Here is a 57,671-nt window from a genome sequence, read left to right on the forward strand (position 1 = left end):
ACGCCAAGCTGCGGGGAGAGAACGCATGAGCACGGAGAGCGACAAGAACGCCCTGCTGCGCGTGGAGGATTTGCGCGTCCACTTCCCGATCCACGGCGGCATCATGCTGCACAAGGTCGCCGAAGTGAAGGCCGTGGACGGCGTGAGTTTCGAACTGAACAAGGGCGAGACCCTGGGCCTGGTGGGCGAGTCCGGCTGCGGCAAGACCACCGTGGGCCGGGCCATCGTGAACATCCTCCAGTCGGGCTCGCCGGACGTGGAGGTCCACGGCAAGATCAACTTCAACACCTCGGAGGACGGCTGGGTGGACCTGGCGCGGCTGAAGCGCAACCAGATGCGCAAGTACCGCAGCGACATCCAGATGATTTTCCAGGATCCCTTCTCCAGCCTCAACCCGCGCATGCTGGTGCGGGACATCATCGCCGAGCCGCTGCAGATCACCCAGCCGGGCATGAAGGTGGCGGACGTCAACGAACGCGTCTTCTGGCTGCTGGACAAGGTGGGCCTCTCCAAGGAACAGGCCTACCGCTACCCACACGAGTTCTCCGGCGGCCAGCGCCAGCGGGTGGGTTTCGCCCGCGCCCTGGCCACCAATCCCCAGCTGATCGTGGCCGACGAGCCGGTGAGCGCGCTGGACGTCTCCATCCAGGCCCAGGTGATCAACCTGCTGCAGGACCTGCAGGAGGAGTTCAACCTGACCTACGTGTTCATCGCCCACGACCTCTCGGTGGTGGAGCACATCAGCAACCGCATCGCCGTGATGTACCTGGGCTGCATGGTGGAGCTGGGCAAGGCCCAGGACATCTACCGCAACCCCAAGCATCCCTACACCAAGGCCCTGCTGGAGGCCGTGCCGCTGCCGGATCCGGACCGCGTGAAGACCAAGGATCGCAAGCTCCTGCAGGGCGACGTGCCCAACCCCATCGCCAAGCCCAGCGGCTGCGCCTTCCGCACGCGCTGCCCGGTGGTGCGCCCGGAGTGCGCGCGGGACATCCCCGCCTACCGCACCCTGGCCGACGGCCGTCAGGTGGCGTGTCCCTTCGCGGAGTGACGAAATGAGTTCTAGGACTTCCTCGGCTGACATGAGTTGGACATTGCAGAACGAGGCCCCCGCGGGGGCCTCGTTTGCGCTGCGGTCGTGGAGCACCCCCCGCTCTGGATTGGACTCCGGGAACAGGGTGTCCTGACCGAGAAATTTGCGGTCCGGAAAGGGTGCTGGTGACGGCTTGTGGCTTTGTTTCCCGCGCCCGGTCCGAACCTGGAGGTGTGGTCCGGCTGACCGGAAAACGCCCCCTTCGACGCTTGCGAGGTTAGCTGGCGGGCTGGGGCCGAAGAGATTGCCCCGCGCCGGGTGGCGCTTCGCCCCGATAGTTGGGTCCCCCGCTCCCGCACCGGCGGGATTCAGCGATGCGCTGGCAACGTAGACATGAGGCTGCAAGAGTGCAAGGGGCTGGCGGGGCGCGGGCGCTCCGCTGCCGGAGAGGCCCGCGGCCTCTTTCCCCTACTTTGTTCGTGGCCATTGACTTACAGCCGGCAGGCAGCTATCCTTGGCCCCACGCAAAACCGGGACGATTCCATGAACAGGCGCAGCGCAGCCAGTCGACTTCCCCACCAGGCCCGGACTCCGGGCGGCTGGCGGGCGTGGACGGCCCTGCTGCTGCTCCTGCCTCTCCTGAATTTCGTGCTGGCCCAGCCCCGGCTGGCCGCCGATCTGCCGGCGGCCCCCCAGACCATCAGCGGGGACGAGGCCTGCGCCTGCTGCACGGGGGACGCTCCCGCGGCGGAAAGCGAGTGCTGCTGCTGCGGGCCGGAGTCGGTCAGCGGAGCTGCGGACTGCGCCGACGCCGCGCCTCCCGCCAGTCTGCCCCGGGTGGAGAATCCCGCGCTGCCGGATCCCGACGGCTGTTGCGAGCAGAGCACCACGGCCTGTGCCTGCGGCAGTCCGGTGCCCGTGCTGCTGGCCTGCCTGTCCGCGGAACCCGGTCTGCCGCAGCCCCTTTGCCTGGGTCTCAGCGTCCGCTTCCAGCCGAATGCGCCGCCGGACTGCGGCCCGGCGCCGCCGGAGCATCCCCCCCAAGCCTGAGCCTTTCTTCCGGAGCTCGTCCGCCTCAGGCGGCGGCTTCGCCATACCCGTCATCATCAGCATTCCCGGCCCTGCGCGATTCGTGCGCGGGGTGGCGTCGTCGCCGCGGAGCGTCCGTCGGGAACGGGGAAGAAAGGAAGGAATCATGTTCAAGCCATTGCCGGTCGTCAGCGGACTGACGGCCCTGCTGCTGGCGCTGCCCCTGCGGGCCGCCATGCTGCACGTGGAAGTGAAGGACCCCGCGGGCCAGCCCGTGGCCGGCGCCAACGTGGTGCTGCCGGACGGGCGCGGGGCGGCCACCTCCCTGGAGGGGCTGGCCGTGCTGAACGGCGTGACGGGTCCCCTGGAACTCACCGTCAGCTGCCTGGGCTACGCGCCCCAGACCCGGCGGCTGGATCTGCCCGCCCAGGGACACGAGAGCCTCCAACTCGTCCTGCAGCCCGACACCCGGCCGCTGGAGGAACTGACCGTCACGGCCCAGCGCCGCAGCGGGATGGATCTCTCCGGCGAGCGGGCCACCGAAGTGCTGGCCGGCGAGGAGGCCGCCGCGCTGAGCATCGACGGCAGCGCGCGCGCCGCCCTGGGCGGACTGACGGGCATCGACACCCGGCCCTGCGGCCTCTGCGGAAGCGCGGGCGTGGGCTTGCAGGGCCTGGACCCCAACTACACCCAGATCACCATGGACGGACTCTCCCTGATGAGCGGCGTGGGCGCGCTCTACGGGATGGACGCGGTGGGCGTGGGCGGACTCGCCTCCCTGGCCGTGACCCGGGGCGCCACCACCGTGGCCGAAGGTGGCGGCGCCGTGGCCGGCAGTGTGGACTTGACCAGCCGCCGGCCCGACGGGCGCGACACCCTGCGCGTGCGCCTGTCCGTGGGCGACGGCTGGCGCCACGGCCTGGGCTTCACGGCCGGCCAGCAGGTGCTGGGCACGCCCGTGCTGCTCAACGCCGACTGGGCGGCTGATCCCAACCGGCTGGACCGCAACGCCGACCGCCTGACGGACACGCCCCAATTGTCCCGGCTGGCCGGACAGCTGAGCCTAGGCCGCAGCGGCCACGGCCTGGCCTGGGGTCTGCGGGCCACGGGCACGCGGGAGCGGCGCTTCGCCGGCGACACGGGCTGGGAAGAGAGCGACCGGGGCAGCAGCCTGGTCTACGGACGCGACATCTTCATCCGGCGCGGCGAGCTGCGGATGAACGTGGAGGGCCTGCAGGGCGCCCGGCGCTGGAACGTGGCCGGCGCGCTGGTCGGCCACGAGCAGGACAGCTGGTACGGGCCCACGGCCTTCGACGCCTCCCAGCGGATGCTGGTGGCTCAGGCGCAGCTGGAACAGGGCTGGAGCGGCGGGGGCTTCACGCGCCTCCAGGCCGGTTGGCTGGACGACCGCTACGAGGACGGGCTGACGCTGCCCACGGATCGCCACGACCAGGTGCCCAGTCTGGCGCTGAGCCAGTCCGGCCTGCTGAAGGCCCTGAGCTGGGAGGGAGGCCTGCGGCTGGAGGGGCAGGAGGAGGGCTGGATTCCGCTGCTGCGCGGCTCGCTGGCCGGCTCGCCCGCCCGGGACCTGACCCTGCGCGCCAGCGCCAGCCAGGGCTACCGGGTCGTGACCCTGTTCAGCCTGGACAAGGCCGTGCACGCGGGTTTCGACCACGTGGAGCTGCCGGCGCGCCTCAAGCCCGAGCGCTCCTTGAGCCTGAACTTGGGCCTGCAGCACAAGCTGCCGCTGGGCACTGGTCGCTGGCAGGGGGACTTGTCGCTGTTCGCGGTGGAGTTTCGGGAGAAGGCCATCCTGCGCTACACGGCCGAAGTGGGCCACCTGCGCTATGGCAACGCGGAACGAGCCTACAGCCGCGGCGTGGAAGCCCGGGCGGACTGGCAGAGCTGGTCCGGCTGGCACCTGGCGGCGGGCGGCACCTGGAGCCGCGTGCGACTCAAGCTGGCGGAGGGCTGGGTGGCCGAGGAACTGGCGGGCTCGTGGACGGCCTCGGCCCTGGCGGGGCGGCGGGGCTTCGGATCCTGGCCGGGGTTGGGGGCCGAGCTGCGCTGGCGGGTCACCGGGCCGCAGCCGATGCCCGCGGGCCGCGGCCGCGGCCAGACGCCGACCTGGTCCGTGCTGGACCTGGGCCTGGACCAGCGCGCCGGGAGCTGGACGCTGGGACTGGACGTGGAGAACCTGCTGGACTACGTGCAGCCGGACAACCCGCTGGCGCTGGGTGGCGGCCACGAGGGCATGCTGGACTCGGCGCTGATCTACGGCCCGCTGGTGGGCCGCCGGGTGCGGCTGCGGGCGGAGCTGGCCTTCTAGCAGACTGTCTCACGCGAATCTGCGAGGCGCCGCCCGCTGCCGTTCCCACCTGGAGCGGTTGCCGGGTCAGCCCGCCACAAGACGCCGGCTTCGGCCGGCGTCTTGCTGTTCCCCTGGCTCAGAGCGCGCGGGCCAAGCGACGCCGCTCCCGCAGGGCGAAGAGCGCCAGCGCGGCCGTGGCGCCCAGGCCGTCGGCCAGCATGTCGCGCTGGGCGTCCCAGACGTCGCCCTGGGATCCCAGCACGTCCGCCCCGGCGCTGGGATCGCCCGGCTGGCCGGAGTTGAGGCTGTGCCTGTGGCCCGGTCATCATCCTGCCTGCCTGGTTTTTGCTCGCGCCCTGCTCCGCCAAGTGCCATGTTCCGCCCGCTCCAATGCGTCAAGTCCCGGGATGTTGATTCCCATCTTCGCGCCTTCCCCAAGGAAAGGAGTGGACCATGAAACATGGCAACCGGACCGCTGGCCGCTGGTGGTGGATCCTGCTGCCGCCCCTGCTTCTGTGCTCCTGCGCGGCCTACCTCAACCAGGATGCCACACGGCAATTCGCGGCACGCCCGGCTGACATCAGCCTGACCGTCTTCCCCGTCCATGTGGTCAAGGGCGGCAAGCTGGACCACGACGAAGCGCTGGCACGCCGCGTGGCGGAATTCCTCAGGGCGGAGAAGCTGGCGCAACCGACCGTGGTGGCCACGTTGGTCGAAATCCCCGTCCGCTGGCGACACAACCAGGCCAAGATGGCGCAGACCAGCGCGCGGGCCTTCGCACAGCACGTGAAGGAGACCGGGCTTCAGACCGACTACGCGCTGCTGGGCGAGATCCTTTGCACGCCGGACGAGAGGGTGATCGGCGTGCACTACTTCGTCTGCGACCGTGCCGGCCGACTGGCCAACGGCGGGCTCACCAACTCGCACTGGGAGGAATTCCAGACGGTGAAGCCGGCAAACCGCCAGGATGGCTGCGAAGTCCTGACCCGCATGCTTCAGCGCATCTGGCAAGAGGACAAGCCGGATTCCTGACCGCCTCAGCTGCGGTCGAAGGCACCGCGGAAGCGCAGTGACGCGTAGAGCAGCAGCGCCGCGAGCGCGCCCAACAGGTCGGCGAGCATGTCGCGCTGGGCGTCCCACACATCACCCTGCGAACCCAGCACTTCCGCCCCGGCAGTTGGATCCCCCAACACGGCGAACTGCCACTCGAAAATCTCGTAGCCTGCGGCGACCGCCAGGATGAAGCAGAGCGGGTAGCTGAGGAGCAGAAAGCGCGAGCGCACCAGGCGCCGCCGCTGCAGCACCTCCGCGATGGCGAAGGCGTAGAAGCCCACGCTGAAGTGGGCCACCCGGTCGAAGTGGTTGCGCTGGAAACCGAAGGTGTCCGTGATCCAGTCGAAGGGCACGCGGGAGAAGGTGAAGTGGCCGCCGATGGTGTGCAGGTAGACCAGCACGGCCATCAACCCGCAGGCCAGCGGCGTGAACCGGAAGCGCCGGTGCAGGACCACCACGATGGCCACGATGGCCAGGATGGGCAGATTCTCCGCCCACCAGACCGTGCGGTCGTAGGGCTGGATGGCCAGCAGGCCGAAGAGCAGCAGGTAGCCGGCCAGCAGCAGCAGGGGCACGTGTCGGGTCATGGGTCCTCGCCAGTTGAGGGGGTGGGGCGGTCTGTCACGCCGGAAAATCGCAATCACATGTTGCTGCGCCACTGTTGGTTCTGTTAGCCGGCGCCTGAGTTGAGTTCGTACCTTGGGGGTGCCGCTCCGAACACAGCAACAGGATTCATGTCACAGCTGGATCATTTCCGTTACCCACTGGCCTTGCCCTGCTGGCTGCTGCTTGTCCTGTGGCTGACGTGGCCGGGGGCGACGAGCGCCGCCACGCCGGAGGACGACGCCCGGGCCCTGGCCCGGGTGGCTGCCCCCTACAAGGGCTGGCAGATGGGCCGACTGCGGCTGGAGGGCATTCCGCCCCGACTGGAGAAGACCTTGCGCAAGGGCCTGGTCCTGGTCGGCACGCCGCGGCTGGGCGGCCTGCTGGGCCACAAGCGGCCCGCCCTGACCCTGGACCTGCTGGCGGCGGACGCCGACCGCATCCTGCTGCTGCTGGCCCGCAATGGCTATCCGTGGGCGCGGCTGGACGCGCGCGCTGCGGCCCAGTCCCGGCGCCGGGTGAAAATCGTGCTGCGGGTGGAGACCGGCCCGGCGATCCAGATCGACAGCCTGCGGCTGGAGGGATTGGACGATCCGGCGCTGGCCGGCCGGCGCGCCGGACTGCTGGCCCTCCTGCCGCAGCCGGGCGGGCGCTTCCAGGACGAAGCCTACCGGAGCGGCAGCCGGGCCGTGGAGGAATCCCTGCGCGGCGTGGGCCGCGCCCGGGCCACCTGCACGTCCGAAGTCCGGCGGGCGGACTCCCTGCACGTGAGCCTGGAGTACCAGGTGCGGCCGGGGCCGGCCTGCCGGGTGGACAGCCTCGTCGTGACGGGCGTGCAGCCGGACCTGATCCGCCTGGCCCGCCGCTCCCTCTCCCCGTTGCGGGGCCGCCCCTGCACCACGCGCCTGCTGGATCTGGCCCAGGAGCGGCTGAGCCTGCTGGGCGTCTACCGGCAAATCCGTTTCCAATTGCTGGACCCGCCGGCGGGGCGCGCGGACCCCGGCGCGCTGACCCTGCAGGCCGACCTGGCCCCGCGCGCGCCGCAATTGCTGGAGGCGGGCGTGGGCTGGTGGACCACGGAGGGCGGCCGGGTGAGCGCGCGCTGGTCCCACGCCAACCTGTTCGGCGGCGGACGTGGCCTGCAGGTGGGCGGCAGCCTCTCGCGCGTGAGACAGACCGGCCGTGTGGAGGCCTGGTGGCCGGCGCTGATCCTGCCCACGCTGCGGGGCGAAATCCAGCTGCTGCAGGACCGTCAACAGGAGGAGAACTACCACCTGCTCAACCGCGAACTACGGGTGGGCGGACGCGTCCAGCCCTCGCTGGTGCTGACCTTCAGCGGCGGGCTGGCGGTCTCCGTGGTCAACCTGGACGAGTTCTCGCCGGACAGCACGGCCTACCTGGCCCGGCCGGGCCGCCAGACGGTCTTCAACGTGCAGGCCCTGCGCAACAGCACGGACGATCCGCTGGACCCGCGCAGCGGCACGCTGACCAGTTTCCAGTCGGAGTGGACCCTGCCCGGCTTCTTCAGCACCGCCAACTACCTGCGGCTCGAGGGCGAACGGGCCGCCTACCGCAGTCTGGGCAGCTTCACGGGGGCCGCGCGCCTGCATCTGGGGCTGGCCTGGCCGCTGGGCAACTCGCCGGACCTGCTGCCCAACCGGCGCTTTTTCGCCGGGGGCATGGACCACCGCGGCTTCGGGCGCCACCTGCTGGGGCCGCTGGACGAACAGGGCGCTTCCACGGGCGGCCAGGCCCTGGCCCTGGGCTCGCTGGAGCTGCGCGTGCCGCTGGTCTGGCGGCTGGGCCTGGCTCTGTTCGTGGACGCCGGGCAGGTCTGGAGCAGCCCGGGCGCGGCGCGCTTCCGCGAATTGGAGTACGCCGTCGGTCCCGCCCTGCTCCTCCGGACTCCCATCGGTCCGGTGCGCACGGATCTGGGCCTGCGGGTGGGCGCGGCGGACGACGAACTGGATCCCTGGGCCCTGCACGTGTCCATCGGTCACTCTTTCTAGCGAGACGGCATGAACAGCACGCTCCAGCCGTCCTCCCCCGCCCCGCCGCCGCCGCCCGCGCCGCCGCGCCGCTTGGCCTGGGGCTGGCGCCTGTTGTTGGCATGCGCGCTGCTGCTGGGAGTCCCGGCCACGCTCGTGCTGCTGCCGCCCCTGCGCCAGGCTCTGCTGGTCGGGACCCTGCCTGACCTGCTGGCCGGCCTGCCCGGCGGCGGACCGCGGCTGGACGGGCTGCGCTGGCCCCGGCTGGGCCGCCTGGAGGCCGAGGGCCTGCTCTGGGTGGTGGACGGCGACACGCTGCTCTCCGCCCGGCGGATCCGCCTGGAGCTGGAACTCAAGCCGCTGCTCCGGCGCGACCTGCGGCTGCGCGAGCTGCAGGCCGAGGACCTGACCCTGGACCTGCCGGCCCTGCGGCGGGCCTTTCCACCCGCCGCGACTCCGGCGCCGGAGTCGCGGCGCTGGCTGCGCCCGGGGGCCTGGTCCGGGCTGCCCTCGCTGGCCTGCGCGCGGCTGGAAGTGCGCGGCGGCCCGCTGCGGCTGGATTCCCTGCGCAGCGTCCGTCGATTCACCGTGCTGGGCGGGCTGGAACTGGGCGCCGGGCACGAGCCGGCCTGGTGGCTGGACAGCCTGCAGCTCAGCCTGACGGAACCGGCCACGGAGCTGGAGGGCGCCGATCTGCGGCTGGAACCGGCGCGGGGCCTGCTGGGCGGCCGCTTGCTCATCCGCTCCCAACCCGACTGGAGCGCCCGCCTGGACGTGACCGGCCCGGCCGGTCAGCGCCGGGCGCGCCTCGAGGTGCGGCAGGTGGAACGTACCCTGCTCGGACTGGAGCTGGGCGTGCAGGCGCTGCGCCAGGATTCCCTCTGGAGCGGCCTGCGGCTCACGGGGAGGATGAACCTGGCCGGATCCGCCGACTGGGGCAGCTGGCCTCCGCTCCAACCCGTGCTGCGCGTGGCGCCGGACCTGCCGCCCCTGACGGATGCCGGGCTGAGCCTGGAGCTGAACTGGGCTTCCCGCCGCGACCTGCGGCTGGTCCTCGAAGCCCGACCCGGCGCCTGGTTGGAGGGGGCCTTCGTCCACGCGGAGCTGCTCAAGGAGGGTCTGAGCCTGGACAGCCTGGAGCTGCGGCCGCGCGGCCTGCGGCTGCGGGGCCATGCCCGGCTGGAGGCGCAGCATCTCAAGGCCGGATTGGAGGCCGTCCTGCTGGACTCCAGCGGGCTGGACCTGCTGCCGCTGACCCGCGGCTGGCCGCGCGACCTGCTGGCCCGCCTGGGGTTGGAAGTGGACCTTCCGCCGGCGGGCGGCGGCAACGCGGCGTTCTCCCTGGGCGCCTCCAGCCGGGGTCTGCGCCTGAGCCTGGCGGGCCGGGCGACGGACGGGTCGCGGCTGAGGCTGGACACGCTGCTGGTCCGTGAGACAGCGGGGGGAGCCCGGGTGACCGAACCCGGCGGCGGCCGGCTGACGCGGGACGAGGCCGGCGGCTGGTCCAGCCCGTCGCTGGTGCTGGCCGGCGACCTGGGCCGCTGGGAACTGGGTGGCCGACTGGACCGCCTGGGCAGCGGACCCTTCACGCTGGACGGCCGGCTGGCCGGCCTGTCGCCCGCCGCGGGGCGCCTGCTGCACCTGCCGGACAGCCTGCGCCGCCGTCTGAACGCAGCCCTGGCCCTGGGCGAACCGGCGCACCTGCAGGCGACGGGACGGCTGCGGCAGCGGAGCGCCGGACGCCAGCTGAACGCCGCGGGCCACTTGCTGCTGCCGGGCCCGGAGCGCCTGGCCGGACTGCTCCCCGCCGGCGCCCGGCTGACGGGTCTGGGCGATCCCCGGCTGGACTGGAGTCTGGACTGGCGCCAGGATCGCCGGGGCGCGAGCTGGCAGGCCGGCCTCAGCGGTCAGGCGCCGGGCTGGCTGGACAGTCTGGCGGCGACCCTGGCGGGCACCCGCGCCGAGCTGAGTCTGAGCGACGGTCGGCTGCGGCTGCCCGGGCTGGAACTTGATCTGGCCGCCCGGCGGAGCGGGCCGCTGCAGGAGCTGGCCGCCAGCTGGCAGTTGGACAATCTGGATCTGCTGACGCGCTTCCTGCCGGCGCTGGCCGGGGCGAGTGCGCAACTGAGCGGCACGCTGGGCCTGCGCGGCCGGAGCTCGGATCCTGATCTGGACCTGGCGGCGCGCGGCTCCTATCGCCAGGGGGGACTGGAACTGGCAAACGTGGACCTGACGGCCCGGCGCGACAGCCTGGGTCTCTACGCCGAGGCCCGGGTGCCGGGCGGTCTGCAGGCGGGCGGGCTCTGGCTGGACTCGCTCTCCTCGACCTATCAGGGGCCGGCCGGCCCGGGCAAGCTGTTCTTTCCCGGCCAGGGCTGGATCCGCGCCGTGGGCGGGGAGAGCTCGCTGGAGGCCGAACTGGGCCTGGAACGCGCCGGCGGCTGGGTGGTGAGCGGTCGGCGCCTGACCCTGGGCGCCGGCCAGACCCGGCTGGAGACCCGCCGACCCTTCACCCTGCTCCTGCCCGCGTCGGGCGGCCTGCGGCTGGACAGCCTGGAGTTGGCGGGACCGTCCGGCTCCCTGCTGGCCTCCGCCGATCTGGCCACCGTCCCCGCCCCCGCCTGGGCGCGGCTGACGCTGGACCTGGATCCGCGCAGCCTGCCCTGGCCGGAGCGCGTGCCCCAGGGCCTGCGGCCGGAGCGCCTGCGGCTGGAGGTGGATGCGTCCCGCGCCGACGGCCTGCGCTCCAGCCTGAAACTGGACGGCCTGCAGGCGCGCAGCGGTCCGAAGATGGATCTGCTGGCGCGCGTGAACGGCGAACTGCTGCGGCCGGAGCTGGCCGCCTGGGTCACGGGGGCGGCCGACACCCTGCTGCGGGCCGCGGGCCGGCTGCCGCTGCAGCTGCGGCTCTGGCCACCCGCCCTGTTGCCCGCCCTGGATCCGCTGGAGCTGGAGCTGGTCTTCCACGAATTGCCGGTGCCCCTGGCCCGGCCGGTGGAGGGCGGCAAGGAGGCCACGGCGCGGCTGGGCGGCACGCTCCGCCTGCAGGGCAACGCCGCCGAGCCGCAGCTGCGGGGCGACCTGCGTGTGAGCGCGCCCGACGATCCGCTGCTAGAGGACTATCTGGCCCTGCTGATTCTGGACTGGGCCAACGCGCCGGGCGCCGGTCCCCTGCTGCGCGCCGACCTGGACCTCAGCCGCGCGGGCCGCCAGCTGGCCACGGGCCACGCCGCCGTGCCGGCCCGCTTCTCGGCGGAGGGCCAGTGGGTCACGGGGGAGCTTGAGGCGGAACTGCAGGCCAACGGCCTCTCCCTGGCGGAGTTGAACAGCCTGCTGCCCGAGGACCTCTGGCTGGCGGGCCAGGCCCGGCTGAACCTGCGGGCCGCGGGGCCGCTGCGCAACCCTGAGCTGGAGGGCCGCTTAAGCGTGGCGGGCCTGGAGGCGCGGCAGTCCCAGGGCACCCACGTGTTCGGGGAGGCCGACCTCACCCTGGGCGGCGATCTGGCCCATCCCGGCTTGTGGGGCCGCGTGGTGCTGGAAAACGGCGAGGTGCATCTGCCCAAGATCGCCCACAGCCTGTTGGACGCCCGGGGCAGCGCCCTGCTCTGGGAGATGGAAGTGGGCGAGGATCGGCGGATGGATCCCGCGGCCGGCCAGACGGGGAGCTGGCTGGACTCGCTGGAGCTGGATCTGGACCTGCGGATTCCCAACACCGTGCGCGTACGGGGCGGCGACCTGGATTTGGAGAGCCGCGGCGACCTGACCCTGAATCGTCAGGCGGGGCGCCTCTCCCTGGCGGGCGACCTGCAGGTGCTCTCCGGCGAGTTCCGCCTCCTGGGGCGTCAGTTCACGGCGGAGTCCGGCACCCTGGTCTGGTACGGCGACCACAATCTTTCGCCCCACCTGAACCTGGACCTCTTCACCACGGCGGGCAGCACGCGCGTGATGGTCGCGCTGACGGGCACGCTGAATCGGCCGCTGCTGGAACTCAGCTCCGATCCACCGCTGGAGGAGGGGGAGATCATGGCCCTGCTGCTCTTCCGGCGCTCCACCGACGAGCTGGACAGCCAGCAGGAGAACCAGCTGCGCGAGCAGGCCACCCAGCTGGCCACCGACTACGGGATGGCCGCGCTGCAGGCCAACCTGTCGCGCACGCTGCACCTGGATCTGCTGCGCTGGGACTCCGCCGGCAGCGACTGGCAGGGCACGCTGCTGGTGGGCAAGTACCTGGGACCGCGCGTGCTGGTGTATTACGAGCAGTCCCTGAGCCTGCAGGAGAGCTACCGCCTGCACGTGGACTACGTCGTCACCCGCCACCTGCGGCTGGACACCTCCATGGGCACCCGCGGCCAGAGCGGCGTGTCCCTCAACTGGAGCCGCGTCTGGTGACAGCCTGGATCAACTGAGCGGCAGCCAGGCGCTGAGTTTCAAGGCGATCAGGTTGTCGCCGCCGTGCTGCAGGCCGGCCAGCGGGTCCGGCGTACGGTCCGGATTCTGCCGTTCGATGAAGTGCTCGCGGTCCTGCTGCCAGACCAGGTAGAAGGTGGAGCCCAGCCGCCAATCCCAGCGGATGACCATGGTGCTGCGCCAGGAGGCGAACTCCACGTTGGGCTGGTACCAGGCCACCGGTCCGCTCTCCTCCTGGATGATCCACTCGCCGTTGGGCCCCCGCTCCAGCCGCTCCTCCGCCCGATAGCGCCGCACGTTCTGGCTGCGGGCGCCCACGTGGCGGCCCGGGTCGTCGTAGCTCACGCTGGCCATGAAGGGCTCGGCGTAGAACTCCAGCCGCAGCCGGGGATTGAGCGTGTAGCGCCAGCGCGTGGCGACGCGCACCTCGCGGTAGTCCAGGCGTGAGAACAGCACCAGATCGTCGGCCAGACCCGTGTAGGAGGCCGGCAGCGTGGCGATGTACTGGGTCGGGTTCCAACTGCGCGAGACCGAAGGGTTGAGCCGGATCTCCACGTTGGGGCCGGGCCGGAAGCGGCCGAAGAACCAGCCGCTGACATTGAGCCGGTGATCCTCGCCCCAGGTCAGGTCCAGGCCCGAACCGACGTGGTTGGGACGGAGGATGTCCGGGCTGCCCGTCGAGATCCGCGCGTAGTGCCAGCCGGCGTCGCCCAGGGTGGGGCCGCCGCGGCTCAGGTCGTCGCTGAAGGCGGAGAGGCCGCGGTCGTAGGCGGCCTCCAGCGTCCAGTAGTTGGGGAACTGGCCCCAGAAGCCGCTCTCCATGTGGCGGTCGGTGGGCAGGCCGCCGAAATTCCAGCTGGCCAGGTAGTTGTTCCAGAGCGTGTAGCGGCGGAAGATTCCCTGGCCCTGGTTCTCCTCCCAGGTGAGCTGCACGCCGGAATTGATGTCGTCGGCGCTGGTGAGCTGGCCCAGGTCGTTGAGCTCGAAGCCCGGGGATTCGGCGGCGGCGTTGACCGACCAGCGCCAATGGCGGCCGCCCTCGCGGTCCAGCGACAATGCGCCGGCCCAGCCTGCCAGCGACTCGCGACCGTCGTCCAGGTGGACGTGGGAGACGTCCGGGCGCTGGAAGTAGTGCGCAGGCCGGCGCTGCAGGCGACTGATGGCCAGGGAGTCCCCGGCCACGCGGCTGACGCCCCAGTAGCCGCTCAGGCTGTGCAGGTTGTCCGCCGCGCGCAGATACCAGTCCACGCCGCCGGAGGCCGCCGTTTCCGCCAGCCGGGCGCTGAGCTGCGGGTCGTCCTTGAGGGTCCGCTGCAGGTGCGTGGCCGTGAACCCCACGTTGGAGCGTCCGCCGGCGAATTCCTGCTGCAGGCGCAGCACGCCCGAGCGGGTGCGCGGCTGGACCATCAAGCCGTCGCTGCGTCCGCTGCCGCTGTTGTGGATCCGGGCGTGCTCCTCGTCCGTCAGGGCGCCCAGCGCCGCGATGGACAACCCGCCGGTGAGCCGGCCGCTGAGCTTGACCGCCCCGAGAATCCGCGAGTTGGGGGGCATGTCCACGTGGGTCACCGTGTCCGCCAGCGCGGGAAAGGGCGGCTGGGCGCCGATGCGGCGCGAGTAGTAGTAGCGCGGTCCCTGCCCGCGCAGCAGCCGGTCTCCCTCCAGGAAGAAGGGCCGGCGCTCCTCCAGCACGGTCTCGAAGGCCGTCAGGTTGAGCTGGGCCGGATCGGCCTCCACCTGGCCGAAGTCGGGGTTCACCGTGGCGTCCAGCGTCAGGTTGGGGCCCAGGCCCATCTTGAGGTCGCCGCCCAGCCGGCCCTCGAATTCGCTGTCGTCGTGGAAGGGATCGGTGGGATCGGGATTGTGCAGCAGGCGGGCCTCGCCGGCGGCGTAGGGCAATAGCTCGATGCGCCGGGAGGGCCGCACGCCGCGAATCCCCTGCAGTTCGCCGAAGCGCGAGGCCCAGCCGGTCTCCGCGCGGGGCACCATGCACCAGTAGTCCTCGGCGTCGCGCTCGGGCGTCCAGCGGTCGATCTGCAGTCCGAAGACCAGCTCGTCCACCGGATTGAAGCGCAGCTGGGAGAAGGGGATGCGCGCCTCGACGATCCAGTGGTCGTCGTGGACCTGGGTGCGCACGTCCCAGACGGGATCCCAGGCCAGCACCTGGTTCAGCTCCTCGTCAAAGGGATGGTAGAAGTCCACCTTGACGCCCGCCGCCGTCACGCCGAAGGTGTAGGCCGTCCGGTGGTCGTGGTAGGTGTCCAGGGAGATGAAGAAGGACTGGGTCTGGGCCATGTCGTCCCGGGGGCTGAGCCGGGTCCGCAGGCGGCCGGTGAGGGCCGTGGAGAGCCGGGCGGCCACGTAGAGGCTGTTCTCGTCGTAGACGAAGGCCACTTCCGTCAGTTCGCCCGCCGGCAGGCCCTCTACGGGATCCTTCTGGGTCAGGCCACGCACCCAGGCGGCCTGGCTCCAGAGCTCCTCGTCCAGCCGACCGTCGAGGTGGGGCGGCTCGCCCGCCAGACGCACGGCCCGGGCCTGCTTCTCCGCCGCCGGGGGCGCCGTCTCCTGGCCGTGGGCCAGGGAGCCGCACAGCGCGGCGGACACCAGGCAGCCTATCCATCCCTGCGGCAGAGGATGTCTCATCGGGATCTCCTGATTCAATCTGGGCGGAATTTCTGAAACAAGTTTCAGATAAATGCAGGGCGAGGACGCTCAACCTGCGGAAAAAGAACGGCATGGACCCGGCGAACGGCGCCGGGTTGCGTCGGGCTTCCGCTTAGCCGGGACCGGTTGCCCGGCCAGCTTGCCAGTCCTATGTTGGGCGCATGCAGAGGGTCCCCAACCGCCGGTTCCGACCGCGTACCATCCGGACCATCCTGGGCCTCGCGGTCCGGGTGGGGTTGGGCTACCCAACCCGGCTCGGGTTGGGCCTGCTCTACGCCTTCTGGGCGCTCACCCTGGAGTTGCACCACAACCACGGCGCCGAGACCACCCCCGCCCGCCCGGAGCTGGGGTTGCCCGCGGCCCACGTCGATCCCTGCCCCGTGCAGATCTTCCAGCAGGCCCACGGCGACGCCTGGGTGGACAATCAGCCGGAGCCCTGGCTGGCGGAGGCCGAGGCACCCCTGCCGGCCCTTCCCGGCCACCTGGTGCGCAAGCCGGAATCCTGCCGCTCGCGCGGACCGCCCCGCCTTTCCTGATCCCTCCCACATGACCAGGCTTGGCCTGGAACACCTGCTTCGAGGATCATCCGCGGAGCCGGTCGTGTGCGTCGCCCGTCCAGCCGGACCGGGCCGCGCGCCGGACCGGCCGCGACCACCGACCCCGCCGCCCGGGCGTGGGTCGCTCACTGGAAAGGACTTCCCATGTCCCGCACCCTGACCGCCGGCGCCCTGACGCTGGCCCTGGCCCTGGGCTTCACGGCCTGTGACGACAACGACGACACCCACGAGGACGAGCATCACCTGGAGGCCTTCGGCGTGGCCCTGGTGCTGAACGGCGACACCCTGGTCAAGTCCATGAGCGGCGAGGCCTCCGAGGTCGTTGGCCGGCTGGAGCTACTGGTCAGCCAGCCCACGGGTCCCATCCTGCTGCACTTCCTGGACGAGGAAGGCGCGTGGTTCCGGCCGGAGGCGGACCCGGACGGCGAGCACAGCTTCGCCCTGACCCATGATCCCGCCCGCTTGAGCGTCGTGCCGGACAACCTGGCCTGGTCCTTCCAGCTCACGGGCCTGGCCGCGGACAGCACCAGCCTGATCGTCCGCGTGCTGCACGAGGGCCATGACGACTACGTCTCCCCGGCGCTGCCCGTGCTGATCCAGCCATGAGCGCTTCGAGCGATGTGTGCGGCGGCAGGAGACTGCCGCCGCCCGCGCGACCCGGGTGGACGCTGCTGCTGGCCCTCGGCCTGTGGCGAGCCGGCGTGGCGGCCGGGCCGGAACACGCCTGCGCCGTGTTGCAGGGAGTGGTGGTGGATCAGGCCGGCGGCGCGCCGTTGGCTCTCAGCCACGTGCAGATCCGCGAACTGCGGCTGGGCACGGTGAGCGGTCCGGCGGGCGAGTTCCTCCTGCACGGGGTCCCCGCCGGAACCTGGACCCTGGACTGCACCCAGTTGGGCTACGAGCCCTGGCAGCGACGCCTGCTGCTGCCCGCCTCCGACACGCTGCGGGTGGAGGTTCGGCTGCGTCCGCGGACCCTGGCGCTGGAGGAACTCACCGTGACCGAGGGCGCGGGCCGGCTGCCGGCAGGCCGCCGGCCGGTGCTGGAGGTGCGGCAGGCCGAACTGCAGCAGAAGCTCGGGCTCACCCTGGCCGGCACCCTGCAGGGCGAGACGGGCGTCGAGCAGCGCAGCATGGGCCCGGGACCCGCCCGGCCCGTCCTGCGCGGACTGTCCGGCGACCGGCTGCTGATCCAGGAGGACGGCGCCGGCATGGGGGATCTCTCGGCGGGCTCGGCGGATCACGCCGTGGCCCTGGATCCCATCAACTCGGAACGGGTCACGCTGCTGCGCGGGGCCCAGGCCCTGCTGGCCAGTTCCGCCGCGGTGGGCGGCGTGATCGACGTGGAGCGCGGGCTGATCCCGCGCAGCGGGCTGAGCCGGGTGGAGGGTGGCGCCACCCTCACCGGCGAGAGCGGCTCCGGCGCCTGGGGCGGCGCGGCCTCCTTGTCGACGCCTGGACTGGGCCTGGACTGGCGCGCGGACGGCTCCTGGCGGCGGGCCGGCGACCAGCGCACGCCGGGCGGGCGGCTGGGGAACTCCACCCTGGCCATGGGAGCCGGCGGGCTGGGCGCGTCCGCGGCGCTGGGGCACTGGCTGGCCGGCTTGGGCGCGGCCACATTTCGCAACGAATACGGGATCCCCGGCGGCTTTGCCGGCGCCCATCCCCGGGGCGTGGACATCGAGCTGGAGCGCCACGGGCTGCAGGCTTCCCTGGCCTGGACGCCGGATCGGGCGGAGGATCCCGACCACGGCCTGCGCGGCCTGACCCTGCACAGTCAAAGCACCCAGTACCGGCACGTGGAGCTGGAGAGCAGCGGCGCTGTGGGCATGTCCTTCGACCAGCTCTCCCAGGAGAGCCGGCTGGACCTGCGGCTGGGCCATCACGGACCTTTCCAGGAAGGCTGGCTGCGCGTCCAGCAGTCCTGGCGGCGGCTGCGCACCGGTGGCCTGACCCACACGCCCTCCACCGTGGAGGAGGGGCTGGGGCTGGCCACGCTGCAGCAGATCCAGGCCGGCGCCCTGCAGCTGGAGGGCGCCCTGCGCGGCGACTGGCGCCGGATCCGTCCCGTGGTGGAGCGGCGGAACATCGTGGTGGGGCACATCCGCAGCCGCGCGTTCGCCGGGGCCAGCGGCGCGTTGACGGCCAGCTGGGCGCCGGCGGACGCTGCCGGCGGGGCGCGCTCCCGCTGGACGCCGGGCCTCAGCCTGATCCTGGGCTGGCGGCCGCCCACGGTGAACGAGCTCTTCTCCGGCGGCCCACACCTGGCGGCCTATTCCTACGAAATCGGCAACCCGGAGCTGGGTCCCGAACGCTCGCGCGCGCTGGAGGGCTTTCTGCAGCTGGACGGCCCGGGCCGGCGCGGCCGGTTGGCGGTCTTTGCCACGGACTTCCAGGGCTTCCTCTTCCCCTCCTACACCGGACGCTTCAGTCCGCGGCGGGCGGATCTCTACGAGTACCGCACGCTGGGGCGCGACGCGCGCTTTCTGGGCGTGGAGGCGGAGTTGGAGCGCGAGGCCGGCCACTGGACCGTGGAGGCGAGCGGCGCCTGGCTGCGCGGGAGCCTGCGCGGGGGCGGTCCGCTGCCGGCCATCCCGCCGCTCAAGGGGCGGCTGCGGCTGGCCCGGCGGCTGGGGGCCTGGGAGGCGGAGACCCGGCTGGAGGCCGCGGGGGCGCAGGCGCGTGTGTACCGGGCGGAGGATCCGGGCGCCGTGCCCGAGAGCGCCACGGCGGGCTGGGCGCGGCTGGACCTGGGACTGACCTGGCAGGGCGGGGCCCGGCGCTCGCGGCACCAACTGAGCCTGCAGCTGCTGAACGCGCTGGATCAGGAATACCGCGATCACTTGAACCGCGTGCGCGTGGTGCTGCCGGAGGCGGGGCGCAATCTGAAGGTGGTCTGGAAGGTCTGGGTCTGAGGTCCGGTCGACTGCGGCTCAGCGCTCGTCCTGCATGTAGTAGAACAGCGGCAGGAGCAGCACGGGCAGCACGGCCAGCAGCAGCGGGTTGCGCGCCAGTTCGAGCAGACCGCCGCTGAACAACAGGTCCAGGGAGCTGCGCCACTCGGGGCCGGGACCCAGGTCGGGCAGCTCGCGCCCCAGCCGGACCAGCCACAAGTTCGCGCCCTTGAGCTCCAGCAGCAGCCAGCAGGCCAGCAGGCCGAGGAAACTCAGGGCCAGGGCGTTGGCGACGTGGACCCACCGCAGACGGAAGCGCTGGGCCGAGGCCGGCAGTCCGGCCACCTGCTGCAGGATCTGGGCGCGCAGCGCCAGCGGCGGCGCCTCCAGACTGCGGGGACCCAGCTGGCGGCGCAGCAGCTCCTCGAAGGGATCCGGCGGATCCGCCCGGAAGGAAGGGTCGGTGGTCATGGGGTCGTCTCCTGTGCCAAGGTCAGGCGCGCGCCACGGTTGGCGGCCTCGCCCTCTCCATGGGCCCGTTCCCAGCCGCTGCGCATGGCCTCCCGCGCCCGATGCAGGGCCACGCGCACGGCGCCGGGCTTCATCTCCAGCACCTCCGCGATCTCCTCGCAGCTGAGTTCCTGCGTGTAGAACAGATGGACCAGGGCCCGTTCCCGCGGCTTGAGAAAGGTCAGCAGGAAGCGGGCGGAGTCGCTGCGCTCCAACTGGCGGTCGGCGCCGGGCGTCGGGTCGCCCAGCAGGTCCAGCGCATCCTCGGCTTCTTCCAACGGCAGGCGCCGCTCCCGGGCCAGCAGCTCGCGACAGCAGCGCACGGCGATGCGCCAGATCCAGGTGGAGGGCTTGGCCTCGCCCCGGAAGGCGTCCAGGTGGCGCCAGACGCGGATGAAGCACTCCTGATGGGCGTCCTGGGCCCACTCGCGGCTGCCGGTCATGCGCAGGCAGAGCGTCCAGACCATGGCCTCGTGGGCTTCCAGAAGCTCTTCAAAGGCCGGTGTGTTGCTGCCTGGGGCCATCTGTCGCTGCCTCATTGGGAGACGGGGGTTGTCCTCCGTCGCATCGTAAGAGGCGGGCCGGCGCTGGATTGTTACCGGGTCGGTTGACATCCCTCCAGCGGGGCGCGTGAAAATGTGTCGGAGGGGATGTAACAATTGCCCGGCCGGGCTCCTCCTACGATTCGACTGAGCGACAACCCAACGGGAGACCTGATCCATGAACGCAAACGCCGCCCCCATCGACAGCCTGAGCGCGATCCAGCCGGCCGCCCCCTCGCCGCCCGCCGTCTACATCAACGACAACGAGCCGCCGGCCGTGGCCATCGTGGTGCCGCTGGCCTTCTTTCTGACGGTGCTGGCCATCATCGTGGGCACCAAGTACATGAAGTTCCGCACCCGCAAGCTGGTGCAGGAGGAGCGCATGCGGGCCATGGAGCTGCACATTCCCGTGCCGCCGGAGCCCCACGCCAACCCGGGCAATCCCTACATCATGCCTATGCTGCTGATGGGCGCCGGGCTGGGGCTGGTGGTGCTCTGGGGCAACGTGTCCGGCGACGACCGCGTGGTGGCGCTGGGCTTCGGGATGATCTCGCTGCTCTCCGGCGCGGCCTGGCTGGCTGCCGTGAAATTGAACAGCGGCGCGCGCCAGCGGCTGGAGAAACTGGCGGAGACCGAGAGCCAGGCCTACGTGGCGGCCCTGGAGCGCACCAGCCTGGCGCCCGTCCCGCCCACGCCCCCGGCTCCGCCTGCGAACTGAAGAGCGTCCGCAATCCTGGCAACGGGCGGCTCCGGCACATGCGGGCCGCCCGTTCCGTTTTCCCCTTGGCGCTTCGCGGGACCTTTGCCATGCTCCGACTGCACGCCAACCCCCGCCAACCCGGAGGCCCCATGTCGCGCTGGCTGCTCTGCCTGCTGCCCCTCTCGCTGACTCTCGCCCAGGACCCGCCCGCGCCCGAGTGGGCCGGCCAGGCTGTCTGGTACCAGATCTTCGTGGAGCGCTTCTGGAACGGGGATTCCTCCAACGACCCTGTCTCACGGGACGCCCAGGGCGCCTGGCCGCATCAGAAGCCGCCCCAGTGGCAGGTCACGCCCTGGGACTGGGACTGGTACCAGCCGGATCCCTGGGTGCGGCCGGAGGACGGCGACTTCTACACCTGGGTGCATCACCGGCGCTACGGCGGCGACCTCCAGGGCGTGCTGGAGCGGCTGGACGAGCTGCAGGAGCTGGGTGTGACGGCCCTCTACCTCAACCCCGTCAACGACGCCCCCAGCCTGCACAAGTACGACGCCCGCAACTGGCACCACGTGGACCGCTGCTTCGGGCCGGATCCGGGCGGCGACGAGGCGCTGATCGCGCTGGAGAATCCGGCGGATCCCGCCAGCTGGCAGTGGACGGCAGCGGACAAGCTGCTCCTCTCCCTGGTGAAGGAAGCCCACGGGCGCGGCATGAGAGTCATCCTGGACTTCTCGTGGAACCACACGGGCACCGAGTTCTGGGCCTTCCAGGATCTGCGGGCCCGCGGGAAGGAGTCGCCGTTCAAGGACTGGTACCAGGTGAAGAGCTGGGACAATCCGCGCACGGCGGCCGACGAGTTCGAGTGGGAGGGCTGGGCGGGCATCCGCGAGTTGCCGGCCGTGCGCCAGACGGGCGAGCCGGCGGGGAAGCGCGGCGGCCTCTGCCGGGACTGCGACCTGGACGCGGGCGTCAAGGCCCACGTCTTCGCCGTGACCCGGCGCTGGCTGGACCCCAATGGCGACGGCGATCCCTCCGACGGCGTGGACGGCTATCGCCTGGACGTGGCCGAGCAGGTTCCGCTGGGCTTCTGGCTGCAGTACCGCGCTGAGGTCAAGCGCGTCAATCCCGCCGCCCTGCTGGTGGGCGAGATCTGGTGGGAGCGCTGGCCGCTGGACATGATGGATCCGCGGCCCTGGCTCGAGGCCTTCGACAGCGTGATGCACTACCAGTGGTACATGCCCGTGCGCAGCTTCTTCGCCGAGACCACGCCCTGGCTGACGGCCAGCGGCCTGGCCGCGCAGCTGGACTCCCTCTACCTGGGCATGGCCGACGACCGGCGCCTGGCGTTGATGAACCTCTGCGCCAGCCACGACACGCCGCGCCTGGCCACCTGCGTGGCCAACCGTGGCCGCTACAAGTTCCAGGTCAACCCGCGGGAGAATTCCGCCACCCGGCTGGGACCGCCCGCCGCGGACGACGTGGCGGTGATCCGGCTGATCCGCGTGCTCCAGTACACGTGGCCCGGCGCGCCGCACATCTGGAACGGCGACGAGTACCTGATGTGGGGCGCCGACGACCCGGACAACCGCAAGCCCGTCGTGCGGCCGGGATTCCCCAACCAGCCCGAATCGGCCCGGCCCTTCGGCGACGGCCGCCAGAGCGGGCGGGTGGCGCCGGTGCCGGTCACGCCCGATCTGGAGCACCGCGACTTCCTGGCACAGCTGGCGCGGATCCGCCAGTCGGAGCCCGAGCTGTTTTCCCACGGCGGGCTGCGCTGGGTGGTGACGGACGACGAGCGCGGCCTGCTGGGCTACGAGCGCGCGCTCGGAGACCGCCGGGCCCTGGTGCTGTTCAATCGCGGCGGGCAACCGGCGTCGCTCAGCCTGGAGCTGGCTGGGACCTGGCGCGAGCTGCTGCAGGGCGACGCCGAGGAGCGCCGGGCCGAGGGCGCCACGCTGTTCCACCTGCCGCCCCGGGCGGCCCAGATCTGGCTGCTGGAGCCCTGAGCCGGTGCTGGCCTGACCTGCGAACTTTTTCCCGGGCTCCGGCTTGTCCTTCGTCAACCCGAAGGAGCCCGCCATGCATTTCATCCCCGGTTGTTGCCGATCGGCACGCCGCTTCCTCCTCCTCTCCGCGTCCGTGCTCGTGCTGGGCGCGGCCGCCCTGGCCCGTGACCTGGTGCGGCCCGAGCCCGTGGGCAGCATGCGCAAGATCTGGCGCGAACCCGCGGCCTACGTGGAACTCGACCGGCTCTGGCAGGCCTGGTACGACGAGTATCCCTCCGAGGATGCCTACGAGAACTGGATGTACGCCGCCCGCTACGCCGGCAATCCCCAGTACGAGAAGCTGCTGGACAAGGGCCTGAGGAAGTACCCGGGCAGCCCCGTGCTGCTCTACCTCAAGGCCGTGACCCAGATGGTGCGCCACGATCCCGCCCTGCGCAGCTCCACCCTGGACTACCTGCAGCGGGCCGTGGCGCTGGATCCCGCCTACGACGACCCCTGGTTCTCCCTGGTGATCGAGTACATGGCCCTGGAGCGGGGCAAGGACCTGCACACGGCGTTGGAGCGTCTGCTGGAGCTGGGCGCCGTGGACGACGCCACGCTGGATTACTGCCACAACATGCTCGGTTGCCTGGAGAACGGAGCGGTGCTGATCACCAACGGCGACATGGATACCTACCCGTGCTGGATGCTGCAGCAGGTGATGGGCGTGCGGCCGGACGTGACCGTGCTGAACCAGAGCCTGCTCAACACCGATTGGTACGCGGCCCGCTGCGGACAGGCCACGGGGCCCGGCGACTGGACGACCGCCGAGCTGGCCGAGCTGCGCAGGCGTGAGATGCCCTGCAGCGACACGCTCATCGAGCGCATCCTGCGCCGGGCGGCCCGGGAGAAGCGGAGCGTGTATTTCGCCTCCACCCTGCAGCCTTCGCCCCGCCTCAAACCTTTACAGGAGAAGGGCCAGACCCGGGGCCTGGCGCTGCGCGTGCAGCCCGCCGGCGCCGATCAGCCCGCCGACGCGCGGTCCCTGGCGGCGTGCTGGCTGGAGTCGTTCCGCACGGAGGGGTTGGACTCCTGGTCCTTCCGCCACGGGGATCCCCGACGCTCGTGCCGCAGTTTGGCCGGCAACTACGCCAACGGACTGGCGGCCCTGCTGGAGATCCTGCCCGCCGGGGACCGCCAAACGGCGGCCCTGTTCGGCTGGTATCGCGACCACCTGTCCGCGGGCATCGACGCCCAGCTCAACCGAGCGCTGGCCCCGTTCTGGGAGGACGTCCCCGAGGCGGCGCGCTGGCTGAAGGACAAGGGCTGGAAACCCTGAGCGGGCGAAGGGAGCACGGGCCGGTGGAGACGCCCAACCAGGGTCGAAGGGCAGAGGCGGCGGGAAGACCGCCGGACGGGGACTGGACCCTGCTGCGCCGGGCGCGCGCCGGGGACGCGGCGGCCTGGGAGGAACTCTGGCGGCGCCAGCAGGACCGGCTGTTCCGGGTGGCGCTGGCCGTCAGCCGGGACCCTGAGACGGCCCGCGACGTGACGCACACGGTCCTGCTGCGCGTGGTCAGCGCGGCGGCCCCCCCGCGCGAAGACTCGCTGACGGCCTATCTGACGACGGCGGCCTGGCGCGAAGCCCAGCGGCAGAGCGGGCACCGCCGGCGACTCGAGCCGCTGGAGAGCTTGGCGGACACCCCGGCAGGCGGCGCGCCGGACGATGAGGACGGGGAGCGGCGGGTCCACGCCCTGGCGGCGCTGGAGCAGCTGCCCGCCCCCCAGCGCGACACCCTGGCCCTGCGGCTGGTGGGCGGCCTGAGCTACGACGAGGTGGCCCACGTGCTGGGCATACCCGTGGGCACGGTGCGCTCGCGCCTGCACGCCGGGATCCGGGCCTGTCGCGCGACACTGCAGCGGAAAGGACAATTGTGATGAGTCATCCCGCCGACGAGGACTTGCTGGAATTGGCGCTGGGCGTAGATGTGGACGAGGCCCTGCAGACCCACCTGCGGGACTGTGCTTCGTGCCGCCGCCGCCTGGACGAACTACAGGCGGACCTGGGGCGGCTGCGCGGCCTGGATGGCGCGGCGCTGGGGGAGCCGGCCCCGCCCTTGCCGCAGCGCGCGCGTCCGCCGGCGCGCTGGTCCGGGCTGCTCAAGCTGGCGGCCCTGCTGGCTCTGGTGGCGGTGGGCGGACAGACCGGCGCGCGCTGGCTGGAGCAGAGCCGGCTTCGCATCGTGCCCTACGTGCCCCCCGCGCCGCTGGCGGTGGCGCGCGGCCTGGCGGCCGTGGCCTGCCCGGTGGGGGATCTGGTCGTGCGGTTGGACACGCTGCGCGCGGACCAGTAGCCGGGACGTGGTGGACGGCTCGGGGACGTTCAACACCGACCTGGTTTTCACCACAGAGTCACAGAGGCACAGAGCCACTGAGGTCATTGTGAGTGGGCGAGGTGAAGGCCTATAGGCCTGAACCAGAACCAGGTGGTGACGCCGTCAGGCGGAACCAACTACCTGGCACAAGGAAGGAGTGGCAGCGGCTAGCGGAAGGCCACCGTGAGGTGGCCTGACTCTAGCCGTTGAGAAGAGCGCGTCTTTGGCGCCACCTTTCTGCGCGCAAGCAGAAAGGTGGCAATCAAGGCTCCCGGGAGTCTCCGAAGTGAGTAATGGGCGCGCCCCCATCCCATCGCGCCCCGGCGTTGCCGGGTCGCGCCTTCCCCCGCGGGGCGCGAGGGAAGGGAAGTGGCTTCGCCTCGCCTAAGCCAGGGGATGACCTTGTCAGATCAAGCGAGCGGAACGCCCTGCCAACGCTCCAGCAGCTGCTGACGCAGGCCGCCGAACGAGCCGTTGCTGAAGATCACCCAGAGGTGGTCCGAGGGCGCCCAGGTCGCCACCTGCTCCCAGCCCCTTGCCGGACAACGCCCCGCCAGCAGCTCTTCCAGGAATGCCGCGATGCGCGGCGGATCGTCCAGCTGCTGGAAGGGCACGCCGCGCTCCGCCAGCCGCCGCGCGGCCGCGGCGAAGTCGAACAGCTCCGCCGGATCGTACTTCCAGGGCCGGTGCAGGGCGCCCATCAGCACCGCGTCGGCCTGGCCCAGGCTCTGGATCCAGGCTTCCTGCAGCACGTTGCGCACGCTGGTGTTGGAGCGCGGCTCCACGATGGCCGTGATCCGGCGCTCCGGGTGGCGGCGGCGCAGGGCGGCCAGGGCCTCGCGCACGGCGGTGGGGTGGTGGCCGAAGTCGTCGTAGAGCAGCAGGCCGTCGGCGCAGCTGAAGCCGTCCATGCGCCGGGCGGGGCCGGAGAATTCCCGCAGCAGCTCCAGAGCCCGGGCACGATCGCCCCCGCAGGCGTCCACGATGGCCAGGGCCGCCAGGATGTTGCGCCCGTTGTAGGCGCCGCTCAGCGCCGCCTCCACCTCCACCTCGACACCCTGCTCCGGTCGCAGCAGCCGGGACCGGCCCAGCGCGGCCAGTTCCGCCTCGCTCAGGTGGGCGGCCCCGCGGCCGGGGTGACGGGCGGCCACCAGGGCCTCCAGCGCGGCGGCGGGCTCGCCGGTCCGCTCCAGCGCGCGCAGCCAACCCGCCGGGGGCAGTCGGAAGCGGAAGCGGCTGCCGCCGGGCACGGGCACTTCGTCCAAGAGGCGGTAGGCGCAGTCTTCTGCGGCACCGAAGCCGACCAGGGGAGCCAAGCCCCGCGCCGCCACGGCACAGGGTTCGTCGGCCTCGGCGTTCAGCAGCACCAGACCGTTCTCGGGCACCTGGTTGACCAGCCGGCGGAAGGCGGTGAGGATCGGCGCCAGGTCCTCGAAGATATCCGCGTGATCGAATTCCACGTGGTTGATCACCAGGATCTGCGGCCAGTAGTGGAAGAACTTGCTGCGCTTGTCGTAGAAGACCGTGTCGTACTCGTCGCCCTCCAGCACCATGGGCCGGCCGGGATCCGCCGGGCGCAGGCTCTCTGCCAGCCCGCCGGGTTTGCCGCCCACGAGCCAGCCCGGCCGCAGTTCCAGCCGCTCCAGCAGCCAGGCCGCCAGGTTGGTGGTGGTGGTCTTGCCGTGGGTGCCGGACACCACCACGCTCAGGCGGCCGGGCAGGAAGTCCTCCCGCAGCACCTCGGGCAGGGAAGTGAGCCGGCATCCCCGGGCCAGCGCCTCCTCCAGTTCGGGATTGCCGCGCGGGATGGCGTTGCCCACCACCACCCGGGATTCCGGATGAAGCTGGAGCCAGGCGGCGACGTGGTCGCGCGTGAACCCGTCCTCCCAGCGCACGCCGGCCTCGGCCAGCATGTCCGACATGGGAGGATAGACGCCCTGGTCCGAGCCGCCCACCTGGTACCCCATCCGGCGCAGGCAGATCGCCAGCCCGCCCATGGCCACTCCGGCGATGCCGATGATCCAGACCGCGCCGCGCCCGGTGAGCGCTTCGGTCTTCTGCTGGGTGGGCTTCCGGGAATCCTGTTGTTGCATAATCCAGTCCTGTTCCGCTAATTCCACCAGCCGTTGGATGGAGGACCTCGTGAGTACCAGCCGCAATATCCTGATCGTGGACGACAACGCCGACCAGTGCGACGTGTTGGCCAACCTGGTGGCCGAAATCGGTCACAAGGCCTATACCGCCACCGATGGCCAGATGGCCCTGCAGATGTTCCAGGACCGCAAGATCGACCTGATCATCACCGACATCAAAATGCCCCGGATGGACGGCATGACCCTGCTGGAGCGCGTCCGCCAGCGGGACCCCAACGTGCGCGTCATCGTGATCACCGGGTTCCCCTCCTCCGAGACCATTCTGCGCACCATCGAGAACGACGGGTACACGTACCTCGTCAAGCCAGTCAAGCTGAAGTCCATGGCCAATCTGATCGAAAAGGCCTTCAGCGACCCCATGGAGGGCTGATCCGGGGTGGCGATCCCCTTCCTCGAACTGCGTGACCGCATCGACCGCCACATCGAGGCGGTGGTGGATTCCTGCCCCTATCCGGCCTCCCTCTACGATCCCATCCGCTACGTCATGCGCATCGGCGGCAAGCGCGTCCGGCCCCTGCTGCTCGTCCTCTCCGCCCGCAGCCTGGGAGCCGCGGACGAGGACGTGCTGGAGCTGGCCGTGGCCGTGGAGCTGCTGCACACCTTCACTCTGGTGCACGACGACATCATGGACCGCGACGACATGCGGCGCGGCCACCCCACCATCCACGCCCGCTGGGACGAGGGCACGGCCATCCTGGCCGGCGACGCCCTGATCGGGCTGGCCTACCGCTGCCTGAGCGTCCAGGACGGACCGCGGATGGGCGAGATGATCCGCACCTTCACCGACGCGGTGGTGGAGGTCTGCGAGGGCCAGGCCCTGGACAAGGAATTCGAGGGCCGCGGCGACATCGGCCTGCAGGAATACGAGGAGATGATCGCCCGCAAGACCGGCCGGCTGATCAGCATGTCGGCCCGCTTGGGCGCCCTGGCGGCGAACGGCAGTCCAGCGCAGGTGGACGCGCTGGAGGAGTTCGGCGCCTGCCTGGGCAAGGCCTTCCAGATCCAGGACGACCTGCTGGACTACTTCAGCTCCACCCAGGAGCTGGGCAAGGCCGTGGGTTCGGACCTGGCCATGCACAAGGCCACCTACGCGACCCTCAAGGGCCGCGCGCTGCTGGAAGGGGACGCGGCCGCGCGCCTGCGGATCCTGCTGCAGGACGGCCGGCCCGAGAGCGTGGCGGAGATCCGCGGCCTGCTGGAGCGGGGCGGCGTCCCCGAAGCCGGCCGCCGGGACGTGGAGGAGCTGGCCCAGCGCGGACGCGCGGCGCTGGCCGCCGTGCTGCCCGCGGAGCGGACGACGGAGCTCGGGGCCTTTTCGGACTGGATCCTGCGCCGAACCTTCTAAGCCGGAGGCCGCGTGCCCGTTGCCCTGGCCATCCTGATCTGCACCCTGGTCTATCTGGATTCCTGGCCCGTGGGCCAGTTCCAGCTGGGTCGTCCCGTGCTGCTGCTGCCCCTGCTGGGCTGGGCGCTGGGACATCCCTGGGTCGGGCTGTGGCTCGGGCTGGTGCTGGAGACCCTCACGCTGCGCAGCCTGCCCATGGGCAGCGCTTTGCCGCCGGATCCCGCGCTGGCCGGTCTCTGGGCCCTGCTGGGGCTGGATCTGGGCAATCCCTCGCTGCTGGACAAGCTGCCCACCGAGGCGGGCGTGGCCACGGCCCTGGCCGTCGCCGTGCCGCTCTGTTGGGCCAGCCCCTGGCTCACCGAGGCCCAGCGGCGGATCAACGGTCGCTGGTGGCGGGGCCGCTTCGAGGCCGCGGCGCAGGCCGGCGACGACGGGCTCTGCGGCCGGTTGATGGGGCGCGTGCTGCTGCAGACCGCGGGTCTGGCCGCGCTGGTCTCCGGGCTGGCGCTGGGGCTGGTCCAGGTCGGCGGATCCTGGCTGGGCAACTGGGGGCGGACGCTGCCGGAGAGCGGGCGCCTGCTGGAACTGAATCTCTCCTGGCTGCTGCTGGCCGTGGCCGTGGGCGGGCTCTGGCGTCACACGGCGGGGCGGCGGGGCAACCGCGCGCTCTGGAGCGGCGCGCTGCTGGGTCTGGTGGTCGCCACGCTTTGGTGGCTGGGGAGGTTCGCGTGAGCGCGCGCCTGCCGGCTTCCTTGTTCTGGCGCTCCCTGCTGATCCAGGGCGCCTGGAACTATCAGGGCATGCAGCACCTGGGCTACCTGTGGGCCTTGTTGCCCATCGTGCGCCGGCTGCCGGAGGACGAGCGCCGCGCGGCCCTGCAGCGGGCCACCGAGTTCTACAACGCCCATCCTTACCTTTGCGGCTACCTGCTGGGAGCCGCCTCGACCCTGGAGACGGAGGGACAGGGTCCCGCCCTCTCGCGCCTCAAGCGGGCGGGGTTGACGCCGCTGGGCGTCACAGGAGACCGGCTGTTCTGGGCCGGGTTGAAGCCCCTGAGCGGCGTCCTGGGCATGTTGGGTTTCCTGGTCCTGGTGATTTCCCCGCCGGTCGCGGACGACCGGCACTGGCTGACGGCCATGGGAGTGGCCGCGGCCGCCACCGTCGGCTACAACGTGATCCACGTCCATTGGCGGCGCAAGGCCCTGCGAGACGGCCGGCGCCTGGGGTTGGGGCTGGCCGGCGCGCTGCGCGAGCTGGCGCACCTGCCGCTGCTGGCGGCGACGGGCGTGGCGCTGGGGCTGATCTCGGGCCTGACCCTGCCCCTGCTGGCGGCCATGGGGGCGGGCGGCAAGCCCCTGGGCGTCCTGGCCCTGCTGGCCACCGCCGTGCTGAGCTGGCAGCTGCCGGCCCGCAGTTGGGCCCTGCCCGTGCTGCTGGCCGCCGTGTTCCTGTTCCAATCACTGTGAGACAGATCGGAAGGATCTTGTGACCATCGCCCTGCAAGTGCGCAACGAGCTGGGAATCCACGCCCGGCCAGCCCAGCACATCGTCAAGATCGCCTCGCGACACAAGGCCGAGTTCTTCATCGAGAAGGACGGCAACCGCGTCAACGGCAAATCCATCATGGGCGTGCTGATGCTGGCCGCCGAGCAGGGCTCCACCGTGACCCTCACTGCGGACGGCGAGGGCGCCGAGGAGTTGCTGCGCGAGATCCAGGCCCTGTTCGACGCCCTCTTCTACGAGCAATAGCCGGATGGACGGTTCGCGCCGGCCCGCGCCGGGCGGATCCTTGAGGAACGGGGACGGCCATGCGTGAACAACGGATCCAGGGCATCGGTGTCAGCCCCGGCATCGTAATCGGCGAAGCCCGCGTGCACGCCCGCCGGCGACTCATGGTGCGGCCGCGGGCGCTGGCCGTGGATCAGGTGGACGCCGAGCTGCGGCACTTCGAGCGGGCGGTGGAGAAGTCGCGGCGCGGGATCCTCCGGGTCTCCACCCAGGTGCGGCGTCGCCTGGGCGCGGACTCGGCCAACATTTTCGAGGCCCACCTGCTGATCCTCGAGGATCCCATGCTGACCGGACGGGCCCGGGAGCTGATCAGCAAGGAGAAGCTCAACGCCGACTTCGCCCTGCTGACCGCCATGAGCGAGATCCAGCGCGCCTTCAGCGACGTCAAAGACGAGTTCTTCCGGCAGCGCCTGGACGACCTGGAGGACGTGGGACGGCGCCTCATCGACCAGATCCAGAGCGGCCGCAGCCACAAGGCGCGCAGCCAGCCCAGCGGTCCGCACATCCTGGTGGCCGACGACTTGAGCCCCTCCGAGGCCGCCTGCCTGGACACCACCCGGGTCATCGGGCTGGTCACCGAAAAGGGCAGCCAGACCAGCCACACGGCCATTCTCTGCCGCAGCGTGGGCGTGCCCGCCATCGTGGGCGTGGAGAACGTCCTGGAGCAGATCAAGCAGGGCGAGGTCTGCATCCTGGACGGCAACTCCGGGCTGATCCTGGTGGAGCCCGATCCTTCCACCATGCTCGAGTACTCGCAGCTGCGGCGCGTGTTCGCCGGCTTCCAGCTCGAGCTGGACCAGCTCACGCTCGAGTCGGCCACCACGCTGGACGGCCATCGGGTGGAGCTCTCGGCGAACATTGAACTGCCCACCGAGCTGGAGCACCTGCCCAAGGTGGGCGCCGACGGCATCGGGCTCTTCCGCAGCGAGTACCTCTTCCTGGCCGCGGAGACCATGCCCGGCGAGGAGACCCAGTTCCGCGAATACCGCAAGGCGGCCCGCGCCGTGCATCCGCGCCGGGTGATCATCCGCACCTTCGACCTGGGCGGGGACAAGCAGCCGGGCGGCATGCAGTTCCCCCACGAGGCCAATCCCTTCCTGGGCTGGCGGGCCATCCGCGTCAGCCTGGACCGACCGGCCATGTTCCGCACCCAGCTGCGGGCCATCCTGCGCGCCTCGGTGGAGGGCAACGTGCAGCTGATGTTCCCCATGGTCAGCGGCGTGGTGGAGCTGCGGCGGGCGCTGGACTTCCTGGAAACGGTGAAGGCCGAGCTGGACGCGGAGAAGATCCCCTGGAACCGCGAGCTCAAAACGGGCATCATGGTCGAGGTGCCCTCGGCCGTGCTGGTGGCCGACGAACTGGCCCGGCTGGTGGACTTCTTTTCCATTGGAACGAACGACCTCACCCAGTATACTCTGGCGGTTGACCGGAACAACCACACCGTCGCCCATCTCTACCGCAGCCTGCATCCCGCCGTGCTTCGCAGCATTCGTCTGACGGTGGAGGCGGCCCGCCGGGCGGGAATCTGGGTGGGTCTGTGCGGGGAGCTGGCGGGGGATCCCGCCGCCCTGATGCTGCTGCTGGGCCTGGGGCTGGACGAATTGTCGGTGAGTCCGGTTCTGTTGCCGGAGATCAAGCTGCTGGTCCGCGCCCTGCGCATGGAGGACTGCCGGACCTTCACCGACCGCGTGATGAGCCTGGGCGACGCGGACTCCATCCAGGCCGCGTGCGACGAGGTCCTGCGCGGTCAATTTGGAGACTTGCCGCTCTGGCGGCCCGCCGCGCCCCAGGGTGACAACAGCTGAACCCATGTTCCACTCATCCCTGCTTGTGGCCCTGTGCCTGCTGGGCACGCTGGCTCCGGCCCTCCGGGCCGCCTGTGTCGCGCCCATCGAACTGGACGCCACCTACACCCAGAACCAGATCCAGCTGAACTGGCGGCCCGTCTGGCCCCAGGCCGCCTGGACCGTCTCCAGTTCCGAGGATCCCGGCTTCGCGGATTCGCTGGTGCTGGCCACGGTGCAGCTGCCGGCCTGGACCTGGAACCTGCTGCCGGGGGAGCGCCAGCGCTTCTTCCGCGTGGTGCCCGCCGCCGGCGAGCTGCCCGTGGCCACGGCCATCGAGAGTTTCGAGTGGATGCCCGGCCTGCAGTCCTGGGCCCAGGAGGATCTGGCGCCCGCGGGCTGGGAGCAGGATCCCAGCCAGTCGGTGGACGGCTCCGCCAGTCTGCACCTCTTCGGCAACACGGTGAAGGCCCAGGCCCTGGCCGGGGCCGCCCTGAGCCTCGACGAGGTCTGGCGGGTCTCCGCCCGGGTGGTGGGCGTCGCCGACCGGCAGATGGTGGGCGTGGCGGACAGCGCCAACGTGCTGTGGTACGTGCTGTGGGGATCCCGCGGCGGTTACGACGACACGCCCGGCCAGTCGGGGCAGGAGGAGGTGAGCTGCTATCAGGGCTGGTTCCCGGAGAACCAGTGGGTGGAGGCCCTGCTGCCCGTGGGCCAGGACTGGGTGGGCAAGTACGGCTATCTGCCGCGCTTGTGTCACGTGGTCTGGGCCAACGAGAGCGACGACGACGCCGGCGAGGTCTGGTTCGACGACCTGCGCCGGGTGGATCCCGCCGCCGCCGAGCCGCTGGCCGACGCGCGCTGGGAGTCCCTGGGCCAGGTGGGGGATTCGCTGCTGGTGCGGCTCTGGAACGCCGCCCACAGCGCGGAACTGAGCGAGAGCTGGAATCTGGGCGACGGGCGCCGGGTGACGGGGAATTCGCTGGAAGTGCGGCTGGCTGCGACGCGCTCCCACCGGGTGACCCTGCTGAGCGAGGATTCGGCCGGCCGCTGGGACCTGGGCTCGCTGGTGGTGCCCGGGCCGGCCGCGGAGCGCCGCGTCCGGCTGACCTTCGGCGGCGACGTGATGACCGCCCGGGTCTATGAGAATGCCGGCGGGATCATCGAGACCCAGGGCGTGGACGCGATCTTCGACAGCCTGCGCGCGGATCTGCAGGGCGCCGACCTGGCCGTCGTGAACCTGGAGTGCCCCTACACCACGGCGGAGACCGAGCACCCCACCAAGAGCATCACGTTCAAGAGCCGGCCGGAGAATCTGGTGGGCGTCAAGAACGCCGGCGTGGACGCCGTGAGCCTGGCCAACAACCACGTCTTCGACTGGATGGAGGCGGGCCTGCAGGAGACCATGGACGGACTGGCGGCCCTGGACCTCCCCGGCACGGGAGCGGGGATGAACAGCACGCGGGCGCGCCGGCCGGTGGCCCTGTCCGCCAACGGTCTGGCCGTGGGCGTGGCGGGTTTCTGCGACCGGACGGGCAATTACAACAACGCCCAGCCCTTCCTGGAGGCCGGCCTCTCGCGGCCGGGCTTCGCCATGTGGAGCCGCGGCGACATGCAGACCCTGATTCCCGCCCTGCGGGACCAGGTGGACCTGCTGGTGCTGCAGGTCCACTCGGGCAACGAGTACTCCACCGAGCCCAGCGGCAGCCTGGCATTTTGGCCGGAGGCCACGGGCGAGGACCGCAGCCGGCTGCCGGCCATGGACGGGCCGGCCCTGCAGGCGGAGGAAGGCCTGCCGGTGAATCCGGAGCTGCGCGGTCTCTACGCCCGCGAGTTGCTGCCCGACCAGACGGAGCGCGCCCTGCGCCACGAGGCCGTCGACCTGGGGGCGCGGCTGGTCATCACGCACCATCCGCACATCGTGCAGGGCTTCGAGGCGTATCACGGCGGGTTGATCGCCCACAGCCTGGGCAACCTGGTGATGGACCTGAGCTATCAGGAGACCATGCCCAGCGTACTGCTGGAAGTGGAGGACGACGGCCTGGCCCTGCAGGAAGCCTGGTTGAAGCCCGTGTTCATCGAGGGCTACAAGCCGCGGATCTGCCGCGGGGAGACGGCGGGCCTGCTGCTGGACCACTTCGCGCGCATTTCGCGTCCCTTTGACACCTGGGTGCTGCGGCAACCCGGCGCCGGGCAGGCCTGGATCGCCCTGGACACCACCAGCCTGGTCTTCGCGGAGCAGAGCTACCAGGGCAGCCTTCCGCTGGAGCTGCGCGGCGGCTGGTACACCAGTCCGCCCGTGCTGCTGGACGGCGAGGGCGAACTGGCCGGCTTGCTGACCACGGCCGCCGCCACAGGCCTGCAGGTCCGGCTGGGGCGCAACCAGTGCTGGTGGGGCAACATGGAGGACGAGGGCGCGGGGATCTGGGACATCAATTCCGCGCAGGAGGGCTATGTCGCGGACGTGGTCCGGCGGGGCGAGCGCTCGTTGCGGTTGGCGGACGCGGGCACCACGGTCTACACGTATTACACGGTGCGCGCGCCGCTGGACCTGGAGTCGGAGTGGAGCCTGTGCGGCTGGACGCGCAGCCAGAACGCCACCAGCACCAACCTGCAGGCACGCTACTACGCCACCCGCACCTCGGATCTGCTCTCGTCGGTCAACACGGCCAGCGTGGCCGGGACCCAGGACTGGACGCGGACTTGGCTGGACCTGAGCCCGCCCCAAGAGACGAACTTCTACCAGTTCCGGCTGGCCCTGCAGGCGCCGGCCGCCGGCGCCACGGCCTGGTTCGACGACGTGACCCTGGTGGAGTGGGACGGCTGGCAGGACCTGGCTGCCCAGCAGACGCTGCCCGTGCGCACGCCCAACGACCTACAGTGGGTGCAGGTCCGACTGCCCGCGGCGACGGCCACGCTGCCGTTGCAGTGGACGCGGAAGGTGTGCCAGAATCCCCCGGGGGCGACGGCGGCCCGCTGAGTGGGGGTCAGACCACGCCCTTGAGTCCCAGCATGCGGCGGATGGCGCCGAGCTGACCCACGTGATACACGGCGTGCTCCAGGACGAACATGGCGCCCTGGGCCTTGTTCTTCATCCCCAGCCGGTTTTCCGGCACAGGTGCCAACCACTCCTCCTGCGTCCGGGCGCGCCAGCGCTCCGCCAGCGCGGCGCGGCCCGCGGCAAAACTCGCCTGGAGTTCCTCGACGCCGGGCCAGGTGGCGGGATCCTCCGTGCCGGGGGCCCCGAAGTCGAAGGCCTTGTCCAGCTCCTCGCTGAACACGCGCTCCGCGCCGGCTTCCTGGTTGAGGCTGAGGGCCAGGTGGGCCAGGATCCAGTGGGCGCTGTGCAGACTGTCCCCCGGGCGGGCGGACCAGTGCTCGGCACCGAAGTCGCGCGTATACATCCGCAGCAGCATGTCCAGCTTGTCCAGCCCGAACAGCAGGGTCTCGACGGGTTCGTTCATCCTTCCTCCTCTTGTGGCTCGCGGGCCCAACTTAGTACCTTCCTTCGCCGTCAAGATACAGGCGCCGCCGCCTGGGCAGGCGCCCAATACATTGTCATCAGCGAGCCCCGCGGGGCCCTTCATCATCATGGATCAGGTAAGGAGAATCCCATGGCCCGGGTCATGTTGTTCGTGGATGGAACGTGGTTGTACCAGAACATGTCGCGACTGCTCAACTACACCGAAGACCGCAACTATCAGATCGACTTCCTCAAACTGCCCCACGTGATCCTGTCCGAGTTGAAGGAGCAGTGCCCGGGCACGCAGTTCGAGTTCATTCGCGGCTACTGCTTCGGTGCCTACCCTGTGAAAGTCGACCCCCAGGACGAGTCCCTCTCGCTGCGGCAGCGTGATTTCTACCTGCGCCTGCGCGAGGAGTTCTACTTCCACGTGGAAACCTACCCGGTGAACTTCAAGGGCCGGCGCATCCGCCGCAGCGACCGGGACCCCGGCGATCCCTTCCATCCGCGGGAATCCCAGGGCGCCATCAGCCTGGCGGTCTCCGCCGTGCACCATTGTTACACGGACGCCTGCGACATCTTCATCTTCCTCATCGGGGACCGCGACTACAAGCCGGCCATCCGGGCCATCCGCCGACTGGGGCGCCGCACGGCCATCGTCAGCATCCAAAACGCCTGCACGCCCGAGTTCTCCACCCCGGAGGACCGCACCCAGGTGGCGGACTTCGACACCATCTGGATGGACGAAATGGTGTCCTCCATCCAGCTGGTCCGCCAGCCGCACATGCTGGAGTGCCAGGGTCCGGACCACACGGGCGATCGCATGACCTGGACCAGCTACTATCCGCGTCCGGGCCAGCGCTTCTTCTGCGACGATTGCCGCTCGCGCTTCGAGGAGCAGCGCGAGAGCCAGGCCGCCAGCTACGACGACGAACGCGACAAGGCCGTGGAGGCGGGCGAGCTGACCTACGGCCACGTGAAGACGCTGAAACTCGACAAGGGCTTCGGCTTCATCACGTCCGACGCAGGCTACGACTACTTCTTCCACTTCTCCGATCTCTCCCAGGGGGTGGAGTACACGGACGAGCTGCTGGGCCAGGCGGTGAGCTTCTACATCGTGCGCGAACCCACCGACGACAAGGCCGGCGCGGCCACGGAGATCCGGCTGGAAGCCTGATCCAATCGACAGCCATTACATGGGCCCGTGGCCATCCGGTCGCGGGCCCTTGTTACTCCCACCTCCACCTGACAGTTATTTGACACTCGCCGCGGGGTCGCGTCCAACCTTGATCCCCCACAAGTGGAAGGGAATCCGATGCGCATCTGGCTGTTGGGATTGACCGGACTGGGCCTGTTGCTGGCCGGCGGCTGCTCGGATTCCAGCGACGGCGGCGGCTCCAGCCTGGCCACGCTGCGGGGCACCGTGACCCTGCACGGGGACTGGCCCGCGGAGGGCGAGATCCAGGTTTCGCTGTTCTCCACCTGGCACACCGAGATGGCCATCAACATCGCGCCCCAGGGCCCGCCGGACTTCCACACGGAGGGGCTCTTCAGCCCCGACAGCACGCTGCAGGTCCATCAGGTGGCCTTCGAAATTCCCGATGTCAATCCGGGCAGCTATCCCAGCCTGGTGGTGGGCTGGCGCAACGGCGGGCAGCTGGGCGTGGACGAACCCGTGCTGGGTCTCTACGGCGCCAACCTGGCCGATGGGGACTCGCTGCCCGCGGCCGTCACGCTGCAGGCCGGACAGGAACTGGAACTGAGTTTCGAGGGCTGGCTGGACCGCATCGCGCCCGCCGTGGAGCTGGATCCCGGCCTGGTGGCGGGCACGGTGGAGTTCGCGGATTCCTGGCCGACGGCCTACGCGCACGTCTACGTCGTGTTCATGAGTTCCTCCGACCCCGCGGCGCCCTCCAATCCCGGCGCATCGATGCAGGAAGTGAGCGCCGCCAGTCCGGACTTCGAGATCCAGGTGGGATCCCCCGTCACGGGCCACCTGGCCGTCTATGGGTTCCCCTACGGCGCCGATCCCTGGGCGGCCTTCTACGGCGGCTACGGCTGGGATTGGGATGCCACCCCGCCCGGCTTGACGCCGCTGGTGCTCCAGGAGGGCGAGAGCGGCCTGGGCGGCCTGGTGCTCACCTGCCGCAACGTCCGGGACTAGGTGTGTCCGCGAAAACTGTGACACAGGCGATCCTGCTGCTCCTGGCCGCCCACGGCGCGCTGGGCTGGAGTCTGGTCGGGCGGGTGGTGGACCAGGACACGGGCCAGGCCCTGGCCGGGGCCAACCTGCGCGTGTTCGAAACCCGGTTGGGCACGGCGGCGGATCTGGAAGGCCGCTTCCGGCTGGAGCTGGGCGAGCGGCGCCAGGGCCGGCTGCTGGTCAGTCACGTGGGCTACGAGGAGCAGGAGTTGGCCGTGCTGGCGGGCGGGCCGGACTCGCTGCTGGTGCGGCTGCGCGCCACCTGGCTGGACCGCGAGGAACTGGTCTACAGCTCGGACGCCCGGGAGCAGACCACGCGCAACGCCACCACCAAGGTGGACGTCGTGTCACGGGCCGTGCTGGACCGCACGCCCTCCCAGGAACTCTCCCGCGTGCTGGAGGTGGTGCCCGGGATCTCCATCAAACGCTCCGACGGCGCCACCACCAATTCCCTCAGCATTCGCGGCAGCTCCAATCTGCTGGGTGGCGGCGTGGGCAACCGCGTGCTGCTGCTGGTGGACGGCAAGCCCGCCATCTCCGCCGACACGGGCGGCGCGGACTGGTCGATGGCCCCGCTGGCCATCTTGGAGCGCGTGGAGGTGGCCAAGGGCTCCTACAGCTCGCTCTACGGCTCCACGGCCATGGGCGGCGTGATCAACCTGGTGACCATGCGCGAGTTCCCCAAGCACCGCACGGTGGTGCAGGCGGGCTACGGGCTGGGCGAGCTGCCCACGGGCGACGCGCGCTTCCGTGACACGCCGGCCACGGAGAACCACCTCTCCATCACACACACCAACCAGCTGCCCAAGCTGGGCTACTACCTGAGCTACACCAAGCGCGAGGCCAACGGCCACCGCCAGAACAGCGATTACCTGTTGCACACGCTGAGCAACCGCTTCCGCTTCGGGGCTCCCCTGGCCGCCCGGCGCTGGGAGGTCACGCTGGGCTGGTCCAGCCTCAACCGCGGCTTTCCCCACAGCTGGGACAGCCGCCGCCGGCCGCTGCACATCAGTCACCATCACCCGGAGTGGCTGGACGACCGACAGTCCAAGGAAGCGGCCAGCGCGGATCTCTCCTATCAGAGCACGGGCAGCCGCTCCAGCCTCAAGGCCCTGGCCTGGGCCAACCTGGGGCTCAGCCGCACCCAGTATCACGACGCGGAATTACGGAACACGCGCAGCAACGCGGACAAGCTGGGCGCGCGCCTGAGCTGGGACTGGCTGGGCTGGCGCCGGCAGGAGTGGATCCTGGGTCTGGACGCCCAGACGGACCGGGTGGACGGCCGCCCGGCGGATGTCTTCTACGGCACCCACCAGACGGCGACCTACGCCGCCTTCGCCCAGAATCAGCTCCGCCTGCCGCTGGCTGTGGACGGGCTGCTGGAGGAACCGCTGCTGACCCTGGGCGCGCGGGCGGACCGGCACCTGGTCTACAACGGGCGCGCGGAGTTGCAGCTGTCGCCCAAGGTCGGGGTGATTTTCAAGGGCGCCGGACCACTCGCCGAGTGGACCCTGCGCGGCAGCGCGGGCACGGCCTTCCGCAACCCGGCCATCGCCGATCTCTTCCTGAAGAGCGTGCCGGGAAACGATTACAGCTTCATCGCCAATCCCAATCTCAAGGCCGAGGAGAGCCGCAGCTGGGAGGGCGGCCTGCTCTGGCGCGGCCGCCGGCTGAGCGTGGACGTCACGCACTTCCACTACCAGTACCGCGACATGATCCACTACCGGGACACGGGGGACGTGTCGGTCTTCGAGATCGTCAACCTGAGCCGGGCGCGCATCCAGGGCTGGGAGATCTCGTCGGAGTGCCGCTGGAACCAACTGGGCGCGACGCTGGGCTACACGTTCGTGGACGCGCTGAACCAGGACACGCGGGAACCCCTGCCCTATCAGCCGCGGCATTCCCTCACCGGGAGCGCCAGCTGGACACCGGGCAAGTGGCGGCTCAGCACCAGCCTGCGCCAGGTCTCGGAGACCGAGCGCGTGCGCTTCTATCTCTCCGACGCGCCGGGGGCCTACACGCTGCTGGGCCTGAAGGCCGCCTACTGCCTGGGCGAAGTGGAGGTGGCGGGTTCGGTGGAGAATCTGGGCGACGTGGCCTACGAGGAGATGGAGCGCTACCGCATGCCCGGCCGCACCTGGCGGCTGGATCTGCTCTTCCAGTTGGGGAACTGAGTCGCGCGGGTCGCGCGCAACATCCGACCCCTCATCCAAGCCAGCTTACATCACCAGCCACTCGCGCAGTTCCGCGGCGCGGGCCAGCGTTTCATGATAACCCAAATCGTAGAGCTGCAGCAGACGCTGGGGATCCCGCGTGACACGGCCGATGCCCAGCGTGGAGCCGGGGCGCAGCACGAAGGCGCTGCCGGCGGCCCGCCGCTGCTCTACCAGCTCCAGTGACGCGTTGTACTGTTCGTGACGACGGGCCAGTGCGCCCCACAGCCCGGGGCAGCCTGGATGCCGGCGACGCAGGGCCCAGCCGGTGGTGGCGGGCTGCTTGCGGTAGCCCGCGCACTGGGTGAGCACTACGAGATTGCGCGACAGTCCGTCGGCCTCGCTGCGGGCCAGCGGGACGCTGTCCACCAGACCGCCGTCCATCAACCGCCGGCCGCGAAACTCCACCGGATTGCCGATCCAGGGTAGGCTGGTGGCCGCGCGCAACACGGTCATCAACTCCGCATCCGACAGCCCGGGCTTGTCCACGTAGACGGCCGCGCCCGTGTCCACGTCCGTGGCGCTGGTGGTCCAGCCGGCGGGGTTGGCGCGGAAGGCGGCGAAATCGAAGGGCACCAGACGCAGCGGCACGTCCCCGTAGATGAAGTCCATCCCGAAGGCCTCGCCCGAGCGCAGCAGGCGCGCCCAACTAAACCAGCGTGTGTCACGCACGAAGCGCGTATTGACGATGCGGTTGCGTTCCTGCTGTCCGGCCACCCAGTTGACCCCGTTGCAGGCGCCCATGGACGTGCCAATCACCGCAGGAAAGGTCAGGCCCAGGTCGTGCAGGGCGCGCAGCACGCCGCTGGTGTAGACGCCGCGCAGGCCGCCCCCTTCCAGGACCAGGCCGCAGGTTGTCGACTCGGGTGGCCAAGCGGGCATCGCCCCTCCGAACTTGCTGGATCCGCGCAGGTCCGGCTGGAGCCGGTCTGGCCCTGCCGGGGGCGTGGTCACAGGGATCATCGCGTGTCCCAAGATACAAGGCCCGGTGCTGAGCCCGTCCCTGCCTGGGACCTGCCGCGCGGAGCCGAATGACCCCGGGCGGGACGTTCAAATCGGGCTTGCCTTTCTCAACCGGGAACGCCACACTTGCCCCGCGCCGATTTGCCTCCGCTTGCGGGCGCGTAAGAAATGCAGCTAAAGTGTGATCGAGCCGTTCGACCGCTTTGATCCCGCTGGCGCTGCGCCCAAGCGGGATTTTTCGTTGCCGCCGAGTTGATGTTCAGCTTGCAGGGCGGGGTACAAATGCTGCTAAAGCGGGCGCCTCCTGGGTGGAGACGCCGCCGTGTGTTCCACCAGTCTCAGGAGGATGCCATGTCCAACTCCCACCTCACCCCGGCCTGCGGGAATGCCACCCCGCAACCCCACAATCCGGCAGATCCGACGCAACTGGCGGATCAGACCCGGCCGCCGGAAGCCAGGCTTGAGGACCGCTACGATCTGGACCAGCGCCCCCGCTGGTATCGTTCCGACCCCGCGCAGGAGGTGCGGGGCACCCTGCGGCGGGCCCTGTTGGAGGACGTCGGGGTCGGCCGGCTGCTGGAGGAGGGGCTGGACTCGGCCCTGGCGCCCAGCTTGGATCAGCGGGAGAAGAAGCTGTTGTTCGACATCGCCGGCCCGGCGGCGCTCTCCGGCGAGGACCTGCCGGAGTTGTCGGACGGCGCCGTCGAGCTCTGCCGCATCTGGTTCAACGGCACGGTGCACAACGAGGTCACGGCGGTGTACGCCTGTCCGGCCTCCACCTGGGAGGCGGATTGCATCGCCGAGTTGGCGGAGTCCCTGGGGATTGATCCGGCGGCCATCGATGAGCTGGATGATGAGCTGGAGGAGGACGACGAAGGGGAAGACGATGAGATTGATGAGTCGGTCCGGGAGGAGTTTCTAGAGAAGCGGGAGTGGATCGAAAGTCAGGCCTGTGGAAAGTATGTCATCTACGTCGTGGACGAAGTGGGTCTGCACGATGGTGACTCCGAGCCCTTCGAAGTCCAATGCAGCAACGGGCCCTACACCCTGGGTGAGCTGATTCGTTTCCTGGAGTCCTGTGACTGGTGGGGCATGGGATGCGGCCTGGTGTGGGGCGCCTGGCACTCCTACAACGAAGGCCGCGTGCCCGGCGAGGAGGACTTCGTCCCCCTGGAACAGGCTGCGGACTTCATCCGGGTGGAATCGACTCTCTACCCGGAGTTGGCCGCCTACTATCGCGAACATCTGCAACCGTAGGGGACGTCCAGCCGGGGCGGAGCCATGTCGCTCGATGTGATTCGGCCGGCATCCAGGCAGAAGGTCTCGTTGCCGCCGAGTTGATGTTCAGCTCCTGAATCCGGGCGACGCTGGCGATGAGCGCTTCCAGATCTTCGTGCTGTCGGCGGCCCGACATGTGGGGGAATGACCCGGGGGATCAGCCGGACCGGAGGACCGCTCGATTCGCGCCCGGAGGCGGAACTCCAAGCCCTCAAGGGTGACACGGCCTGAGAAGGGGCCGCCACGAACCCCCGGATTCTGGCAACAAAAAAGGGATCGCCGCGAGGCGATCCCTTTTGATGAATCAAGCCATCCGGGAGACTCGAACTCCCGACCTGCGCATTACGAATGCGCTGCTCTACCAACTGAGCTAGGATGGCTTGCAAAGCGCACAGTATAGTGTCCGGGCCGTGCCCTGTCAAGCCGGGCGCTTCGTAGGGACACGACACGTCGTGTCCCTGCCCGAAACCCTAGTCTTCCTTGCCGTGGCAGGCCTTGTACTTCTTGCCGCTCCCGCAGGGGCAGGGATCGTTGCGGCCCACCCGCGGCCCCTCGCGCTTGATCGGCTCCTTCTTGGCCCGCGCCGCCTCCAATTCCTCCCGGGACGTGGTCTTGGGGGCCATGCTGCCGCCGGACTGCAGCAGCCCGGCCTCCTGATGGTGAGTCTGCGCGCCCTCGTCGCCGCGGCCCTTGAACTCCGTGTCCTCCTGGCGGATTTCCAGGTTGGCCCGCGTGATCATCTGCAGCGCGTCCTCGTAGGTGCCCATTAGCATGTCGTGGAACATGTCCAGACCCTGCTTCTTGTACTCCACGAGGGGATTCTTCTGGGCGTAGGCTTGGAAACCGATGCCGGCCTTCAGCTCGTCCATCTCCGCCAGGTGCGATTTCCAGCGACGGTCGAAGGCGGTGAGCAGCGCGAAGCGCTCCAGCCGGGGCATCAGTTCCGGCCCCAGCAGCTCGCGCTTGCGCGTGTAGGTTTCGCGGCCCAGCTGACGCAGCTTCTCGCGCAACGTCTCCACGGCCATGGAGTTCATCTCTTCCTCGGGCAGGACCAGGTTGATGAGCAGGATGCGCAGCAGATCCTGGCGCAGCGCCACCCAGCTCCAGTCCTCCGGCTGCAGCGGCGGATCGCAGTGCTTCTCCACCAGCGTGTCCAGCACGTCGTCGATCATCTCTTCCAGCGTGTTGGACTGGTCCTCGCCCAGCAGCACGCTGGTGCGGCGGGCGTAGACCGTGTTGCGCTGGACGTTCATCACGTCGTCGTACTCGATCAGGTGCTTGCGGATGGCGAAGTTCTGCTCTTCCACCCGGCGCTGGGCCTTGCCGATGGAGTTGGTGATCATGCTGTGGCTGATCACCTCGCCCTCCTGAATCCCCAGCCGGTCCATCACGCCGGCGATGCGCTCCGAGCCGAAGAGGCGCATCAGGTCGTCCTCCAGGCTCAGGAAGAACACGCTGTCGCCCGGGTCGCCCTGGCGGCCGGAGCGGCCGCGCAGCTGCAGATCGATGCGCCGGCTCTCATGGCGCTCCGTTCCCAGGATGAACAGGCCGCCCGTCTTGTTGCCCTGGGCGTCGGTTTGCACCACGCCCTCGCCGAGCTTGATGTCCGTTCCGCGCCCGGCCATGTTGGTGGCGATGGTCACCGCCCCGGGCTGGCCGGCGTTGGCGACGATCTCGGCCTCCATCCGGTGCTGCTTGGCGTTGAGCACGTTGTGCGGGATGCCGGCCTTGCGCAGCTGGTCGGAGAGGATCTCCGAGACCTCCACGCTGATGGTGCCCACCAGCACGGGGCGTTTGGCGGCGTGCAGCTCGCGGATCCGCTCGGTGATGGCCACGTACTTCTCCCGCTTGGTGCGGTAGATGAGATCGTCGCGGTCGTTGCGGATCACCGGCTGGTTGGTGGGAATTTCCACCACTTCCAGCTTGTAGATGGAGAAGAACTCGTTGGCTTCCGTGGCCGCCGTGCCGGTCATGCCCGCCAGCCGCTCGTACATGCGGAAGAAGTTCTGCAGGGTGATGGAGGCGACGGTCTGCGTCTCACGCTCGATGTTGACGCCTTCTTTGGCCTCCAGGGCCTGGTGCAGGCCGTCGGAGAAGCGGCGCCCGTGCAGGATGCGGCCCGTGAACTCGTCCACGATCTGGACCTTGCCGTCCTGCACCACGTACTCCACGTCCTTCTCGTAGAGCGTGAAGGCGCGCAGCAACTGGCTGATGTTGTGGATGCGCTCGCTGCGGTCGCCGTAGATGCGGTTCAGGTCGTCCACCAACCGCAGGCGCTCCTCCTCGCCCAGGGCGGGGTCCTCGTCGATCTTCACCAGTTCGGTGGAGAGGTCGGGGATGACGAACATCTCCTCGCCGGAGGACGTGTACATGGCCAGCTTGTGGCGGCCCTTCTCCTGCAGGTCGATGGTGTGGCCGCGCTCGTCGATGGAGAAGAAGAGCTCGGCGTCCAGCTCGTGCAGCCGTTTCTCGCGCAGGTAGTCGTTCTCCACCCGCGTGATCATGCGCTTGATGCCCTCTTCCTTGGCGATATCCATGAACTCGGCGAGCTTGGGCGCGCTGCGCTGGGCCAACAAGAGGCGGATGCCCGCCTCGTAGCGGTCGTTGTCCTTCTCGCTCTTCCACAAGTCCCGGGCTTCGCGGATCAGGCCCTGGGTCATCTGGAACTGGTCGTCCACCAGCCGCCGGACGGGCTCTTTCAGCTCGTTGAACTTGTGCGTGGACTTGTCCACCGGGCCGGCGATGATCAGCGGCGTGCGGGCCTCGTCGATGAGCACGCTGTCCACTTCGTCCACGATGGCGAAGTGGTAATCGCGCTGCACGCGGTCCTCCAGGTGCAGGACCATGTTGTCGCGCAGATAGTCGAAGCCCATCTCGTTGTTCGTGCCGTAGCAGATGTCGCACAGGTACATCGACTTGCGGACCACCGGATCCTGGCCGTTGAGGATCACGCCCACGCTCATGCCCAGCCAGCGGTAGATCAGGCCCATCCACTCGCTGTCACGCTGGGCCAGGTAATCGTTGACGGTCACCAGATGGGCGCCGCGCCCGGTGAGCGCGTTCAGGTACATGGGCAGGACGGCCACCAGGGTCTTGCCCTCGCCGGTGGCCATCTCCGCGATGCCGCCCCGGTGCAGGGCGATGGCGCCGATGAGCTGGACGTCGTAGGGCACCATGTCCCAGGTCATGGTCTTGCCCATGACGGTGTATTCCACGCCGCGGTTGCGCCGGCAGGCGTCCTTGACCACAGCGTAGGCCTCGTGGAGGATGTCCTCGGTGGACGCGCCGTCCTGCAGCCGCTGGCGCAGTTCGCCGGTCTTGGCCTGCAGCTGCTCGTCCGTCAGGGAGGCCAGCGCGGCATAGATCTGGTTGATCTTGTCCACGTCCGGCTGATAGGTGGCCAGGGTGTGGGCCCGCCGGTCGGTCTTGCCTCCGAAGATGCTCTTCAGAAATCCAAACATGTGTTCTCTCGTGCTTGAGGTCCGGGTGGGAACGTCCCACGACCGGGCGAACCCGGCCTGTTCCGAAACAATGGATGCGTGGGCAACCGGCCAAAGTAGAAGAGGATCAGGTTGATTCCAAGCCGGGCCAGGGTCTTGCTGGTCCGCGGACAAGCGCGAGTTGGCCCCTTGGCGGGCATTTTCGAACTTGGGGCGCGCGTTTCGCGACCACCATCAACCAGGAGGATTCCACATATGAGCCCGCTCGCCCACGGACACGTCTCGTCCAGCGAAGCCATGGAACTTGAAGAGCGCTACGGGGCGCACAACTACCACCCGCTGCCCGTGGTGCTGGCCCGGGGCGAGGGCGTGCACGTCTGGGATCCGGAAGGCCGGCGCTACTTCGACTTCCTCTCCGCCTACAGCGCAGTGAACCAGGGGCACTGCCATCCGCGCATTGTCCAGGCGCTGATCGAGCAGGCCCGCGTGTTGACCCTGACCAGCCGGGCCTTCTTCAACAACGTGCTGGGTGAATACGAGCGCTATGTCACGGAGACCTTCGGCTACGAGATGGTCCTGCCCATGAACACGGGCGTGGAGGGCGACGAGACCGCCTGCAAGCTGGCCCGCAAGTGGGGCTACGTGAAGAAGGGGATCCCGACGGACCAGGCGAAGATCATCGTCTGCGAGGGCAACTTCCACGGCCGGACCCTGGGCATCATCAGCGCCAGCACGGATCCGGACTGCACCAACGGTTTCGGGCCCTTCCTGCCCGGCTTCGTGAAGATCCCCTACAACGATCTGGCGGCGCTGGAGGCCGCGGCGGCGGATCCCACCGTCTGCGCTTTCCTGGTGGAACCCATCCAGGGCGAGGCAGGCGTCTTCGTGCCGGACGACGGCTACCTGACCCAGGTTCGCGAGATCTGCACACGCCACGAGGTGCTGTTCATCGCCGACGAGGTGCAGACGGGCATCGCGCGCACGGGGCGCCTGCTCTGCTGCGACCACGAGAACGTGCGCCCGGACGTGCTGATCCTGGGCAAGGCGCTCTCCGGCGGCCTGTTGCCGGTCTCGGCCGTGCTGGCCGACAAGGAGATCATGCTCTGCATCAAGCCCGGCGAGCATGGTTCCACCTTTGGTGGCAACCCGCTGGCCTGCCAGGTGGCCATCGCGGCCCTGGAGGTGGTGAAGGAGGAGCAGCTGGCGGAGAACGCCCAGCGGCTGGGCCAGGTCTTCCGCCAGCGCGTGGCCGCCATGGGCCACCCGATGATCGGCACGGTGCGCGGCAAGGGCCTGCTCAACGCCGTGGTGGTGACGCCCCAGAACGGCAAGACGGCCTGGGACATCTGCGTGGCCATGAAGGACAAGGGCCTGCTGGCCAAGCCCACCCACGAGCACATCATCCGCTTCGCGCCGCCGCTGGTGATCAACGACGCCCAACTGGACGAAGCGCTGGCGATCATCGAGGCGACCTTCAAGCAGTTCTGAGCCGCTGACACTGTCTGATCCAGGGGCCTCGCGGCCCCTTTTTCAGGCCCGGCGGCGTGCCATCCCTGTCTTGAAACCGTGACAATTTCGGCGCCAAGCCGGGTTTTCCCTTGTTTGCCGCCACAATCTGTAGTACGATCCGGCGTCACAAGCCCCCCCCCACGCCGGTCATTCGAATTCAGGGTCACGCTCATGCGACACCTTGTGGCTCTTCTGGCCTTGTCCCTTGCACTGGGGTCCGCCCGGGCCGCCAGTTACGATCTGCCGGCCGAATGGCTGGACACCCACGCCTTGGTCCTGCAGGCCGGCGATTCGGCCCGCATCACCGGTTCGCCACAGCATCCCGCCGTGGATCTCGGCCAGCTCACGTGGCTGGGCGGCTCGCTGACCCTGGTGGACTGCCGGTTGGAAGCCACCGCCGGGCGCAGTCCGGCCGGCCTGCCGCTGGTGGTTTCCCTGGGACAGCAGCTCACCCTGGAGCAGACCTGGATCCAGGGCGTGCCCAGCGCCATCGAACTGGCGGGCGGCGAGGTGCATTTGAGCGGCTCCACCCTGGCGGCGACGGAATCCAACATCCGCTCCACCCATCCGCAATCCCGCCTGTGGCTGCAGGACGTCAACCTCTGCGCCTCCGCCACCGGCCTGGAGCTGGACAGCGTGGACACGGTGCTCATCGAGGGCGCGCTCTTCCTGACCAACGGGACAGGCCTGCGCATCGGCGCCGGCAACCAGGTGATCCTGCGCGATTGCCTCTTCCAGGGCAACGAATGGGCCATCCGCATCGCGCCCACGGCCACGCCGCCCATCCTGGAGGAGAGCGTCGATCTGGTGGATTCCCGCTATGCCCTGGTGGAAAACCTCAGTCCCTCCCCCATCGATCTGGCGGACGCCTATGTAGACGAGCCCGCCTTGGTTTTGGGTCCCTGGGTCAGAGATGGGGTAGATCCTGGAATACCATATAAACTTATGAATGAACCAGGTGGAATGCTTGTGGATGATGATGATGTTTACGAGCTTAATACACCATTATACCATGTGACAACTAACGGAATTCCAATTATACCAAGCAAAATCGGAGTTTATTCTTCAAATTGGCCTTTCAGCGGCTTTCAGTTGACAGATACTATTTTGCCAGGACATTCATATTGCCCTAATCTTGTTTCTAGCGGGGCCAGATTCTATAAAGTAACAATCTTTATAGGAGATTGGAACTTTATGGAGACAAGATGATGTTTAAAAGAAAAGACGGCATTGAGCTCTATAATTCGCTTAAATTCGATGAATTTTTGTCAATTGTAGACGACATAATTTCGAACTGTAAGGCCGAGCACAAGAGTGAATTGGAGTTCTTAAAAGCAAATTCACTTGTTAAAGTCGGGAAAGTGGATTATGCATTGCCAATTTATAGATTTTTATTAGAACCTGGCATGAGCGATGCAAATACTCAGATTAAGACTTGCATAAACCTAATTACTGCCGCAATTTTCAAAAAAGACATCGAATATGCAATCGAATGCAATGCTGAATATAAAAAACTATGTGAACTCTTTGAGGTAAGATCAGAATGTTGGAGCATGCTTTTAAGTGAAGCAAATGATTTGAATATAGAAAACGTTAGAGCGGCCTATGCCTTATCCGAAACAAATAGGGAAAGAAAACACTTCCAAACCGTCTTCGTTGCTGTTTGCGAAAATAAGCGTGATATAAAGATGATAGAAAATTTTTACGAGAATATAAGTCACGAAGTCTTAAATATAAATCTCCTTCGCTCTGTTTTTGATGGATACATTAAGCATGATTTAAACAAGGCTAGAGAAATCAGAGACCTCGTTGTTGTAAATTCGTACAATGGGCCTGCAAAGGTGGTAGCTGATTACATTGTACTTGCGATGGCGATGATGGATAAAGATGATGAATGTAAGCTTATCGAATTGGCTGTATCGATTTCTGAGGGGATAAAAAGATTCAACGTGTTTTTTGGCATAGAAGCAAAACGAATTTGTGCATCTGTTTTTAAAGACGCCGAGAAGAGAAACCGCATCCTCGTTCCATCCCGCTTCGGCATCATCGGAATCTCGCCGGTGGTCAGCGCCTTGCGTGACCGGATCGATCGCTACGCGCGCTCCAACTCGCCGGTGCTGATCCAGGGGGAAAGCGGGACTGGCAAGGAACTGGCGGCCCAGGCCCTGCACGACGCCGGCGATCGGGCGGCGGCGCCCTTCATTCCCGTCAACTGCGCGGCGGTGCCGGAGAGTGTGTTCGAGAGCCAGCTCTTCGGGCACGTGGCCGGCGCCTTCACCGGCGCGGCCAAGGACCAGCCCGGCCTGATCGAGCTGGCCGGCGAGGGCACCCTGTTCCTGGACGAGGTGGGCGAGTTGCCGCTGGCCGTGCAGGCCAAGCTGCTGCGCTTTCTGGAGAACGGCGAGTACCGCCGGCTGGGCAGCGAAAAGATCCTGAAGAGCCGGGCGCGCGTGCTGGCGGCCACCAACCGCGGGCTGGGCGAGGACTCGGGCTTCCGACAGGATCTGGCCCATCGCCTGCGCCGGCTGGAGATCCTGCTGCCGCCCCTGCGCGAGCGGCGCGAGGACATCCGCTACCTGGCCCGGCACCGCATCCGACAACTCAACCTGCAGGACGGCTCGGGCTGGAAGCAGTTGGACGACGCGGCCGAGCAGGTGCTGGAGAGCCTGGACTTCGCGGGCAACGTGCGCGAACTCTTCAACCTGGTGGATCACGCCTGGCACGAGGCCGTGCAGCAGATCGGCCCGCCCGAGGTGGAACGCGCCCGCCAGCGCCTGGCCGCCGAGCGCCGCGAGTTGGACCTGCCCGCAGGCGCGGGACGCGAGCTGGCCGTGAACTTCGCCGAGGGCGAGGCCTGGAGCCTGGACTTCGCGGCGGGGAGCGCCTCCCTGCGGCAGATCCAGGAGCGCGCCGCCTGCGCGGCCATCCGCCAAACCCTGGCGCACTTCGACGGTGACGTGATACAAGCGGCCCGCTTCCTCGATGTGTCACGCCGCTCCATCTACCGCTATCTGGAGCGCGAGCGGCAGGAAGGCTGAGTCTCCGCCAAGTCCGAGTCGCCCCCCGCTCCACTCGCTCTCAGCCCGGCCTGCTTCCCGCAACGTGCGGCGCCGCGCGAAAAACCGCCGTCATTTCGTTCTCCCCGCCAAGCCAAAGCCAGGGAACTTGTGCGGCGAGGCGCTTTCCTGCTTGACTTGAGACGCCGACAGGTGTAGGTTGCGACTTGAATCAAGTGGCAACGCCTGCGTGTTGCCCCACTTCGTCACACGATCGACACCAATCCTTGCGTAGCGTCCCATGTGCCGGTTCTACAAGCCGGCGCCGTTGTGCGTACTCACACATCCATGGATAACTGGAGGTTCGGCATGAAACGATGCTTGACAGCAATTGGCTGCTGGCTCCTCCTTCTCCCCGCCCTTGCACTGGCCGGTACCACCGGCAGCCTCAAGGGATTGGCGAGCAGGGCCGGCGACGGCAGCCCAGTGGTGGGGGCCAACGTGGTGCTGGCAGGGACCAAGATGGGCGCCGCCACCGACATCAACGGCGTGTACTACATCACCAACATTCCGGCCGGCACCTATGAGGTGCAGTTCTCGGCGGTGGGGTACAAGGGCGTCCATCTGACGGATCTGCGCATCAGCGCGGACCTGCTCAAGGTCCAGAACGTCACGCTGGAGGAGACGGCCCTCCAGGGCGAGGAAGTGACCATCTTCGCGGAGCGTCCGCTCATCGAGCTGGACAAGACCTCGTCCGTGCAGATCACCGACGCCGCGCAGCTGCAGGAGCTGCCCGTGCGTGGTTACAACGACATCATCAAGATCCAATCCGGCGTGCAGACCTATAACTACAACACGACCAACGCCGGCAGCTACTACAACGAGAACACCAACGGCCCGCGCATCTCGGTGCGTGGCTCGCGCGAGGACGAGGTGATGTTCAACGTGGACGGCGTCACGTTGAACGACCCCTACTCGGGCTTCATCACCTTCCGCATCCCGGACCTGGCCTGGGACGAGTTCGCTTTCCTCAAGGGCAACTTCTCGGCCGAGTACGGGCGCTTCATGTCGGGCGTGGTCAACTGGACCACCAAGAGCGGCCAGGAAGACTACCACGCTGCGGTGGAGCTGACCACCGACGCCATCAGCCCGGAGAAGCACCGCTTCGACCAGACCAAGATGGGCGTGGCCCTCTCCGGCCCCGTGATTCCCGGCAACCCCAAGTACCGCTTCTTCATGGCCTATGAAGCGCTGGATTACGGCGACCGCGGCCCGTCCTTCATCGACGACGGCGCCAAGGAGAAGAACGGCCTGGAAGGCAGCGCCACCGTGGTGAAATTCACCAACAGCATCACCGACAAGATGCGCCTGGACCTGGGCCTGCTGCACTCGGACGACGAGTGGAACGAGTTCCGCCAGTCCTATCTCTTCGACCTGGAGCACATGCCCTACTACCACGACAAGAACAAGGCGATCTACGCGCGCTTCAACCACGCCGTGGCATCGGATCTCAACTACACGCTGACGGCGAGCTTCACGGACATTTTCCGCTTCCGCGGGGACGACACCTTCCGTGACGACATCCTGAGCTACGGCACCAACAGCCTGCCCAACTACGACGAGACCGCGCTCTTCTGGGACACGGGCCGCATGTTCCGCAACTACATGAAGCGCCAGACCCAGTACACGAGCCTGCGGGCGGACGTGGCCAAGACCATCGGCTTCGATCACGACCTGCGCAGCGGCTTCGAGATGCAGATGTACAAGCTGCGCTACTACGAGCACGGCTTCCCCAACGCCGTGGCCAACACGGAGTACGACCAGCGCTGGTTCGACCTGAACAACTTCGGCTACAACGTGATGGGCAATGAGACGGACGGCAACGGCAGCCTGACCACGAACGGCGACGTGGCGGACCGCGGCTACACCATGGCCCCGCCGGAACCTGTGACCATGGGCTTCTACGCCCAGGACAAGATCCGCCTGGACTACGGCATCCGCTTCGACCTGGGTCTGCGCTGGGACTATCTGGATCCCGACGCCGAGTACATCAAGAACCCCTCCAGCCCGCTGGGTGACACAAACGATCCCAACGACGGCAACGACGGCGAGTTCATCCTGGGCGAGGACACCAAGGCGGTGGACGCCTTCTCCATCTGGAGCCCGCGCCTGGGCGTGAGCTTCCCGGTGAGTGACGTCACGACCTTCCACTTCAACTACGGCCGCTACACGCAATTCCCGTCGTTCTACTCGTACTACGTGGATTACGGCTACTTCGAGCGGATGATCAAGTACGGCGGCTACCACACGGTGCTGGGCAACCCGAACCTGGCGCCGAGCAAGACCACCAGCTACGAGTTCGGTGTGGACCACGGCATGGGCGAGTACACGGCCCTGGCCTTCGTAGCGTATTACAAGTCCATCGACGACTACGTCAACGCCATCAGCGTGCCGGCCACGCCCACCCAGTACAGCACGTACTACAACATGGACCGCGCCGTCACCAAGGGCCTCGAGGTGGAGTTCCGGCTGAATCCCTACAAGCGCTTCTCCGCCAACCTGAACTACACGATCTCCTGGGCCAACGGCACCGGGTCCTCGAACAACGGCAACGACCGCGTGGCCTGGACGGGCAGCGAGCCGCCGAAGTTCACCAACCCGCTGGTCTTTGACCGCCGCCACCACTTCAGCGGCGTGTTCAGCTACGAGTTCTCCGCGGGCGACGGACCGCGCGTCATGGACTACCCGATCCTCGAGAACACCACCTTCGGCTTCAACGTGGACGCAGCCTCGGGCCGTCCCTACACGAAGAAGAAGGTCTACAACGAGGTGACCCTGGGTGCCAACTTCCCCGAGAACGAGCGCGCCATCAACTCCTCCAACATCGACTGGAGCTATCAGCTCGACTTCCGCTTCACGCGGGGCTTCAAGGCCTACGGTGTGGACCTGGATTTCTTCCTCAACGTGATCAACGTGCTGGGCACCGAGAACTACGTCTCGGTGTGGGATTCCTCCGGGGACCCGGGCACCACCTATTGGCTGGAGACCAGCGAGGGCCAGGCCTGGATGGCCAGCATGGCGGCCCAGGGCATCGACGGCGAGGAGCTGTACAAGCTGCGCGAGGACGATCCGAACAACTGGAACGTGCCGCGCATGCTGCAGGTGGGCCTGACGGTCAACTACTAGGCTAAGCAAGGAGTCGATAGATGAAGCGAAAAATGACCTCGGGGGCCTTGTCCGTCCTGCTGGCCTGCGCCTGCGCGCTTCCCGCGCTCGCCGAGCGTCGGCAGGTGGCGGGGAAGGTCTCGCCCGGAACCGACGTCACATCCACCACGATGACCATCGACGCCAACCAGCTCGACATGTTCGTCACCAACGTGGGTGTGTTCGCCTATGACAAATCCAACGCCCGCGGCAAGTCCGACGGACTCTACTTCCCCAACAACTACCCGCTCTCCGACAAGTCCGTGATCTACGACGCCGGCTTGTGGCTGGGCGGCATCCGCGGCGGGGACACCCTGGTGACCGTGGCCGAGTACTCCCAGGAGTTCGTCCCGGGCATGCTGGGCACCGATCCCTCGCTGCCGGAGAACCGCGTCTACAAGATCTACAAGAACCATCTGGACAAGGTGGCCGCGGGTTTCCTGGTGCGGAACCCCGACAACCATGAGGACCAGATCCCGCTGACGGCCGACGACTACACGGGCTGGCCCGTGGCCCAGGGCGCTCCCGTCGGGACGGACGGCACGCCGTGGATCAACGAGCTGGGCGCGGACCAGATGACCTACACGGTCTACAACGACGGGGACGCGGCCGTGCACGGCAACGACGCCGGCGGCACGGCGCCCATCGGGATCGAAGTGCGGCAGACCACTTTCGCCTTCGACCGCAGCGACGCGTTGGGCAACGTGATCTTCATGAAGTACACGCTGATCTACAGCGCGAGCGCCGCGGCGCCGCTGGAGCAGGCCTACGTCTCGCTCTGGAGCGACCCGGACATGGGCGGCTCGGGCGACGACTACGTGGGCTGCGACCCGGAGATCGGCCTGGGCTACTGCTACAACGCCACGAACCAGGACAAGGCCTACGGCGCCCAGCCGCCGGCGGTGGGCTTCGACTTCTTCAAGGGGCCGACCAACAGCTACGGCATCGAGTGGCCGCCCAACTCGGGCGTGATTCCGGCCACCCTGCCCATGACCTCGTTCAACAAGTACATCAACGGCACGGACCCGCACTCCTACCTGGACAGCTACAACTACATGCGCGGGCTCAACATCGACGGCACGCCGCTCTCCAACGGCACCACCTTCCAGATGTCCGGCGACCCGGTCACCGGCGAAGGCGAGCTGGACACGGATCCCGCCGACCGCCGCTTCATGATGTCCGCCGGCCCTTTCAGCATGCAGCCCGGCGACACGGTGGAAGTGGTGGCGGCCGTGCTGGTGGCCCAGGGCACCAACCGGCTGGGTTCCATCACCTTCCTGCGCTTCGTGGACACCTTCGCCCAGTCGGCCTATGAGGCGGACTTCGTGGTGCCCCAGCCGCCGACCATCCCGGAAGTGACCCCCAGCGAGATGAATCGCAAGGTCACCCTGACCTGGGACGGCGCGGGCGAGGAAGAGCCGGGCAGCTATCCCTTCCAGGGCTACAACGTGTACCAAGGCGAGACGGCAGCCGGCCCGTGGAAGCGCATCGCCACCTATGACCTGGTGGACGGCGTGGCCACGATCTTCGAGGACGCCTTCGATCCGGAGACGGGTGAGATCTTCTCCCAGCCGGCCCAGTTCGGCACGGATGCGGGCGTGCTGCGGCACATCGAGATCACCAGCGACGCCTACACGTGGGCCGGCAATCCGGGGCTGATCAACGGCCACCCGTACTACTTCGGCGTGAGTGCCTACAGCTACAATCCGGACGAGACCCCCAACAACCTGGAGTCCTCCAAGGACGTCGTGATCGTGACGCCGAACCGCGGCGGCGGCGGCAGCAACTGGCACACCGTGGCGGTGCCCGACACGGCCACGCACAGCGCGGGCGGCAGCGACGGCCTGGTGCTGCTGAACACCATCGACGAAGCCCAGCTGCGCAACATGAGCTACTCGGTGAGTTTCTACGACACCACCTACACGGTCATCCAGGACCCGGACACCTTCGACGTGACGGAGACCTGGTGGCGGGTGAGCGACAGCGCCGGGCCGCGCGCCAATGGCCGCGCCCAGAGCCTGGACCCCGCCTCCGCCTACTTCTACCCGGACTATGAGCTGCACCCGCTGGGCTTCCCGGAAGTGGACGGCACGCTGGTCACGGTGCTGGGTCCGACCCTCACCGGCGCGTCCTACTCCTGGACGGGCGTGGACGGCGCGGCCCGCTGGTTGACGGGCGTCAACTCGGGCGGCGAGCTGTTGAACGGCGGCGTGATGCTGGGTGTCAACTTCTTCGGCAGCACGCTGCTGCCGGCGCAGTATCACAAGGTCGAAGTGCGCCTCACTCCCGACAACACGGAGTGGTCGGACTGCGCGCGCTACATCCGGCCGGGCTACGCGCGCGACGGCACGGGGCAGTTCCCGGGCAGTGCGTGGGACGTGCAGGATCCGGCCAACCCGCGCCGCCTGAACCTCTGCTTCGTGGAGAACGCGGACGTGGCCGACGGCCTGTGGAACCCCAACGACGCCGAGCTGGGCGGGCGCCACTACCTGTTCGTGATGGACAGCGACTACAACGGCGGCGTGGACTATGACGACGACGCCAACTGGGGTCCTGCGGCCGACGTGCATTGGGCCTGGTGGCCGATGCTGCGCAGCGCCGCCACGGACTTCGCCACCCAGCTGGCCTCCGGCGCGGGCACCTTCACCTTCACGCCCAACTACGTCAACAGCCCGGCGGACGAGTTCACCTACACGACCACGGGCGTGACCCGGTCCACGGGCGAGCAGGCCCTGCGCGAGATCCGCGCGGTGCCCAATCCCTACTACGGCCACAGCGCCTACGAGACCAAGTCCGATGTCAAGGTGGTCAAGCTGATCAACCTGCCGGACGTGGCGACCATCAAGATCTTCAACATTGCCGGCGATCACGTGCGGACCCTGCAAAAGTCCGCCGACACCGCTCATGAAGTGAGCTGGGACTTGAAGAACGAGTACGGCGTGTACGTCGCCAGCGGCGTATACGTGTACTACGTGGAGGCCCCGGGCCACGGCGACACCTTCGGGAAGATGGCCGTGATGCTCGAGGAAGAGCGGCTCAAAGAGTATTGATCAAAGGCGCGGGAGGAAGACCTATGCGAACGACATGTTATGGCGTCCTCGCGGGCGTCTTGATCAGCGGGGCTGCCTGGGCGGAAGGTGTGACATCCGTGGGGACCGCCGGTGCCCAGGAGCTGCGCATCCCCGTGGGCGCCCGCAGTGCCGCCATGTCCGGATCCAATCTGGGCACGGTGAGCGGCGTGGAGGCGATGTTCTGGAACCCGGGCGGCCTGGCCCAGATGGAAGGCTCCCAGGCCCAGTTCGGCTCCTACACCTATTGGGCCGACATGGAGATGGTGCAGTTCTCGGCGGGGCACAGCTTCGGGGAAAAGGGCACTTTCGGCATCTCGGCCCGCGTGCTGAACCTGGGCGACATCTATGTGACCACCGAGTCCATGCCCGACGGCACGGGCGAAATCACTCAACCCAAGTTCTCCACGGTGACCTTCAGCTGGGCCAAGAAGATGACCGACCGGGTCAATCTGGGCACCAACCTGAACCTGCTCTCCGAGAAGATCAAGGACATGAGTGCCAAGGGCTATTCGCTGGACTTCGGTGTCCAGGTGAATACGCCCATGGATGGACTGGCCTTCGGCGTGGTGCTGAAGAACTTCGGCCCGGACATGGGCTATGACGGCTACGGCGGGGAGCGGCGCTTCATCGCCGAGGACGGCCAGCCCGGCTCCGACCACAGCGTGGCCAAGCCCATCTACCAGCAGTTCGAGTTGCCGTCGAGCTTCCAGTTCGGCGTCAGCTACGCGGCGCTGGAGAACCCGGTGAACTACCTGGGCTTCCACGGCACCTATCAGTCCAACCACCACAGCTCGGACGAGTATCGCTTCGGGGCCGAGTACGCCTTCCGCAACCAGATCTTTGCGCGGGCGGGCTACGTGACGGCCTCGTCGCTGGGTGAGGGCGAGGACTACCTCTACACCTGGGCCACGGGTCTGGGCTTCAAGGTGGACCTGGGCGAATCCAACCTGTTCATCGACTGGAGCTACAATCCCAACGAGCACTTCGACGGCTCGCAGTGGTACACGCTGCGCTTCGATTTCTGACCTGTCCGCAGCCTGATCTCAAGCCCCCGTCGCCCTTGGCGGCGGGGGCTTTTTAGTATACGGTGCCAGGCCGGTGCCAGGCCGGTGCCAGGTCGGTGCCAGACCGGTGCCAGGTCGGTGCCAGGCCGGTGCCAGGCCGGTGCCAGGCCGGTGCCAGGCCGGTGCCAGGCCGGTGCCAGGCCGGTGCCAGGCCGGTGCCAGGCCGGTGCCAGGCCGGTGCCAGACCGGTGCCAGACCGGTGCCAGGCCGGTGCCAGGTCGGTGCCAGGCAGGTGCCAGACCGGTGCCAGGCCGGTGCCAGAGCACTACGCGTGTCCAGTGCGGTGGATGCGGCCCACGAGAAAACGGCCCGGAGTGGGTGTTCCGGGCCGCTTCCTGTAGCAGGTCGTCAACAGTCAGGGAGAATCAAATCAAGCTGAGAGCGAATTGGGGAATCTGGTTGGCCTGGGCCAGCATGGCCACGCCGGACTGCATCAGGATCTGGGCCCGCACGAAGGCCGAGGTCTCTTCGGCCATGTCCGCGTCCCGGATGGTGGATTCACTGTCCACGGCGTTTTCATGCTGCACCTGCAGGTTTTGGATCGTGTACTGCAGG

General features: G+C 68.7%; 41 protein-coding genes, 1 tRNA gene, 2 pseudogenes and 1 riboswitch (2 of these 45 only partly in view). Of the genes and pseudogenes, 33 read left to right on the top strand and 11 right to left on the bottom strand.

Features of this window, described 5'->3' with window-relative positions; all coding sequences use genetic code 11:
• The 4 genes from WC326_05645 to WC326_05660 all read left to right on the top strand — a co-directional run.
• On the top strand, positions 1-29 hold the end of the coding sequence (locus WC326_05645; protein MFA7330544.1) for an ABC transporter ATP-binding protein. Its footprint begins 1,027 nt before the window's first position; the window shows 29 of its 1,056 coding nt (coding positions 1,028-1,056); its start codon lies beyond the left edge, outside the window; the stop codon is at positions 27-29.
• On the top strand, positions 26-1,051 hold the full coding sequence (locus tag WC326_05650; protein ID MFA7330545.1) for an oligopeptide/dipeptide ABC transporter ATP-binding protein: 1,026 nt from the start codon (positions 26-28) through the stop codon (positions 1,049-1,051). Before WC326_05645 ends, WC326_05650 begins: the two co-directional genes overlap by 4 nt.
• A gap of 233 nt (positions 1,052-1,284) precedes the next feature.
• Positions 1,285-1,417: riboswitch (cyclic di-AMP (ydaO/yuaA leader) on the bottom strand.
• Positions 1,418-1,576: 159 nt separating this feature from the next.
• Positions 1,577-2,083, top strand: coding sequence for a hypothetical protein (locus WC326_05655; protein ID MFA7330546.1), 507 nt, complete (start codon positions 1,577-1,579; stop codon positions 2,081-2,083).
• A gap of 145 nt (positions 2,084-2,228) precedes the next feature.
• A complete protein-coding gene (locus tag WC326_05660; protein ID MFA7330547.1) occupies positions 2,229-4,391 on the top strand; it encodes a carboxypeptidase regulatory-like domain-containing protein in 2,163 nt (720 codons plus the stop codon).
• 118 nt (positions 4,392-4,509) lie between these two features.
• Here the strand turns inward: WC326_05660 and WC326_05665 are convergent.
• Positions 4,510-4,656: pseudogene (locus tag WC326_05665) on the bottom strand (DUF2238 domain-containing protein).
• A gap of 170 nt (positions 4,657-4,826) precedes the next feature.
• On the opposite strand from WC326_05665, the gene WC326_05670 reads away from it, so the two are divergent.
• The gene (locus WC326_05670; GenBank protein ID MFA7330548.1) at positions 4,827-5,405 is read left to right on the top strand and encodes a hypothetical protein; all 579 of its coding nucleotides are present in this window, start codon (positions 4,827-4,829) and stop codon (positions 5,403-5,405) included.
• 5 nt (positions 5,406-5,410) lie between these two features.
• Here the strand turns inward: WC326_05670 and WC326_05675 are convergent, their stop codons facing one another.
• Entirely contained in the window at positions 5,411-6,013 is a 603-nt protein-coding gene (locus tag WC326_05675; protein ID MFA7330549.1) for a DUF2238 domain-containing protein, read from the bottom strand.
• Positions 6,014-6,160: 147 nt separating this feature from the next.
• Here WC326_05675 and WC326_05680 point away from each other — a divergent pair, with 147 nt between their 5' ends.
• Positions 6,161-8,038, top strand: a complete 1,878-nt coding sequence (locus tag WC326_05680; protein ID MFA7330550.1) for a BamA/TamA family outer membrane protein — start codon at positions 6,161-6,163, stop codon at positions 8,036-8,038.
• A gap of 9 nt (positions 8,039-8,047) precedes the next feature.
• Entirely contained in the window at positions 8,048-12,406 is a 4,359-nt protein-coding gene (locus WC326_05685) for a translocation/assembly module TamB domain-containing protein (protein MFA7330551.1), read from the top strand.
• A gap of 9 nt (positions 12,407-12,415) precedes the next feature.
• Here WC326_05685 and WC326_05690 read toward each other — a convergent pair whose 3' ends face one another.
• Positions 12,416-15,064 carry a DUF5916 domain-containing protein gene (locus tag WC326_05690; GenBank protein MFA7330552.1) on the bottom strand — a complete coding sequence of 883 codons (2,649 nt, stop codon included), beginning with the start codon at positions 15,062-15,064 and terminating at the stop codon, positions 12,416-12,418.
• A gap of 182 nt (positions 15,065-15,246) precedes the next feature.
• Between WC326_05690 and WC326_05695 the strand changes: the two genes are divergently transcribed.
• From WC326_05695 to WC326_05705, 3 genes are all read left to right on the top strand, one after another.
• The gene (locus WC326_05695; GenBank protein ID MFA7330553.1) at positions 15,247-15,621 is read left to right on the top strand and encodes a hypothetical protein; all 375 of its coding nucleotides are present in this window, start codon (positions 15,247-15,249) and stop codon (positions 15,619-15,621) included.
• 165 nt (positions 15,622-15,786) lie between these two features.
• Entirely contained in the window at positions 15,787-16,248 is a 462-nt protein-coding gene (locus tag WC326_05700) for a hypothetical protein (protein MFA7330554.1), read from the top strand.
• Entirely contained in the window at positions 16,245-18,554 is a 2,310-nt protein-coding gene (locus WC326_05705) for a TonB-dependent receptor (GenBank protein ID MFA7330555.1), read from the top strand. The genes WC326_05700 and WC326_05705 overlap by 4 nt, the downstream gene beginning before the upstream one ends.
• Before the next feature lie 18 nt (positions 18,555-18,572).
• Here the strand turns inward: WC326_05705 and WC326_05710 are convergent, their stop codons facing one another.
• Together WC326_05710 and WC326_05715 are read right to left on the bottom strand one after the other, a co-directional pair.
• The gene (locus WC326_05710; protein ID MFA7330556.1) at positions 18,573-19,004 is read right to left on the bottom strand and encodes a hypothetical protein; all 432 of its coding nucleotides are present in this window, start codon (positions 19,002-19,004) and stop codon (positions 18,573-18,575) included.
• Entirely contained in the window at positions 19,001-19,582 is a 582-nt protein-coding gene (locus WC326_05715) for a sigma-70 family RNA polymerase sigma factor (protein MFA7330557.1), read from the bottom strand. Before WC326_05715 ends, WC326_05710 begins: the two co-directional genes overlap by 4 nt.
• 181 nt (positions 19,583-19,763) lie before the next feature.
• Between WC326_05715 and WC326_05720 the strand changes: the two genes are divergently transcribed.
• The 5 genes from WC326_05720 (at position 19,764) to WC326_05740 (ending at position 24,621) form a co-directional block, all read left to right on the top strand.
• Entirely contained in the window at positions 19,764-20,303 is a 540-nt protein-coding gene (locus tag WC326_05720; protein ID MFA7330558.1) for a hypothetical protein, read from the top strand.
• A gap of 131 nt (positions 20,304-20,434) precedes the next feature.
• Positions 20,435-22,288, top strand: coding sequence for an alpha-amylase family glycosyl hydrolase (locus WC326_05725; protein ID MFA7330559.1), 1,854 nt, complete (start codon positions 20,435-20,437; stop codon positions 22,286-22,288).
• Positions 22,289-22,361: 73 nt separating this feature from the next.
• Entirely contained in the window at positions 22,362-23,606 is a 1,245-nt protein-coding gene (locus WC326_05730; GenBank protein ID MFA7330560.1) for a hypothetical protein, read from the top strand.
• A 23-nt stretch (positions 23,607-23,629) separates the two neighbouring features.
• The gene (locus WC326_05735; GenBank protein ID MFA7330561.1) at positions 23,630-24,205 is read left to right on the top strand and encodes an RNA polymerase sigma factor; all 576 of its coding nucleotides are present in this window, start codon (positions 23,630-23,632) and stop codon (positions 24,203-24,205) included.
• Entirely contained in the window at positions 24,205-24,621 is a 417-nt protein-coding gene (locus WC326_05740) for a hypothetical protein (GenBank protein MFA7330562.1), read from the top strand. Before WC326_05735 ends, WC326_05740 begins: the two co-directional genes overlap by 1 nt.
• Positions 24,622-25,052: 431 nt before the next feature.
• On the opposite strand, the gene WC326_05745 is transcribed toward WC326_05740, so the two are convergent.
• On the bottom strand, positions 25,053-26,735 hold the full coding sequence (locus WC326_05745; GenBank protein MFA7330563.1) for a Mur ligase domain-containing protein: 1,683 nt from the start codon (positions 26,733-26,735) through the stop codon (positions 25,053-25,055).
• A gap of 49 nt (positions 26,736-26,784) precedes the next feature.
• On the opposite strand from WC326_05745, the gene WC326_05750 reads away from it, so the two are divergent.
• The 7 genes from WC326_05750 to WC326_05780 are packed head-to-tail and all read left to right on the top strand — an operon-like array spanning position 26,785 to position 34,692.
• Entirely contained in the window at positions 26,785-27,165 is a 381-nt protein-coding gene (locus WC326_05750; GenBank protein ID MFA7330564.1) for a response regulator, read from the top strand.
• Positions 27,166-27,171: 6 nt separating this feature from the next.
• Complete coding sequence (locus WC326_05755) at positions 27,172-28,140, top strand: polyprenyl synthetase family protein (protein ID MFA7330565.1); 969 nt, start codon at positions 27,172-27,174, stop codon at positions 28,138-28,140.
• Positions 28,141-28,152: 12 nt separating this feature from the next.
• Complete coding sequence (locus WC326_05760; protein MFA7330566.1) at positions 28,153-28,872, top strand: PTS sugar transporter subunit IIC; 720 nt, start codon at positions 28,153-28,155, stop codon at positions 28,870-28,872.
• Positions 28,869-29,606: a PTS system mannose/fructose/sorbose family transporter subunit IID gene (locus WC326_05765; protein ID MFA7330567.1), complete on the top strand. Its 738-nt coding sequence runs from the start codon at positions 28,869-28,871 to the stop codon at positions 29,604-29,606. Before WC326_05760 ends, WC326_05765 begins: the two co-directional genes overlap by 4 nt.
• Positions 29,607-29,625: 19 nt before the next feature.
• Positions 29,626-29,889 carry an HPr family phosphocarrier protein gene (locus tag WC326_05770; GenBank protein MFA7330568.1) on the top strand — a complete coding sequence of 88 codons (264 nt, stop codon included), beginning with the start codon at positions 29,626-29,628 and terminating at the stop codon, positions 29,887-29,889.
• Between the two features lie 59 nt (positions 29,890-29,948).
• Positions 29,949-31,733, top strand: a complete 1,785-nt coding sequence (gene ptsP, locus WC326_05775) for a phosphoenolpyruvate--protein phosphotransferase (GenBank protein ID MFA7330569.1) — start codon at positions 29,949-29,951, stop codon at positions 31,731-31,733.
• 4 nt (positions 31,734-31,737) lie between these two features.
• The gene (locus tag WC326_05780) at positions 31,738-34,692 is read left to right on the top strand and encodes a CapA family protein (GenBank protein MFA7330570.1); all 2,955 of its coding nucleotides are present in this window, start codon (positions 31,738-31,740) and stop codon (positions 34,690-34,692) included.
• A gap of 7 nt (positions 34,693-34,699) precedes the next feature.
• Here the strand turns inward: WC326_05780 and WC326_05785 are convergent, their stop codons facing one another.
• Entirely contained in the window at positions 34,700-35,176 is a 477-nt protein-coding gene (locus WC326_05785) for a DinB family protein (GenBank protein MFA7330571.1), read from the bottom strand.
• Positions 35,177-35,374: 198 nt separating this feature from the next.
• Here WC326_05785 and WC326_05790 point away from each other — a divergent pair.
• From WC326_05790 to WC326_05805, 4 genes and pseudogenes are all read left to right on the top strand, one after another.
• Positions 35,375-35,860, top strand: a pseudogene (locus tag WC326_05790) (NYN domain-containing protein).
• Positions 35,861-36,136: 276 nt separating this feature from the next.
• Entirely contained in the window at positions 36,137-36,352 is a 216-nt protein-coding gene (locus WC326_05795; protein MFA7330572.1) for a cold shock domain-containing protein, read from the top strand.
• A 138-nt stretch (positions 36,353-36,490) separates the two neighbouring features.
• A complete protein-coding gene (locus WC326_05800) occupies positions 36,491-37,339 on the top strand; it encodes a hypothetical protein (protein ID MFA7330573.1) in 849 nt (282 codons plus the stop codon).
• 2 nt (positions 37,340-37,341) lie between these two features.
• Positions 37,342-39,552, top strand: a complete 2,211-nt coding sequence (locus WC326_05805) for a TonB-dependent receptor (protein ID MFA7330574.1) — start codon at positions 37,342-37,344, stop codon at positions 39,550-39,552.
• Positions 39,553-39,597: 45 nt separating this feature from the next.
• On the opposite strand, the gene WC326_05810 is transcribed toward WC326_05805, so the two are convergent.
• Positions 39,598-40,473, bottom strand: coding sequence for a patatin family protein (locus WC326_05810; GenBank protein ID MFA7330575.1), 876 nt, complete (start codon positions 40,471-40,473; stop codon positions 39,598-39,600).
• Positions 40,474-40,905: 432 nt separating this feature from the next.
• Here WC326_05810 and WC326_05815 point away from each other — a divergent pair, with 432 nt between their 5' ends.
• The gene (locus WC326_05815) at positions 40,906-41,811 is read left to right on the top strand and encodes a hypothetical protein (protein ID MFA7330576.1); all 906 of its coding nucleotides are present in this window, start codon (positions 40,906-40,908) and stop codon (positions 41,809-41,811) included.
• Between the two features lie 328 nt (positions 41,812-42,139).
• Here the strand turns inward: WC326_05815 and WC326_05820 are convergent.
• Together WC326_05820 and secA are read right to left on the bottom strand one after the other, a co-directional pair.
• Positions 42,140-42,212 (bottom strand) — tRNA-Thr (locus WC326_05820).
• Positions 42,213-42,302: 90 nt separating this feature from the next.
• Complete coding sequence (gene secA, locus WC326_05825; protein MFA7330577.1) at positions 42,303-45,293, bottom strand: preprotein translocase subunit SecA; 2,991 nt, start codon at positions 45,291-45,293, stop codon at positions 42,303-42,305.
• 234 nt (positions 45,294-45,527) lie between these two features.
• Between secA and rocD the strand changes: the two genes are divergently transcribed.
• The 6 genes from rocD (at position 45,528) to WC326_05855 (ending at position 57,077) form a co-directional block, all read left to right on the top strand.
• Complete coding sequence (gene rocD / locus WC326_05830; GenBank protein ID MFA7330578.1) at positions 45,528-46,760, top strand: ornithine--oxo-acid transaminase; 1,233 nt, start codon at positions 45,528-45,530, stop codon at positions 46,758-46,760.
• A gap of 192 nt (positions 46,761-46,952) precedes the next feature.
• Positions 46,953-47,990, top strand: a complete 1,038-nt coding sequence (locus WC326_05835; protein ID MFA7330579.1) for a hypothetical protein — start codon at positions 46,953-46,955, stop codon at positions 47,988-47,990.
• Between the two features lie 668 nt (positions 47,991-48,658).
• Complete coding sequence (locus WC326_05840; protein ID MFA7330580.1) at positions 48,659-49,819, top strand: sigma 54-interacting transcriptional regulator; 1,161 nt, start codon at positions 48,659-48,661, stop codon at positions 49,817-49,819.
• 327 nt (positions 49,820-50,146) lie between these two features.
• Positions 50,147-52,963, top strand: coding sequence for a TonB-dependent receptor (locus WC326_05845; GenBank protein ID MFA7330581.1), 2,817 nt, complete (start codon positions 50,147-50,149; stop codon positions 52,961-52,963).
• Between the two features lie 20 nt (positions 52,964-52,983).
• Entirely contained in the window at positions 52,984-56,031 is a 3,048-nt protein-coding gene (locus WC326_05850; GenBank protein ID MFA7330582.1) for a hypothetical protein, read from the top strand.
• Between the two features lie 98 nt (positions 56,032-56,129).
• Entirely contained in the window at positions 56,130-57,077 is a 948-nt protein-coding gene (locus tag WC326_05855) for a PorV/PorQ family protein (GenBank protein ID MFA7330583.1), read from the top strand.
• A gap of 404 nt (positions 57,078-57,481) precedes the next feature.
• On the opposite strand, the gene WC326_05860 is transcribed toward WC326_05855, so the two are convergent.
• On the bottom strand, positions 57,482-57,671 hold the 3' end of the coding sequence (locus tag WC326_05860) for a flagellin (GenBank protein MFA7330584.1). It continues 653 nt past the right edge of the window; the window shows 190 of its 843 coding nt (coding positions 654-843); the start codon falls outside the window, past its right edge — the gene reads right to left on this strand; the stop codon is at positions 57,482-57,484.

It is taken from the genome of Candidatus Delongbacteria bacterium (assembly GCA_041675285.1).
Classification (GTDB): Bacteria; CAIWAD01; CAIWAD01; order CAIWAD01; family CAIWAD01; genus CAIWAD01.

Coding starts and splice junctions, on each gene's coding strand:
- WC326_05650 (MFA7330545.1), top strand. CDS start 26: ATGAGCACGGAGAGCGACAAGAACGCCCTGCTGCGCGTGGAGGATTTG.
- WC326_05655 (MFA7330546.1), top strand. CDS start 1,577: ATGAACAGGCGCAGCGCAGCCAGTCGACTTCCCCACCAGGCCCGGACT.
- WC326_05660 (MFA7330547.1), top strand. CDS start 2,229: ATGTTCAAGCCATTGCCGGTCGTCAGCGGACTGACGGCCCTGCTGCTG.
- WC326_05670 (MFA7330548.1), top strand. CDS start 4,827: ATGAAACATGGCAACCGGACCGCTGGCCGCTGGTGGTGGATCCTGCTG.
- WC326_05675 (MFA7330549.1), bottom strand. CDS start 6,013: ATGACCCGACACGTGCCCCTGCTGCTGCTGGCCGGCTACCTGCTGCTC.
- WC326_05680 (MFA7330550.1), top strand. CDS start 6,161: ATGTCACAGCTGGATCATTTCCGTTACCCACTGGCCTTGCCCTGCTGG.
- WC326_05685 (MFA7330551.1), top strand. CDS start 8,048: ATGAACAGCACGCTCCAGCCGTCCTCCCCCGCCCCGCCGCCGCCGCCC.
- WC326_05690 (MFA7330552.1), bottom strand. CDS start 15,064: ATGAGACATCCTCTGCCGCAGGGATGGATAGGCTGCCTGGTGTCCGCC.
- WC326_05695 (MFA7330553.1), top strand. CDS start 15,247: ATGCAGAGGGTCCCCAACCGCCGGTTCCGACCGCGTACCATCCGGACC.
- WC326_05700 (MFA7330554.1), top strand. CDS start 15,787: ATGTCCCGCACCCTGACCGCCGGCGCCCTGACGCTGGCCCTGGCCCTG.
- WC326_05705 (MFA7330555.1), top strand. CDS start 16,245: ATGAGCGCTTCGAGCGATGTGTGCGGCGGCAGGAGACTGCCGCCGCCC.
- WC326_05710 (MFA7330556.1), bottom strand. CDS start 19,004: ATGACCACCGACCCTTCCTTCCGGGCGGATCCGCCGGATCCCTTCGAG.
- WC326_05715 (MFA7330557.1), bottom strand. CDS start 19,582: ATGAGGCAGCGACAGATGGCCCCAGGCAGCAACACACCGGCCTTTGAA.
- WC326_05720 (MFA7330558.1), top strand. CDS start 19,764: ATGAACGCAAACGCCGCCCCCATCGACAGCCTGAGCGCGATCCAGCCG.
- WC326_05725 (MFA7330559.1), top strand. CDS start 20,435: ATGTCGCGCTGGCTGCTCTGCCTGCTGCCCCTCTCGCTGACTCTCGCC.
- WC326_05730 (MFA7330560.1), top strand. CDS start 22,362: ATGCATTTCATCCCCGGTTGTTGCCGATCGGCACGCCGCTTCCTCCTC.
- WC326_05740 (MFA7330562.1), top strand. CDS start 24,205: ATGAGTCATCCCGCCGACGAGGACTTGCTGGAATTGGCGCTGGGCGTA.
- WC326_05745 (MFA7330563.1), bottom strand. CDS start 26,735: ATGCAACAACAGGATTCCCGGAAGCCCACCCAGCAGAAGACCGAAGCG.
- ptsP (MFA7330569.1), top strand. CDS start 29,949: ATGCGTGAACAACGGATCCAGGGCATCGGTGTCAGCCCCGGCATCGTA.
- WC326_05780 (MFA7330570.1), top strand. CDS start 31,738: ATGTTCCACTCATCCCTGCTTGTGGCCCTGTGCCTGCTGGGCACGCTG.
- WC326_05785 (MFA7330571.1), bottom strand. CDS start 35,176: ATGAACGAACCCGTCGAGACCCTGCTGTTCGGGCTGGACAAGCTGGAC.
- WC326_05800 (MFA7330573.1), top strand. CDS start 36,491: ATGCGCATCTGGCTGTTGGGATTGACCGGACTGGGCCTGTTGCTGGCC.
- WC326_05810 (MFA7330575.1), bottom strand. CDS start 40,473: ATGCCCGCTTGGCCACCCGAGTCGACAACCTGCGGCCTGGTCCTGGAA.
- WC326_05815 (MFA7330576.1), top strand. CDS start 40,906: ATGTCCAACTCCCACCTCACCCCGGCCTGCGGGAATGCCACCCCGCAA.
- secA (MFA7330577.1), bottom strand. CDS start 45,293: ATGTTTGGATTTCTGAAGAGCATCTTCGGAGGCAAGACCGACCGGCGG.
- rocD (MFA7330578.1), top strand. CDS start 45,528: ATGAGCCCGCTCGCCCACGGACACGTCTCGTCCAGCGAAGCCATGGAA.
- WC326_05835 (MFA7330579.1), top strand. CDS start 46,953: ATGCGACACCTTGTGGCTCTTCTGGCCTTGTCCCTTGCACTGGGGTCC.
- WC326_05840 (MFA7330580.1), top strand. CDS start 48,659: ATGGATAAAGATGATGAATGTAAGCTTATCGAATTGGCTGTATCGATT.
- WC326_05845 (MFA7330581.1), top strand. CDS start 50,147: ATGAAACGATGCTTGACAGCAATTGGCTGCTGGCTCCTCCTTCTCCCC.
- WC326_05850 (MFA7330582.1), top strand. CDS start 52,984: ATGAAGCGAAAAATGACCTCGGGGGCCTTGTCCGTCCTGCTGGCCTGC.